52 protein-coding genes and 3 tRNA genes (1 of these 55 cut by a window edge) are annotated in these 56,731 nt (G+C 61.3%); 42 read left to right on the plus strand and 13 right to left on the minus strand.

The genetic code is table 11. The features are described from left to right. The 13 genes from GM658_RS21020 to GM658_RS21080 all read left to right on the plus strand — a co-directional run. The coding region (locus tag GM658_RS21020) for a RodZ domain-containing protein (RefSeq protein WP_155456023.1) at positions 1 to 314 on the plus strand (314 nt) is incomplete at its 5' end. Positions 315 to 329: 15 nt separating this feature from the next. Beyond that, the gene (gene ispG / locus GM658_RS21025) at positions 330 to 1,592 is read left to right on the plus strand and encodes a flavodoxin-dependent (E)-4-hydroxy-3-methylbut-2-enyl-diphosphate synthase (RefSeq protein ID WP_155456024.1); all 1,263 of its coding nucleotides are present in this window, start codon (positions 330 to 332) and stop codon (positions 1,590 to 1,592) included. Positions 1,593 to 1,598: 6 nt separating this feature from the next. Beyond that, entirely contained in the window at positions 1,599 to 2,942 is a 1,344-nt protein-coding gene (gene hisS / locus GM658_RS21030; RefSeq protein WP_155456025.1) for a histidine--tRNA ligase, read from the plus strand. Positions 2,943 to 2,966: 24 nt separating this feature from the next. After that, entirely contained in the window at positions 2,967 to 3,614 is a 648-nt protein-coding gene (locus GM658_RS21035) for a YfgM family protein (protein ID WP_155456026.1), read from the plus strand. Positions 3,615 to 3,618: 4 nt separating this feature from the next. Then, positions 3,619 to 4,779: an outer membrane protein assembly factor BamB gene (gene bamB, locus GM658_RS21040; protein WP_155456027.1), complete on the plus strand. Its 1,161-nt coding sequence runs from the start codon at positions 3,619 to 3,621 to the stop codon at positions 4,777 to 4,779. Between the two features lie 7 nt (positions 4,780 to 4,786). Then, positions 4,787 to 6,133: a ribosome biogenesis GTPase Der gene (der, locus tag GM658_RS21045; protein WP_155456028.1), complete on the plus strand. Its 1,347-nt coding sequence runs from the start codon at positions 4,787 to 4,789 to the stop codon at positions 6,131 to 6,133. Positions 6,134 to 6,310: 177 nt separating this feature from the next. Beyond that, positions 6,311 to 6,556, plus strand: a complete 246-nt coding sequence (hfq, locus tag GM658_RS21050) for an RNA chaperone Hfq (RefSeq protein WP_055931606.1) — start codon at positions 6,311 to 6,313, stop codon at positions 6,554 to 6,556. Between the two features lie 10 nt (positions 6,557 to 6,566). Then, positions 6,567 to 7,712 carry a GTPase HflX gene (hflX, locus tag GM658_RS21055; protein ID WP_155456029.1) on the plus strand — a complete coding sequence of 382 codons (1,146 nt, stop codon included), beginning with the start codon at positions 6,567 to 6,569 and terminating at the stop codon, positions 7,710 to 7,712. A 9-nt stretch (positions 7,713 to 7,721) separates the two neighbouring features. Further along, a complete protein-coding gene (gene hflK, locus GM658_RS21060) occupies positions 7,722 to 8,960 on the plus strand; it encodes an FtsH protease activity modulator HflK (RefSeq protein WP_155456030.1) in 1,239 nt (412 codons plus the stop codon). After that, entirely contained in the window at positions 8,960 to 9,835 is an 876-nt protein-coding gene (hflC, locus tag GM658_RS21065; protein ID WP_155456031.1) for a protease modulator HflC, read from the plus strand. The genes hflK and hflC overlap by 1 nt, the downstream gene beginning before the upstream one ends. Before the next feature lie 220 nt (positions 9,836 to 10,055). Further along, positions 10,056 to 11,216 carry an ATP phosphoribosyltransferase regulatory subunit gene (locus GM658_RS21070; protein WP_155456032.1) on the plus strand — a complete coding sequence of 387 codons (1,161 nt, stop codon included), beginning with the start codon at positions 10,056 to 10,058 and terminating at the stop codon, positions 11,214 to 11,216. 5 nt (positions 11,217 to 11,221) lie between these two features. Beyond that, a complete protein-coding gene (locus GM658_RS21075) occupies positions 11,222 to 12,532 on the plus strand; it encodes an adenylosuccinate synthase (protein ID WP_155456033.1) in 1,311 nt (436 codons plus the stop codon). A 96-nt stretch (positions 12,533 to 12,628) separates the two neighbouring features. Beyond that, positions 12,629 to 13,174, plus strand: coding sequence for a phosphoribosyltransferase (locus tag GM658_RS21080; RefSeq protein WP_155456034.1), 546 nt, complete (start codon positions 12,629 to 12,631; stop codon positions 13,172 to 13,174). Positions 13,175 to 13,223: 49 nt separating this feature from the next. On the opposite strand, the gene GM658_RS21085 is transcribed toward GM658_RS21080, so the two are convergent. After that, positions 13,224 to 13,664, minus strand: a complete 441-nt coding sequence (locus GM658_RS21085) for an FKBP-type peptidyl-prolyl cis-trans isomerase (RefSeq protein ID WP_155456130.1) — start codon at positions 13,662 to 13,664, stop codon at positions 13,224 to 13,226. A 161-nt stretch (positions 13,665 to 13,825) separates the two neighbouring features. Here GM658_RS21085 and GM658_RS21090 point away from each other — a divergent pair, with 161 nt between their 5' ends. The 5 genes from GM658_RS21090 to GM658_RS21110 all read left to right on the plus strand — a co-directional run bounded on the left by GM658_RS21090 (position 13,826) and on the right by GM658_RS21110 (position 17,729). Next, positions 13,826 to 14,815 (plus strand): hypothetical protein, encoded by a 990-nt coding sequence (locus GM658_RS21090; protein WP_155456035.1) that lies wholly within the window; start codon positions 13,826 to 13,828, stop codon positions 14,813 to 14,815. Then, positions 14,812 to 15,408, plus strand: a complete 597-nt coding sequence (locus GM658_RS21095; protein ID WP_155456036.1) for a MarC family protein — start codon at positions 14,812 to 14,814, stop codon at positions 15,406 to 15,408. Before GM658_RS21090 ends, GM658_RS21095 begins: the two co-directional genes overlap by 4 nt. 108 nt (positions 15,409 to 15,516) lie before the next feature. Further along, a complete protein-coding gene (locus GM658_RS21100; protein WP_155456037.1) occupies positions 15,517 to 16,812 on the plus strand; it encodes a TolB-like translocation protein in 1,296 nt (431 codons plus the stop codon). Further along, complete coding sequence (locus GM658_RS21105; protein ID WP_155456038.1) at positions 16,809 to 16,997, plus strand: hypothetical protein; 189 nt, start codon at positions 16,809 to 16,811, stop codon at positions 16,995 to 16,997. Before GM658_RS21100 ends, GM658_RS21105 begins: the two co-directional genes overlap by 4 nt. Before the next feature lie 72 nt (positions 16,998 to 17,069). Continuing rightward, complete coding sequence (locus tag GM658_RS21110; RefSeq protein ID WP_155456039.1) at positions 17,070 to 17,729, plus strand: peroxiredoxin; 660 nt, start codon at positions 17,070 to 17,072, stop codon at positions 17,727 to 17,729. 161 nt (positions 17,730 to 17,890) lie between these two features. Here the strand turns inward: GM658_RS21110 and uvrB are convergent, their stop codons facing one another. Continuing rightward, positions 17,891 to 19,966: an excinuclease ABC subunit UvrB gene (gene uvrB, locus GM658_RS21115; RefSeq protein ID WP_155456040.1), complete on the minus strand. Its 2,076-nt coding sequence runs from the start codon at positions 19,964 to 19,966 to the stop codon at positions 17,891 to 17,893. A 110-nt stretch (positions 19,967 to 20,076) separates the two neighbouring features. Here uvrB and GM658_RS21120 point away from each other — a divergent pair, with 110 nt between their 5' ends. From GM658_RS21120 to GM658_RS21130, 3 genes are all read left to right on the plus strand, one after another. After that, entirely contained in the window at positions 20,077 to 21,279 is a 1,203-nt protein-coding gene (locus GM658_RS21120; RefSeq protein WP_155456041.1) for an amino acid aminotransferase, read from the plus strand. Positions 21,280 to 21,316: 37 nt separating this feature from the next. Next, positions 21,317 to 21,392: transfer RNA gene (locus GM658_RS21125), tRNA-Asn, on the plus strand. Between the two features lie 164 nt (positions 21,393 to 21,556). After that, entirely contained in the window at positions 21,557 to 23,986 is a 2,430-nt protein-coding gene (locus tag GM658_RS21130; protein WP_155456042.1) for a DUF3857 domain-containing transglutaminase family protein, read from the plus strand. A 2-nt stretch (positions 23,987 to 23,988) separates the two neighbouring features. On the opposite strand, the gene GM658_RS21135 is transcribed toward GM658_RS21130, so the two are convergent. After that, positions 23,989 to 24,558 (minus strand): cytochrome C, encoded by a 570-nt coding sequence (locus GM658_RS21135; RefSeq protein ID WP_155456043.1) that lies wholly within the window; start codon positions 24,556 to 24,558, stop codon positions 23,989 to 23,991. A 466-nt stretch (positions 24,559 to 25,024) separates the two neighbouring features. On the opposite strand from GM658_RS21135, the gene GM658_RS21140 reads away from it, so the two are divergent. After that, on the plus strand, positions 25,025 to 26,128 hold the full coding sequence (locus tag GM658_RS21140; RefSeq protein ID WP_170298905.1) for a hypothetical protein: 1,104 nt from the start codon (positions 25,025 to 25,027) through the stop codon (positions 26,126 to 26,128). 31 nt (positions 26,129 to 26,159) lie between these two features. On the opposite strand, the gene GM658_RS21145 is transcribed toward GM658_RS21140, so the two are convergent. Both GM658_RS21145 and GM658_RS21150 read right to left on the minus strand, forming a co-directional pair. Further along, the gene (locus GM658_RS21145) at positions 26,160 to 27,608 is read right to left on the minus strand and encodes a serine hydrolase domain-containing protein (protein ID WP_155456045.1); all 1,449 of its coding nucleotides are present in this window, start codon (positions 27,606 to 27,608) and stop codon (positions 26,160 to 26,162) included. After that, the gene (locus tag GM658_RS21150; protein ID WP_155456046.1) at positions 27,605 to 28,471 is read right to left on the minus strand and encodes a DUF5694 domain-containing protein; all 867 of its coding nucleotides are present in this window, start codon (positions 28,469 to 28,471) and stop codon (positions 27,605 to 27,607) included. Before GM658_RS21150 ends, GM658_RS21145 begins: the two co-directional genes overlap by 4 nt. Positions 28,472 to 28,621: 150 nt before the next feature. Here GM658_RS21150 and GM658_RS21155 point away from each other — a divergent pair, with 150 nt between their 5' ends. From GM658_RS21155 to GM658_RS21200, 10 genes are all read left to right on the plus strand, one after another. Beyond that, entirely contained in the window at positions 28,622 to 29,311 is a 690-nt protein-coding gene (locus tag GM658_RS21155) for a DUF3334 family protein (RefSeq protein WP_155456047.1), read from the plus strand. A 52-nt stretch (positions 29,312 to 29,363) separates the two neighbouring features. Next, positions 29,364 to 29,439 (plus strand) — tRNA-Asn (locus tag GM658_RS21160). A gap of 108 nt (positions 29,440 to 29,547) precedes the next feature. Then, positions 29,548 to 30,456, plus strand: coding sequence for a phosphatase PAP2 family protein (locus tag GM658_RS21165; RefSeq protein WP_155456048.1), 909 nt, complete (start codon positions 29,548 to 29,550; stop codon positions 30,454 to 30,456). Between the two features lie 153 nt (positions 30,457 to 30,609). Next, positions 30,610 to 31,086 carry a PEP-CTERM sorting domain-containing protein gene (locus GM658_RS29395; protein WP_229417002.1) on the plus strand — a complete coding sequence of 159 codons (477 nt, stop codon included), beginning with the start codon at positions 30,610 to 30,612 and terminating at the stop codon, positions 31,084 to 31,086. A 156-nt stretch (positions 31,087 to 31,242) separates the two neighbouring features. Next, complete coding sequence (locus GM658_RS21175) at positions 31,243 to 32,019, plus strand: hypothetical protein (RefSeq protein WP_170298906.1); 777 nt, start codon at positions 31,243 to 31,245, stop codon at positions 32,017 to 32,019. Between the two features lie 39 nt (positions 32,020 to 32,058). Further along, positions 32,059 to 32,694, plus strand: coding sequence for a hypothetical protein (locus GM658_RS21180; protein ID WP_155456050.1), 636 nt, complete (start codon positions 32,059 to 32,061; stop codon positions 32,692 to 32,694). Continuing rightward, on the plus strand, positions 32,691 to 33,731 hold the full coding sequence (locus GM658_RS21185) for a serine hydrolase domain-containing protein (protein ID WP_155456051.1): 1,041 nt from the start codon (positions 32,691 to 32,693) through the stop codon (positions 33,729 to 33,731). The genes GM658_RS21180 and GM658_RS21185 overlap by 4 nt, the downstream gene beginning before the upstream one ends. A gap of 166 nt (positions 33,732 to 33,897) precedes the next feature. Beyond that, positions 33,898 to 34,098 (plus strand): hypothetical protein, encoded by a 201-nt coding sequence (locus tag GM658_RS21190; RefSeq protein WP_155456052.1) that lies wholly within the window; start codon positions 33,898 to 33,900, stop codon positions 34,096 to 34,098. A 136-nt stretch (positions 34,099 to 34,234) separates the two neighbouring features. Beyond that, positions 34,235 to 35,239 carry a sensor histidine kinase gene (locus GM658_RS29810; RefSeq protein ID WP_371865208.1) on the plus strand — a complete coding sequence of 335 codons (1,005 nt, stop codon included), beginning with the start codon at positions 34,235 to 34,237 and terminating at the stop codon, positions 35,237 to 35,239. Beyond that, the gene (locus GM658_RS21200) at positions 35,236 to 36,009 is read left to right on the plus strand and encodes a LytR/AlgR family response regulator transcription factor (RefSeq protein WP_155456054.1); all 774 of its coding nucleotides are present in this window, start codon (positions 35,236 to 35,238) and stop codon (positions 36,007 to 36,009) included. The genes GM658_RS29810 and GM658_RS21200 overlap by 4 nt, the downstream gene beginning before the upstream one ends. Position 36,010: 1 nt before the next feature. Here GM658_RS21200 and GM658_RS21205 read toward each other — a convergent pair whose 3' ends face one another. The 6 genes from GM658_RS21205 to GM658_RS21230 form a co-directional block, all read right to left on the minus strand. After that, positions 36,011 to 36,982 carry a hypothetical protein gene (locus tag GM658_RS21205; RefSeq protein WP_155456055.1) on the minus strand — a complete coding sequence of 324 codons (972 nt, stop codon included), beginning with the start codon at positions 36,980 to 36,982 and terminating at the stop codon, positions 36,011 to 36,013. Then, complete coding sequence (locus GM658_RS21210; RefSeq protein ID WP_155456056.1) at positions 36,969 to 37,673, minus strand: outer membrane lipoprotein-sorting protein; 705 nt, start codon at positions 37,671 to 37,673, stop codon at positions 36,969 to 36,971. Before GM658_RS21210 ends, GM658_RS21205 begins: the two co-directional genes overlap by 14 nt. After that, positions 37,666 to 38,907, minus strand: coding sequence for an ABC transporter permease (locus GM658_RS21215; protein WP_155456057.1), 1,242 nt, complete (start codon positions 38,905 to 38,907; stop codon positions 37,666 to 37,668). The genes GM658_RS21210 and GM658_RS21215 overlap by 8 nt, the downstream gene beginning before the upstream one ends. Next, positions 38,897 to 39,595, minus strand: a complete 699-nt coding sequence (locus GM658_RS21220) for an ABC transporter ATP-binding protein (protein ID WP_155456058.1) — start codon at positions 39,593 to 39,595, stop codon at positions 38,897 to 38,899. Before GM658_RS21220 ends, GM658_RS21215 begins: the two co-directional genes overlap by 11 nt. Next, positions 39,592 to 40,236, minus strand: coding sequence for a hypothetical protein (locus tag GM658_RS21225; protein ID WP_155456059.1), 645 nt, complete (start codon positions 40,234 to 40,236; stop codon positions 39,592 to 39,594). Before GM658_RS21225 ends, GM658_RS21220 begins: the two co-directional genes overlap by 4 nt. A gap of 122 nt (positions 40,237 to 40,358) precedes the next feature. Next, a complete protein-coding gene (locus tag GM658_RS21230) occupies positions 40,359 to 43,022 on the minus strand; it encodes a S8 family serine peptidase (protein WP_155456060.1) in 2,664 nt (887 codons plus the stop codon). A gap of 120 nt (positions 43,023 to 43,142) precedes the next feature. Here GM658_RS21230 and GM658_RS21235 point away from each other — a divergent pair, with 120 nt between their 5' ends. The 5 genes from GM658_RS21235 to GM658_RS21255 all read left to right on the plus strand — a co-directional run bounded on the left by GM658_RS21235 (position 43,143) and on the right by GM658_RS21255 (position 48,014). Next, entirely contained in the window at positions 43,143 to 43,562 is a 420-nt protein-coding gene (locus GM658_RS21235) for a cupin domain-containing protein (RefSeq protein ID WP_155456061.1), read from the plus strand. 107 nt (positions 43,563 to 43,669) lie between these two features. Continuing rightward, positions 43,670 to 45,853, plus strand: coding sequence for a TonB-dependent receptor (locus tag GM658_RS21240; protein WP_155456062.1), 2,184 nt, complete (start codon positions 43,670 to 43,672; stop codon positions 45,851 to 45,853). Between the two features lie 58 nt (positions 45,854 to 45,911). Beyond that, positions 45,912 to 45,987: transfer RNA gene (locus GM658_RS21245), tRNA-Asn, on the plus strand. A 58-nt stretch (positions 45,988 to 46,045) separates the two neighbouring features. Next, entirely contained in the window at positions 46,046 to 46,291 is a 246-nt protein-coding gene (locus tag GM658_RS21250) for a hypothetical protein (RefSeq protein ID WP_155456063.1), read from the plus strand. Between the two features lie 97 nt (positions 46,292 to 46,388). Further along, a complete protein-coding gene (locus tag GM658_RS21255) occupies positions 46,389 to 48,014 on the plus strand; it encodes a DUF4955 domain-containing protein (RefSeq protein WP_155456064.1) in 1,626 nt (541 codons plus the stop codon). A gap of 38 nt (positions 48,015 to 48,052) precedes the next feature. On the opposite strand, the gene GM658_RS21260 is transcribed toward GM658_RS21255, so the two are convergent. Further along, positions 48,053 to 48,385 (minus strand): DUF2322 family protein, encoded by a 333-nt coding sequence (locus GM658_RS21260; RefSeq protein WP_371865206.1) that lies wholly within the window; start codon positions 48,383 to 48,385, stop codon positions 48,053 to 48,055. Positions 48,386 to 48,454: 69 nt separating this feature from the next. Between GM658_RS21260 and GM658_RS21265 the strand changes: the two genes are divergently transcribed. From GM658_RS21265 to GM658_RS21285, 5 genes are read left to right on the plus strand one after another with little or no spacing between them, the layout of a single operon-like run. Then, on the plus strand, positions 48,455 to 49,579 hold the full coding sequence (locus GM658_RS21265) for a porin (RefSeq protein WP_155456065.1): 1,125 nt from the start codon (positions 48,455 to 48,457) through the stop codon (positions 49,577 to 49,579). Then, positions 49,569 to 50,462, plus strand: coding sequence for a transporter substrate-binding domain-containing protein (locus tag GM658_RS21270; RefSeq protein WP_229417003.1), 894 nt, complete (start codon positions 49,569 to 49,571; stop codon positions 50,460 to 50,462). Before GM658_RS21265 ends, GM658_RS21270 begins: the two co-directional genes overlap by 11 nt. Before the next feature lie 33 nt (positions 50,463 to 50,495). Next, entirely contained in the window at positions 50,496 to 52,382 is a 1,887-nt protein-coding gene (locus GM658_RS21275) for a DUF6351 family protein (protein WP_155456066.1), read from the plus strand. Then, positions 52,379 to 55,624 (plus strand): DUF748 domain-containing protein, encoded by a 3,246-nt coding sequence (locus GM658_RS21280; protein WP_155456067.1) that lies wholly within the window; start codon positions 52,379 to 52,381, stop codon positions 55,622 to 55,624. Before GM658_RS21275 ends, GM658_RS21280 begins: the two co-directional genes overlap by 4 nt. Before the next feature lie 9 nt (positions 55,625 to 55,633). Further along, positions 55,634 to 56,398, plus strand: a complete 765-nt coding sequence (locus GM658_RS21285) for an alpha/beta fold hydrolase (protein WP_155456068.1) — start codon at positions 55,634 to 55,636, stop codon at positions 56,396 to 56,398. Here the strand turns inward: GM658_RS21285 and GM658_RS21290 are convergent. Beyond that, a protein-coding gene (locus tag GM658_RS21290) for a hypothetical protein (RefSeq protein ID WP_155456069.1) crosses the window boundary here: on the minus strand, positions 56,379 to 56,731 show its 3' portion. It continues 190 nt past the right edge of the window; 353 of the gene's 543 nt are visible here — the last part of the coding sequence; the start codon falls outside the window, past its right edge — the gene reads right to left on this strand; the stop codon is at positions 56,379 to 56,381. The two genes, GM658_RS21285 and GM658_RS21290, sit on opposite strands and share 20 nt — an antisense overlap.

Raw genomic sequence — 56,731 nt, forward strand, 5'->3', positions numbered from 1 at the left:
CGCCGGCTGCCGTGCCGGCCCCGGCTCCTGCCGCACCGGCCGCCGTTGCCGGCCAGGCGCCTGCCGTGGGCACTGCCGGCGGCAAGCTGGTGCTGAATGTGAAGGAAGATTCGTGGGTCGAGATCCGCCGTGCCGGCCAGCCAAAGCTGATCGCGCGCATGGTGCGTGCCGGCGGCACGGAAACCTTCAATGTGCGTGCGGATGACGTGCTGATCGTCGGTAAGCCTAGCGCGGTAAGCGCCAGCCTGGCCGGCGGCAAGCTGGAGCTGACGCAAGGTCCGGGCAAGTCGTACGCCCTCGTGAACATCAAGTAATAAGAGTAGCCAAGCATGTCTTCTTCGAACAACCCGATCCCATCCGGCCCACTGGCACGCCGCGCCAGCCGCCGCGTACTGGTGCAGCACGGCGAGCGCAAGATCTGGGTCGGCGGCGATGCGCCGGTGGTGGTGCAGTCGATGACCAATACCGACACCGCCGATGCGGTGGCGACGGCGATCCAGATCAAGGAATTGGCGCGCGCCGGTTCCGAGCTGGTGCGCCTGACGGTGGACCGCCCTGAGTCGGCGGCCGCCGTGCCATATATCCGCGACCAGCTGGACAAGATGGGCGTCGACGTGCCGCTGGTGGGCGACTTCCACTACAACGGCCACACGCTGCTGACCGAGTACCCGGATTGCGCCGCTGCGCTGTCCAAGTACCGCATCAACCCCGGCAACGTGGGCAAGGGCGCCAAGCGCGACACGCAGTTCGCGCAGATGATCGAAGTGGCGGCCAAGTACGGCAAGCCGGTGCGCATCGGCGTCAACTGGGGCTCGCTGGACCAGGCGCTGCTGGCGCGCATCATGGACGAAAACGCAGCCCGCGAAAATCCGTGGAGCGCGCAGGCCGTGATGTACGAAGCGCTGATCACTTCGGCGATCGAGAACGCGGTGCGGGCGGAAGAGCTGGGCCTGGCCCGCGACAAGATCATCCTGTCGTGCAAAGTCTCCGGCGTGCAGGACCTGATCGCCGTGTACCGCGAACTGGGCAAGCGCTGCGACTATCCGCTGCACCTGGGCCTGACCGAAGCGGGCATGGGCAGCAAGGGCATCGTGGCTTCGACCGCCGCGCTGTCGGTGCTGCTGCAGGAAGGCATCGGCGACACCATCCGCATTTCGCTGACCCCGGAACCGGGCGGCGACCGCACCAAGGAAGTGGTGGTGGGCCAGGAGATCCTGCAGACCATGGGCCTGCGCAAGTTCACCCCGATGGTGATTGCCTGCCCTGGCTGCGGCCGCACCACGTCCACCGTGTTCCAGGAACTGGCGGACGATATCCAGAGCTACCTGCGCGAGCAGATGCCGGAATGGAAAAAGACCTACCCAGGCGTGGAGGCGATGAACGTGGCCGTGATGGGCTGCATCGTCAACGGCCCGGGCGAATCGAAGCATGCGAACATCGGCATCAGCCTGCCGGGCACTGGCGAATCGCCGGCCGCTCCGGTCTTCGTCGACGGCCAGAAAGTAGCGACCCTGCGCGGCGATAATATCGTTGAAGAATTCCAGGCCATCGTGCTCGACTACGTACAGAAAAACTATAGCAAAGCAGCTTAAAGAATCATGTCCAACAAAGCAGACAAAATCACGGCCATCAAGGGGATGAACGATCTCCTGCCGGCAGACGCCCACTTGTGGGAAATCTTCGAGAACACTGCGCAGTCCGTGGTGCAGAGCTACGGCTTCCAGCAGATCCGCACCCCGATCGTGGAAGAGACCCGCCTGTTCTCGCGCGCCATCGGCGCCGTGACCGACATCGTCGAGAAGGAAATGTATTCCTTCGAAGACTCCATGAACGGCGACCAGCTGACCCTGCGGCCGGAAGGCACCGCAGGCGTGGTGCGCGCCGTGCTGGAACATAACCTGGTGTACGAAGGCCCGAAGCGCCTGTGGTACAAGGGCCCGATGTTCCGCCACGAGCGTCCGCAGCGCGGCCGCTATCGCCAGTTCCACCAGTTCGGCGCCGAAGCCGTGGGCTTCACCGGCCCGGACGTGGACGCCGAAATGATCGTGATGTGCCGCCGCCTGTGGGATGACCTGGGCCTGGAAAACATCCGCCTCGAAATCAACTCCATCGGCGACGCCGAGGAGCGCGCACGCCACCGCGTCGACCTGATCGCCTACCTGCAGCAGCACGAAGAGCACCTCGATGCCGACGCCAAGCGCCGCCTGCACACCAACCCGCTGCGCATCCTGGATACCAAGAATCCGGACCTGCAGGGCATCGTCAACAGCGCACCGAAGCTGCTGGACTACCTGGGCGCGGAATCGCTGGCCCACTTCGAGGGCGTGAAGAAGATCCTGGACGCCAACGCGATCCAGTACACCGTCAACACCCGCCTGGTGCGCGGCATCGACTACTACAACCGCACCGTGTTCGAATGGGTGACCGACGAACTGGGCGCGCAGGGCACCGTGTGTGCCGGCGGCCGTTATGACCCGCTGATCGAAATGTTCGGCGGCAAGCCAACTCCAGCGGTCGGTTTCGCCATGGGCATCGAGCGCCTGATCGAACTGATGAAAGGCGCCGGCGACACCGCTGCGCCGCGCCAGTGCGACGTCTACCTGGTGCACCAGGGCGAGGCGGCGCGCATGCAGGCCTTCATCATCGGCGAGCGCCTGCGCGACGCCGGCCTGGACGTGATCCTGCACTGCGGCGGCGCCAGCGGCCCTGGCAGTTTCAAATCGCAGATGAAAAAAGCCGACGGCTCCGGCGCAACCTTCGCGGTCATCATCGGCGAAGACGAAGTGGCCAACAACACTGCCGTCGTCAAGGCAATGCGTGCTGCAGAAGGCGAGGGCCAGCAACAGACCGTCGCGTTTGAAGGCGTTGTAGATTATGTCGTGGACCAGATCACATGCGGAGATGATTGTGATCATGACCATGGCCATCACCACCACCATTAATTAAAGAAACAGGCAGACTGAAACATGGCATACGATCTCGAAGAACAAGAACAGATTGCTACCCTCAAAGAGTGGTGGTCCAAGTACGGCAACCTGTCCACCTGGGTGGTGATCGCAGGCCTGGCCGCCTATTCGGGCTGGAATGGCTGGAACTACTACCAGCGCAACCAGGCAGCGCAAGCCTCCGTGCTGTTCGACGAACTGCAGACCGCAATCAGCGCCAAGGACAACACGAAGGTGGCGCGCGTGGCAGGCGACATCGAGAACAAGTTCGGCCGCTCGGCCTACGCTTCGCTGGCCGCCCTGAGCGCAGCGAAATCCTTCTTCGACGCGAATGACCTGAAGTCTGCCAAGGCGCAGCTGGAATGGGTGGTTGCACACGGCAACGACGAACACAAGAACATCGCAGCCATCCGCCTGGCCGGCGTGCTGCTGGACGAAAAAGCCTACGACGAAGCGCTGAAGGCGCTGGCCGGCGCCGCGCTGCCGCAGTTCAAGACCGACGTGGAAGACCGCAAGGGCGACATCCTGGCGGCGCAGAACAAGCTGGAAGAAGCGCGCACCGCCTACAAGGCCGCGCTGGAAGCAGCCGACAAGAACAATCCTGGCCGTCAGCTGATCCAGCTGAAGCTCGAATCCATTGGCGGCTCCGTGCCGGAAGTGAAGGCTTAATCAGATGCGTACGACCACTCGTACTGTAATCGCGCTGGGCGTACTGGCGCTGGCTTCCGGCTGCAGCACCATGAGCAAGCTGAATCCGTTCGCCAAAGAAGAAAAGTTCGCGCCGGCCAAGCTGGAAGAACTGAAGCCTGGCGTGCCAGCCCGCATCGTGTGGAAACACAGCACCGGCAAGGCCGGCGCCAATGTCTTCACCCCGGCGCTGGCCGACAACAGCGTGTTCGTGGCCGATACCGACGGCAATATCGAGCGCCTGGACGCCGCCAGCGGCAAGGTGCAATGGCGCAGCAAGGCCGGCACCGACCTGAGCGCCGGCGTCGGCGTCAGCCCGGACGCCAAGCTGGTCGCCGTAGGTACCGCGAAGGGCGAATTGCTGGCCTTCGACGGCAGCGGCAAGGCCTTGTGGAAGATCCAGGCGTCGAGCGAAATCCTGTCCGCACCGGCAGTTGGCCCGGACGTCGTGATCGTGCGCACCGTGGACAACAAGGTTACCGCCTATGATGCGGCGGATGGCAAGAAGCGCTGGTTCATCCAGCGCGGCGTGCCGCCGCTGACCCTGCGCAATATGCCGGGCCTGGTGATCGCCAACAGCAATGTGTACGCGGCGCAGCCTGCGGGCCGCATCCTGGCGATGGCGCTGTCGAACGGCGTGCCGCGCTTTGAAGTGCCGCTGTCCGAGCCGCGCGGCGCCACCGAACTGGAACGCGTGTCCGATATCAGCGGCACGCCTTCCGTCTTCGACCAGGACCTGTGCGCGGTGAGCTACCAGGGCAAGGTCGGCTGCCTGGACCTGAACACCGGCGTGGCGCGCTGGACCAAGCCGGCGTCGTCGGATGTTGGCCTGGGCGTGGACCAGCGCTTCGTCTTCGTATCGGACGAGAAGGGCGCCGTGCAGGCGTTCAACCGTGAAAACGGCGCTTCCGTGTGGAAGAACGAGAAGCTGGCTTACCGCCGCTTGTCGGCTCCGGTTTCCTATGGCCGCTTTGTGGCCGTGGGCGACCTTGAAGGCTATGTGCACTTCCTGTCGCGGGAAGATGGCACGATGTTAGGCCGGATCGCGACGGACGGCAGCGCCATCAAGTCGGCGCCGCTGCTCTCCGGTCCGAATGTGATTTTCCAAACCCAGAATGGGACTGTGGCCGCTATCGCGGTCGAATAAAAACAATATGAAGCCGGTAATTGCACTTGTGGGTCGCCCGAACGTCGGGAAATCGACCCTTTTCAATCGACTGACCCGCTCGCGCGATGCGCTGGTGGCGGACCTCCCTGGCCTGACGCGCGATCGTCACTATGGCGAGGGCCGCGTGGGCAATCGCCCATTCCTGGTCATCGATACCGGCGGTTTCGAGCCGGTCGCCAAGGAAGGCATCATGTTCCAGATGGCCCTGCAGACCAAGCAGGCCGTGGCGGAAGCGGACGTGGTGGTGTTCCTGGTGGATGGCCGCCAGGGCATGACCCCGCACGACAAGACGATTACCGATTTCCTGCGCAAATCCGGCCGTCCGGTGCTGCTCGTAGTGAACAAGGCCGAAGGCATGCGCTATACCGCCGCCGTGTCGGACTTCTATGAGCTGGGCCTGGGCGACCCGTACGCGATTTCCGGCGCCCACGGCGACGGTGTGCACGACCTGGTGGCCGAGGCGCTGGACAAGGCTTTCGCCTCGCGTCCGGCCGACGAGGAAGAACTGCTGCCGCAGGAACGCGGCATCAAGATCGCCCTGGTGGGCCGCCCCAACGTCGGTAAATCCACCCTGATCAATACCCTGGTGGGCGAAGAACGCGTGATCGCCTTCGACATGCCGGGCACCACCCGCGATTCGATCGAGATCCCGTTCGAGCGCGATGGCAAGCAGTACACCCTGATCGACACGGCCGGTATCCGCCGCCGCGGCAAGGTGTTCGAAGCGATCGAGAAGTTCTCGGTGGTGAAGACCCTGCAGTCGATTTCGGAAGCGAACGTGGTGATCCTGATGCTCGATGCGCAGCAGGATATCTCCGAGCAGGATGCCCACATCGCCGGCTTCATCCTGGAGTCGGGCCGCGCCCTGGTGGTGGCGGTCAACAAGTGGGACGGCCTGCAGTCGGACGACCGCGACCAGGTGAAGATGGACATGGACCGCAAGCTGGACTTCCTGTCCTTCGCCAATACCCATTTCATCTCGGCCCTGCGCGGCACCGGCATCGGCCCGCTGATGAAATCCGTGAACGGCGCCTATGCCGCCGCCACGGCCGACCTGCCAACCCCGAAGCTGACCCGCGCCTTGCAGGAAGCGATCGAAAAGCAGGAACCGAAGCGCAAGGCTGGCGTGCGTCCGAAGATGCGCTATGCGCACCAGGGCGGCCAGAACCCGCCGATCATCGTCATCCACGGCAATTCGCTGGATGCGGTGTCCGAGCCATACAAGCGCTATCTGGAGAAGCATTTCCGCGATAGCTTCAAGCTGGTCGGCACCCCGCTGCGCATTGAGTTGCGCAACGGCAAGAACCCATTCGATAAGCGTGAGGGCAAGTAGAAACTTAAAAGGGGACGTACCCCTTTTAAGAGAAGCTTAAAAAGGGGTACGTCCCCTTTTAAGTTTCTGCAAGATTCGAGAAAACAAGGTACAGTGTCCTTGGAGCAGCATCCCCAGCACTTGAAATACAGGCGCAGCGTCTCCAATTCGTACACAACAACATAAAACGGAGCTGTTATGAGCAATAAAGGGCAATTGTTACAAGACCCATTCCTGAACGCGCTGCGCAAAGAGCACGTTCCAGTCTCGATCTACCTGGTCAACGGCATCAAGCTGCAAGGCCATATCGAGTCTTTCGACCAATACGTGGTCCTGCTGCGTAACACCGTGACCCAGATGGTGTACAAGCACGCCATTTCCACCGTGGTGCCTGCCCGCGCCGTGAACCTGAACATGGATAACTCCTCCGAGGCAGCGGAGTAAACCACCTGGTATGCGTGCAGCTTTAGTCGGGGTAGATTTCGGTCAGGGCGACTTTGCTGCCAGTATCGAGGAGTTGATGCTGCTGGCCCGTTCCGCGGGCGCAGATCCGGTCACCACCATCACCGGTAAGCGGTCTGCGCCGGATGCCGCGTATTTCGTCGGCAGCGGCAAGGCCGATGAAATCGGCCATGCGGTGCAGGACCACAAGCTCGAAATCGTCATCTTCAATCATGCGCTGTCGCCAGCCCAGCAGCGCAATCTGGAAAAACGCCTTCAAGTCCGGGTGCTCGACCGCACCAGCCTGATCCTCGACATCTTTGCCCAGCGTGCGCAAAGCCACGAGGGCAAGGTGCAGGTCGAATTGGCCCAGTTGCAGCACCTGGCGACCCGCCTGGTGCGCGGCTGGACCCACCTGGAACGCCAGAAGGGCGGTATCGGCCTGCGCGGCCCTGGTGAAACCCAGCTCGAGACCGACCGCCGACTGCTCGGCGAACGCGTCAAGATGCTGCGCGCCAAACTGGCCAAGCTGCGCAAGCAGCATGAGACCCAGCGCCGTGCGCGCGGCCGCAATCATACTTTCTCCGTTTCCCTGGTCGGCTATACCAACGCCGGCAAATCGACCCTGTTCAACACGCTGACCAAGGCCGGCGTCTACGTGGCGGACCAGCTGTTCGCCACGCTGGACACCACTTCGCGCCGCGTCTACATGGGCGAGGAAATCGGCAACGTGGTGCTGTCGGACACGGTCGGCTTCGTGCGCGAACTGCCGCACCAGCTGGTGGCCGCTTTCCGCGCCACGCTGGAAGAGACGATCCACGCCGACTTGCTGCTGCACGTGGTGGACGGCGCTTCGCCCAGCCGCATGGAGCAGATCGAGCAGGTCAACCTGGTCTTGCGCGAGATCGGCGCCGACCATATTCCGCAAATCCTGGTGTGGAACAAGATCGATGCGGCGGGCCTGGAGCCGGCGGTGGAACGTAATGAGTATGATAAGATTTCCCGCGTATTCATCAGCGCACGCACCGGGGCCGGCCTGGACCTGCTGCGCGAGGCGATCTGTGAGGCAGCACGGGATGAGCAGGAAGCGCTAGCGAACCCAAAAGAGGAAGTGGCGCCGGACAGTATTCTCACCTTTACCCAAGTAGGATCTCACTAAAAGAAAAATATGCCTTTTTCCTCTCTCAAGAAAAGACTCGGCAACTACCTTGCCCAGGAAGGCAAAAAGCCCGGCGAAGGTCCGCCGGACCTCGATCAATTGTGGCGCGACTTTAACCAGCGCCTGAATGGCCTGTTCGGCGGCGGCAAAAACCGCGGCAGCAATTCGGGCGGCGGCGGCAATGGCGGCAGCGGCGGCGACATGAAGGGCGCCGGCTTCACCTTTGGCGCAGTGGCTGCGGTGGCGGTGCTGGTGTGGCTCGCATCGGGCGCATTCATCGTGCAGGAAGGCCAGACCGGCGTCGTGACCACCTTCGGCCGTTTCAGCCACGTCACCCCGGCCGGTTTCAACTGGCGCTGGCCTTACCCGATCCAGGGCAATGAGATCGTCAATATGTCCTCGGTACGCTCGGTGGAGATCGGCTACCGCGGCAGCGCCAAGACCAAGATGGCTTCCGAGGCGCTGATGCTGACGGAAGACGAGAACATCGTCGATATCCAGTTCGCCGTGCAGTACAAGCTGAACGACGCCGTGAAATGGCTGTATTCCAACCGCGATGCCGAAGGCACCGTGCAGCAGGTGGCCGAGACGGCGATTCGCGAAGTGGTCGGCCGCAGCAAGATGGACTTCGTGCTGTACGAAGGCCTGGGCAAGGTCGCCACCGATACCCAGCAACTGATGCAGGTGATCCTGGACCGCTACGACTCGGGCGTGCTGGTCACCAATGTGACCCTGCAAGGCGTGCAGCCGCCGGAGCAGGTGCAGGCTGCGTTCGACGACGCCGTGAAGGCGGGGCAGGACCGCGAGCGCCAGAAGAATGAGGGCCAGGCTTACGCCAACGAAGTCGTGCCGAAAGCGCGCGGCGCTGCGTCGCGCCTGCTGCAGGAAGCCGAGGCGTACCGCGCCATGACTGTGCAGAACGCGACCGGTAATGCCGACCGCTTCAAGTCCGTGCTGGCCGAGTACCAGAAGGCGCCGGCCGTGACGCGCGACCGCATGTACCTGGACACCATGCAGCAGATCTTCTCCAACACCAGCAAGGTGATGGTCGATTCCAAGGCTGGCAGCAACCTGCTGTACCTGCCGCTGGATAAGCTGATCGCACAAGTGGCCGCCACCGAAGCGCGCGCCAACAGCGTCACAGCACCGCCGCCAGCCGCCGTGCTGCTGCCGCCGGAACCGACACCTGAGGCGAGCCGCCGTGATAGCCGTTCGCGCGAATCGTCCCGTGACCGGGAGGGCCGTTAATGAATCGCATTGCAACTATCCTGATTACGGGCTTTATCGCCCTGATGCTGCTGTCGTCCACCGTGTTCGTGGTGGACCAGCGTAAATACGCCATCGTGTTCGCGCTGGGCGAAGTGAAGCAGGTGATTTCCGAGCCTGGCCTGCACTTCAAGCTGCCGCCGCCATTCCAGAACGTGATTTACGTGGACAAGCGCATCCAGACCCTGGATCCGAAAGAGGCCGACCGCTTCATCACCGCCGAGAAGAAGAACATCCTGGTGGATGCCTTCGTCAAATGGCGCGTGAGCGACCCACGGCTGTATTACATCTCCTTCGGCGGCGATGAAAAGCGTGGCGGCGACCGCATGCAGCAGATCGTCAAGGCTGCCCTGAACGACGAGATCACCAAGCGCACCGTGCTGGAGGTCATTTCGGGCCAGCGCGGCAAGGTGATGGAACTGATCCGCAACAAGGTGATGGCCGAAGCCAAGCAAATCGGCGTGGACATCGTCGACGTGCGCTTGAAGCGTGTTGACTACGTGGACCAGAACCTGAGCTCCGTGTATGAGCGCATGAAGGCTGAACGTACCAAAGTGGCCAACGAGGCGCGTTCCACTGGTTTCGCCGATTCGGAGCAGATCCGCGCCGACGCCGACAAGCAGCGTACCGTGATCCTGGCCGAGGCTTATCGCGAGGCGGAAAAGATCAAGGGCCAGGGCGATGCCCAGGCATCCCAGATTTACGCCGAAGCGTTTGGACGCAATCCGGAGTTCTACAAGTTCTACCGGTCCCTGGAAGCTTATCGTGCTTCCTTCAAGACGAAGGCTGACGTGATGCTGGTTGATCCGCAGTCGGACTTCTTCAAGTACTTCAAGAGCGCGGGTACGGGCAAGTAAAACCGGCAAACCTGGGTCAGGCCCAAGGGTCTGACCCAAGTACGTGCCCCTGGCCCGCAGCGGCCGCGCAAGCGGGTCTGACCCTTGGGTCAGACCCTGGTTTACCGGTTTACAATTTTCCCGCACTGCGACATTTTCGCGTAAAATACGCGGTTTGGCCCCCCGCTTTTCCGGGTGGCGCAGTCGCGCCTGCATTGTTTTTAATTCAATAGCACCAACCATGCCGAATTGGCTTTTGCCTGAATATATTGCCGACGTCTTGCCTTCCGAAGCACGCAAGATCGAGGAGCTGCGCCGTCTGATGCTGGATAACTTCCGGCTGTACGGCTACGAACTGGTCATGCCGCCGCTGATGGAGTACGTCGAGTCCCTGATGACCGGCGCCGGCGCCGATACCGACCTGCGCACCTTCAAGCTGGTGGACCAGATTTCCGGCCGCATGCTGGGCCTGCGCGCCGACATGACGACGCAAGTGGCGCGCATCGACGCCCACCTGCTGAACCGCGCCACCGTGACGCGCCTGTGCTATGCCGGCTCCGTGCTGCATACCCGCCCATCCGGCCTGCATTCCACGCGCGAACCGTTCCAGATCGGCGCCGAGATCTACGGCCACGCCGGCCTGGAAGCGGACGCCGAAATCCAGGAACTGGCGCTCGGCTCCCTGGCCCTGGCCGGCTTCAGCGACGTGCGCCTGGACCTGACCCACGTCGGCGTGCTGCACGCGATCCTGGAGCAGGACCCGGTCGCGAAAAAGGATTACGAAGCCATCGTCGCGCTCCTGCGCGGCAAGGATGTGCCAGGCCTGCAGCAGCAGTGCGCCAAGTACAGCCAAGCCACGCGCGCCGCGCTGGAGGCGCTGCCGAACCTGTACGGCGATGTCGAAGTGCTGAAGCGCGCACGCGAAGTGCTGCCTGCACTGCCGGGCATCACCCATGCGCTGGCCGAACTGGCCGCGCTGGCGGCATCGGCCATCGGCCGCGCCGACATCGCGATCGACCTGGCCGACCTGCGCGGCTACCAGTACGAGAGCGGCGCCATGTTCGCGCTGTACGTGCCGGGCCTGCCGAACGCGGTGGCACGCGGCGGCCGCTACGACCACGTCGGCGAGGCATTCGGCCGCGCGCGTCCGGCAACCGGCTTCTCGCTCGACCTGCGCGAGCTGGCACGCCTGCTGCCGACCGCGGAGCGCAAGCATTCGATCCGCGCACCGTGGGGCAATGCGCCGGAACTGAAAGAAAAGATCGCCGAACTGCGCAAGTCCGGCGAAGTTGTGATCCAGTCGCTGCCGGGTCATAACGATGAACAGGACGAGTTCGAGTGCGACCGCGCGCTGGTGCTCGACGAAAGTGGTAGTAACTGGATTCTCAAAAACTTAGGTTAATTGTGATGTCAAACAAAACTGCAAAGAACGTCGTTGTTATCGGTACCCAGTGGGGCGATGAAGGCAAGGGCAAGATCGTCGACTGGCTGACCGAACACGCCCAGGGCGTGGTGCGCTTCCAGGGCGGCCACAATGCGGGCCACACCCTCGTGATCGGCGGCGTGAAGACCGCCCTGCAGCTGATCCCTTCGGGCATCATGCGCCCAGGCGTCGCCTGCTACATCGGTAACGGCGTTGTGCTGTCCGTGCCTGACGTGCTGCGCGAAATCGACAAGCTGGAAGCGGCCGGCGTGGAAGTGTCTTCCCGCCTGAAGATTTCCGAGGCTTGCCCGGTTATCCTGCCTTACCACACCGCTCTGGATGCAGCGCGTGAAGCCGCCCGCGGCGCCGCCAAGATCGGCACCACCGGCAAAGGCATCGGCCCTGCCTACGAAGACAAAGTCGCACGCCGCGCCATCCGCGTGGCCGACCTGCTGAACGCAGAGCGCTTTGCAGAGAAGCTGAAAGAAAACCTGGACTATCACAACTACGTCCTGGAAAACTACCTCAAAGCACCGAAGATCGATTACCAGAAGACCCTGGACGACGCGTTGGCCTACGTGCCGCGCCTGCGCCCAATGGTGACCGACGTGTCGTCCGCCCTGTACGCGACCCACAAGGCCGGCGGCTCGCTGCTGTTCGAAGGCGCGCAGGGCTCGCTGCTGGACGTCGACCACGGCACCTATCCGTTCGTCACCTCGTCGAACTGCGTGGCGGGTAACGCCGCTGCCGGCGCCGGCGTTGGTCCTGGCATGCTGCACTACATCCTGGGCATCACCAAGGCCTACACCACCCGCGTCGGTTCCGGCCCGTTCCCATCCGAACTGCCGACCGATGCCGGCGTTGGCCATCACCTGTCGTCCGTGGGTCACGAGTTCGGCACCGTGACCGGCCGTGCCCGTCGTTGCGGCTGGTTCGACGCTGCACTGCTGCGCCGCTCCGTGCAGATCAACGGCGTGTCGGGCATGTGCCTGACCAAGCTGGATGTTCTGGACGGCCTGGAAACCCTGAAGATCTGCACCGGCTACACCATCAACGGCAAGCATTCCGACATCTTCCCGGTCGGCGCCGAAGACGCTGCACTGTGCCAGCCGATCTACGAAGAAATGCCAGGCTGGACCGAGAGCACCGTCGGCGCCAAGTCGATGGACGCGCTGCCGGCAACCGCACGTGCATACATCAAGCGCATCGAAGAACTGGTCGGCGTGCCGGTCGATATGGTTTCCACCGGTCCTGACCGCGAAGAGACCATCGTCCTGCGTCATCCATTCGAGTAAAGCATTGCAAGGCGGGCCACTAGGACCCGCCAGTATCAGACAGTAGGGCGGGTCAATGACCCGCCTTTCCAATTTCAGAGAGAAGGAAAAGCAAGAATGAGCACTCCGCAATCCGACCAAAAGCACCTGTGGGTCTCCTGGGACGAATACCACCGCCTGATCGAGCGCCTGGCGCTGAAAGTCCATGAATCGGGCTGGAAGTTCGACATGGTGTTGTGCCTGGCACGCGGCGGCGTGCGTCCTGGCGACGTGTTCTCGCGCATCTTCGACGTGCCTCTGGCGATCCTGTCGACCAGCTCCTATCGTGAAGAAGCGGGCACCGTGCGCGGCGACCTGGACATCGCCAAGTACATGACCATGACCAAGGGCCCGCTGTCGGGCAAGATCCTGCTGGTCGACGACCTGGCCGATTCCGGCGTGACCCTGACCAAGGTGATGAAGCACCTGAAGGACAACTTCGAAGGCGTGACCGAGGTGAAATCGGCCGTGATCTGGACCAAGGGCTGCTCCGCCTTCAAGCCGGACTACCAGATGGAAGAACTGCCGCACAACCCATGGATCCACCAGCCGTTCGAGGACTACGACGGCCTGCGCCCGCACCAGCTGGCGGCCTGGATCAAGAAGGGCGAAGCCGGCGCGTAACCGCCTGGCTTCAAACAAGAACGGAAGGCACCTGGCCTTCCGTTTTTTTTTAGCGCACTTCCAGTAGCTCGACGTCGAAGATCAGGTTCGAATTCGGCGGGATCGGTCCGATGCCATTGCTGCCATAGCCCATGGCCGCCGGCACGATCAGGGTGCGCTTGCCGCCCACCTTCATACCCTTCACGCCTTCATCCCAGCCCGGGATCACCTGGCCCGCGCCGAGCGGGAAGGTGAACGGGCTGCGGCCGATGGAGGAGTCGAATTGCGCGCCGTGCTGCTGCGGCGAATTCGGTTCGTAAATCCAGCCAGTGTAGTTGACCACCACGTTCGCGCCCGCGACGGCTTCCTTGCCGCTGCCGGTAACGGTATCGATCTTTTGCAGGGGAATGGCGGCGGCTTCAGTCTGGGCCGGCCCCCGGCTGCGGTTGCAGCCGGCCAAGGACAGGGTCAGGCTAAGGCCGAGAAGGCAGGAGGAAAACAGTCGCTTCATCATCTTCTTTCAAAATAAGGCAAAGAAGCGAGTGTACAGAATCCGCCACAAACTGCTAAATAAATAGCAATTCGTGGATATTTGCGACATTTCTGAAAAGAAATGACTATACAATTCTTGGCATCATTTTGCATGTTGCCGGGATTGTGATGTTTCCATCCATGTTGTTGTCTTTGCTGCTCACCATTGCCCCGGTAGAACCGGCAGGGGGCAGTGCGCCTGCCGCAAAGGCTGGCGCGCTGCAGAAGCAATGGACCGAGCGCCGATTCGACGCCATCGAGCGCAGCCTGCGTGAATCCTGCAGCGCCGATCCGGCAAGCTTCGAGTCACAGTTCGACAGCCATTTCCGCAGCGCCCAAACCTGGGAGGCCGACCAGGCAGCCCTTGAGCAATGGCGCCAGGAGAAACCCGACTCGCTGGCGGGCGCGCTGGTCGAAGCGATCTATTGGCGCGCTTATGCTTCTCAGCTGCGACTGGGCGCGGTTGGCCACCTGCAGAAGGAAGCCATGGCCTTCTACCAGGCGCAGCTGGGACACGGAATGGCGCGCCTGCAGCAAGTGAAGGCGCAAGCCAATACCTGTCCGCTTTGGTATAGCCTGAACATCAGCCTGCAGCTGGAGGGAGCCGGTTCGCGCCGCAGAGCCGCCAGCGCCTACCTGGACGCAGTGCAGGCTTTCCCGACCGACCTGCAGATCCACTATGCCATGTCGCGCGCCTATAGTCCGCGCTGGGGCGGCAGTGCAGTCCAGTTCGACCAGTTTGCGCGCCGCGCTGCCTTCTTCACCAGATCGGTGGAAGGCAACGGCATGTATGCGCGCCTGTACTGGCGCGAAGATGGCAATGGCAGCGAAGCGATCCAATTTCGCGAGCAGCGCGGGCTGCCGGAATGGCGCATGGTGAAGACCGGCTTTGAGGACTTGCTGCAGCGGCACCCGCAAGACCAGCGCAGCCGCAACAAGTTTGCTTCCTTCGCCTGCCGCGCCAACGACCGCGAAACCTACCTCAAGCTGCGCCAGGAAATGGGCGAGCATGTGATGCCGGAGCTTTGGCCTGATGTGGCCAGCGTCGAGGACTGCGACCGCAAGCTGGGCAGGGGACACACGGCGGCGGCTTCGCCAGCGCATGCCGGTGGTGTAAACTCGCGGTCATGACCCAAGACTTCTTCCAGACCTTCATCCTCCTGATGCTGGTGACCGACCCGTTCGGCAACGTTCCCATTTTTGCTTCGGCGCTCGCGACAGTGCCACCCAAGCGGCGCCCGAAAATCGTGGTGCGCGAATGCCTGATCGCTTTTGTCGTGCTGCTTGTCTTCATGTTCTTTGGCAGCCACTTCCTCAAGGCCCTGAGCCTGTCGGAAGTTTCGCTGCGCATCGCGGGCAGCGTGATCCTGCTGCTGATCGCAATCCGCATGGTGTTCCCGCATCCCGATGGGGTCCTGGGGCGCACGGAAGGAGGTGAGCCCTTCATTGTGCCGCTGGCCATTCCCGCGCTGGCCGGTCCCTCAGCACTGGCGACCGTGCTGCTGTTTTCGCGCGAGAGCGCAGGCGAGGTGATGGTGCACGTGGCAGCGCTGGCTGCCGTCGTGGTGGTATGGCTGGCCGTATTCCTCGGCGCCGAGCGGCTGCAGAAAGTACTTGGCACGCAAGTGATGACGGCCTTCGAACGGTTGATGGGCCTGATCCTGGCCGCGATGTCGATCGAAATGCTGCTGGGCGGCATCCGCGAATTCGTCAAAACCCTGTAAAGCGGCTGGCTGGCGTTGAAGGTGATTTTCCGTGACTTTTTCTAGCTAGCAATAGTCCTATAATCGACACCATTTGCCGCGCACGCGGCGCCTGAACGAAGGTGATCCATGCATGTCCTGATTGTGTTGGGAATCGTTGTTCTCCTGGTTGTGCTGTTCTACAAATCGACCAACCAGTATGTGCAGCCGGCCGGCTCGCAAGGGCCTGCGCCGGCGCAGGCTATGGGCGGGAATGCGCCGCCGGTGCAGATTGGCTGGGTCTCCAACGGCAAATTGTTCGTGCAGGGCGGCTACGGTGCGGTGCAGGAAATCACCAGCCCCTATGCGCAGCAGGCAATGGACCGCGCTGAGCGCAGCCGGGAAAAGAATGCGTGGAAAAAGGACACCGCCTTCGGCGTTGCTGCGCACGGCAATTACCGCGACTTTGAGCGCGACACCGATCCGATCCTGATTTCTTCGGCACGCTTCACCAGTGAAGGCAAACTGCTGTACTTCCAGGCCGACCACGGGATGGGCGGGCTGTTCTCTTACGATCTCGCCAGCGGCCATGAAGAACGCCTGCTGCACCGCCAGCAACTGCAACTGCAGGACATGAACCTGTCGCCGTCCGGCCAGATGATCTACTGCACCATGCAGTCGCGCGGTGGCGCCAGCCATATCGCGTCGATGAGCGTTTCAGGCGACGGCTTGCGCGAGCTGACCGGCGGCGACACGATCGATTCCGCACCGACCGCCGTGCCGGGGGACGATGGCGTCGTGATCTACCAGTCGGCCGGTATTGCACGCAACCAGCAGGGTGGCTGGGCAGGCGTGGGCCACGTCACTTTGCAGGAGTTGAATACGACGACCGGCCGCGTGACGCCGGTGCTGGAAGACCCGCGTTACGACTTCCTTTCGCCGCGCGTGGCGGCCGATGGGGCGCTGTTCTTCATCCGCCGTCCTTACGAGCCGCCGCAGTACAACGCCGGCAACGTGGTGCTGGATACGATCTTCTTCCCATTCCGCTTGCTGCGCGCGGTGTTCCACTACCTGAATTTCTTCTCGCTGATGTACTCGCGTAAGCCGCTGACGGGCGCTGGCGGCACGCCGATGCAGGCGGACATGAAGAACATCATGTTGCAGGGCAAGCGTATCGATGCCGAACGCGCCCTGCGCAGGGAGGCCAGCATTGGCGGCATTCCTTCGCTGGTACCGTCATCGTGGCAGCTGGTGCGGCGCACGCGCAATGGCGGCGAGAGCGTGGTGGCCAGCAATGTGAGTTCCTTCGACATGACGCCGAACGGCACCATCGTCTATAGCAACGGGCGCGGCATGTTTGCGCTCGATGCGCAGGGCCGCTCTTCGCTGGTGACGCAAGGCGATCTGGTGGGCGCGGTGCTGGTACGCGACGCTGCAGCAGGATGAAGGAGATCGGGCCCAGGTTCCGCTGTGCACAGCGCGACGCGGAACATGCCCGCAAGGAGGCCGAGCTGGCGCACCTGCGGCTGCTGCCGCCTGTGCAGCCTGAACGCAGCAAAGTCCTCGACGTTATCGAAGGCGTATCGGCCGGGGCAGAAGTGATTGGTTTAATTGGCGACCTGCTGAGTTGAAAACGTATTGCTTTGATAATGACGGCGTGGCACGATATTGATCCCGCCAAGCCAATCATTAAAGGAGCTGCCATGTCCCTGCGCATCAACGATACCGCGCCAAATTTCAAAGCACAGACCACCAAGGGTCCGATTGATTTCCATGAGTGGATTGGCGACCAATGGGCCGTCCTGTTTTCGCACCCGAAGGACTTCACCCCTGTTTGCACCACTGAGCTGGGCTATATGGCCAAGATCGAGCCTGAATTCACCAAGCGTAATACCAAGATCATTGGCCTGTCGATCGACCCCGTCGAGAACCACAGCAAATGGGCCGCTGACATCGAGGAAACACAGGGTGCCAAGGTGAATTACCCGATGATTGGCGATACCGATCTGCATGTTGCGAAGCTGTACAACATGCTGCCGGCTGAAGAGCCAGGTACGTCGGATGGCCGCACGGCTGCCACCAATGCCACCGTGCGTTCGGTGTTCATCATTGGCCCGGACAAGAAGATCAAGCTGATGCTGACTTATCCGATGACGACTGGGCGTAATTTTGACGAAATCCTGCGCGTGCTGGACTCGATGCAGCTGACGGCCAAGCACCGCGTTGCGACGCCGGTGAATTGGAAGGATGGCGAGGATGTGATCATCGCGGGCTCCGTCAGCGATGAGGAAGCCAAGTCGATCTATCCGAATGGCTGGAAGGCGCCGAAGCCTTATCTGCGGATTGTGAAGCAGCCTTCTTAAAACCGGTAAATCTGGGTCTGACCCAAGGGTCAGACCCCCAACGGTTTCACGGCCACAGGTCTGGGTTCGAGGCCTTTGACTTTCGAAAAAGATCAAAAACGCACAACCGAAACCCGCAGCGGTAGAGCAGACAGGGTCAGACCCTTGGGTCTGACCCAGGTTTACCGGTTTTGAAGAGCATCCGCCCCCGGCGCACCAAACAATTGCTCCTTGAGATGGTGCAGCTGATCCCGCACCTGCGCAGCCTTCTCAAACTCCAGGTTCTTCGCATGATCAAGCATAAGTTTCTCCAGCCGCTTGATCTCCTTGCTGATCTGCTTCTCGCTCATCGCCTCATACTTGGCCGCTTCCTCAGCCACCTCAAGCTGCTCGCGAGCCGCCGCGCTGTAGACGCCATCGATCATGTCCTTGATGATCTTCTTCACGCCGCGCGGCACAATGCCCATTTTCTCGTTATAGGCAATCTGCTTGGCCCGGCGCCGCTCGGTCTCGTCGATCGCGCGCTTCATCGAATCGGTAATATTGTCCGCATAGAGCAGGGCGACGCCATTCAAATTACGCGCCGCGCGGCCGATGGTCTGGATCAGTGAGCGCTCAGAACGCAGGAAGCCTTCCTTGTCAGCGTCGAGAATCGCCACCAGCGACACCTCCGGCAAGTCCAGGCCCTCGCGCAGCAGGTTGATCCCTACCAGCACGTCAAAAGTGCCAATGCGCAGGTCGCGCAGGATTTCCACGCGCTCCACCGTATCCACATCGCTGTGCAGGTAGCGCACCTTGATGCCGTGGTCGCCCAGGTACTCGGTCAACTGCTCCGCCATGCGCTTGGTCAGCGTGGTGACCAGCACGCGCTCGTTCTTTTCGATGCGGTCGTTGATCTCGCCCAGCAGGTCGTCGACCTGGGTGCGGGCAGGGCGCACAATCACCTGCGGGTCAACCAGGCCGGTCGGACGCACCACCTGTTCAACCACTGCCCCCGCGTTTTTCTTCTCGTATTCGGCCGGCGTAGCGGAAACGAAGACCGTCTGCCGCATCTTGGACTCGAATTCTTCGAATTTGAGCGGCCGGTTATCCAGCGCGGACGGCAGGCGGAAACCGTAATCCACCAGGTTGGTCTTGCGCGAACGGTCGCCGTTATACATGGCCGACAACTGGCCGATCAGCACGTGCGATTCGTCGAGGAACATCAGCGCATCGCGCGGCAGGTAATCGACCAGGGTTGGCGGCGGTTCCCCTGGCTTGGCGCCGGACAGGTGACGCGAGTAGTTCTCGATGCCCTTGGTGAAGCCCACTTCCGACATCATTTCCAGGTCGAAGCGCGTACGCTGCTCCAGGCGCTGTTCTTCCACCAGCTTGTTCTCCTTGCGGAAGAACTCCAGACGGTCGCGCAATTCTTCCTTGATGGTCTCAATGGCGCGCAGCACGGTGGCGCGCGGCGTCACATAGTGCGAGCCAGGATAGACGGTGAAGCGCGGGATCTTCTGTTTGACCTTGCCGGTCAGCGGATCGAACAGCTGGATCGACTCCAGTTCGTCGTCAAACAGCTCCAGGCGCACCGCCAGGTCGGCGTGTTCGGCCGGGAAGATATCGATGGTGTCGCCGCGCACGCGGAAGGTACCGCGGCCGAAGTCCATCTCATTGCGCGTGTACTGCATCTGGATCAGGCGCGCGATGATGTCGCGCTGCGCCACACGGTCCTTGGCGCGCAGCGTCAGGATCATCTGGTGGTATTCATTCGGGTTACCGATACCGTAGATGGCCGACACGGTGGCCACGATCACCACGTCGCGCCGTTCCATCAGCGACTTGGTACAGGACAGGCGCATCTGCTCGATGTGCTCATTGATGGACGAGTCCTTTTCAATGAACAGGTCGCGCTGCGGCACGTAGGCTTCCGGCTGGTAGTAATCGTAATACGACACAAAGTATTCCACCGCGTTCTCCGGGAAGAACTCACGGAATTCGGAATACAGCTGCGCCGCCAGAGTCTTGTTCGGTGCGAACACGATGGCAGGGCGGCCCATGCGGGCGATCACATTGGCCATGGTGTAGGTCTTGCCCGAACCCGTCACGCCGAGCAGGGTCTGGAACGACAAACCGTCCTCGATGCCCTCGCACAGCGCGTCAATCGCGGTCGGCTGGTCGCCGGCGGGAGGGAAGGGCTGGTGCAGGCGATACGGCGAATCCGGGAAGGTGATAACTTCCGCTGCCGGAGTACTGGTATTTTGGGAATCAGACATTAATGCAGACCTTTGATAGAATATGCGATTGTCGGCGGCCCTGACCGGATTTTGTTCGGGAGCCGGCTTGTTCCAGCATCGCCCCGCCCCAAAACGTTACCAAATTAATCATGACGACCTCTTCTGTTTTCAGCGCCATCGAGATGGCCCCGCGCGACCCAATCCTCGGCATCACCGAAGCCTTTAATGCAGACACTAACCCAGCGAAAATTAACCTGGGCGTAGGCGTCTATTATGACGACAATGGCAAAGTGCCGCTGCTGAAGTGCGTGGAAAAGGCGGAAGCAATCCTGATTGAGCAGCACGCCCCGCGTACCTACCTGCCGATCGAAGGCCTGGCAGCTTACGACAAGGCTGTGCAAGAGCTGGTATTTGGTGCCGACAGCGCCGTAATTCAAGAGAAACGTGCGGTGACCGTGCAGGCACTGGGCGGCACCGGCGCGCTGAAACTCGGCGCCGACTTCCTGAAGCGCTTCTCCCCGGATTCCGAGGTTTACATCAGCAACCCGAGCTGGGAAAACCACCGCGCCCTGTTCGAAAGCGCCGGCTTCAAAGTCAACAACTACGCCTACTACGACGAGACCACCCATGGCGTGAACTTCGCCGCCATGCTGGCCGCCCTGAAGGCCATGCCGCGTGGCGCCATCGTCGTGCTGCACGCCTGCTGCCACAACCCGACCGGCGCCGACCTGACCCAATCCCAGTGGGATGAAGTGATCGCCGCTGTTGTCGCCGGCGGCCTGGTGCCGTTCCTGGACATGGCTTACCAGGGCTTTGGCGCCGGCATCGCGGAAGATGGCGCCGTGGTACGCCGCTTCGCCGCGACCGGCGTGGCGCTGCTGGTGTCGAACTCCTTCTCCAAGTCCTTCTCGCTGTACGGCGAGCGCGTCGGCGCCCTGAGCGTGGTGGCTGCCTCCGCCGAAGAAGCTTCCCGCCTGCTGTCGCAGCTGAAGCGCGTGGTGCGTACCAACTACTCCAACCCACCTGTCCACGGCGGCAAGGTGGTGGCAACCGCCCTGGCAACCCCGGAATTGCGCCAGATGTGGGAAGACGAACTGGCCGGCATGCGCGTACGTATCAAGGAAATGCGCGAAGCCTTCGTGCAGAAGCTGAAAGCCAAGGCCCCAGGCCATGATTTCGACTTCGTGCGTGAGCAGGTTGGCATGTTCTCCTACTCCGGCCTGAGCAAGGAGCAGGTGGCCAAGCTGCGCGAACAGTCGATCTACGCCGTGGATACCGGCCGCATCTGCGTGGCAGCGCTGAATTCGAAGAATATCGATACGGTAGTTGACGCCATCGCCAAGGTACTTTAATATGCTGCTCTCTGATCGCAACGCGGTCAGAGAGTGATCCCTGATAGCTCAGTCGGTAGAGCGACGGACTGTTAATCCGCAGGTCCCTGGTTCGAGTCCAGGTCGGGGAGCCAGAATACAGAAAAGCCCAGCCTTCACAGGTTGGGCTTTTTGCATTTCTGCTAAAGCCGAAGCTCACGCTATTGGCCTCGAGTATCGTCTGTTACCATTTTTGACATAAAACCGGCTATACTGCCCATGAATTAAAATCTGGCCGCGTCATTGCGGCCTTTTTATTATGAAAGCCGGTATGCGTCGGTCGCTGTTTTTGCTGATTTTGTTGTTGGTTTCAACGATCTTTGCCAACGCGGCCGAGTATCGAACTGGCCCGGCACCGGCTTGGGTCGAGCCGATCGCTGTCGATACGGCGCGCAAAGCCCCGGGCGGGCAATCGAGCGGGGAGTGGAACATCCTGAGCGATGTGCAATCTCGCATCGAAAAAAACGGCAGGGTGAACTATTACCACTTTGCGAACAAGGCCCTGGATGCTGAAGGCGTCCGTTCTGTTGCCGACATTTCCTTTGTTTTCGATCCGAGCTATGAGCAGCTGACGATTCATGCTATCCGTATCATTCGCGGTGGGAAGGTGATCGATAAGTTGGCCAGCGCAAAAATATCGGTGTTGCAGCGGGAAACCGAGCTCGAATATCGCATTTACGACGGCAGCAAAACCGTAAGCGTGGTGCTTGACGATTTGCGCGTGGGCGATGTTGTCGAATACGCGTACAGCCGCCGCGGCGTCAATCCTGTGTTCGGCAACCGCATTGCAGGTGGCGCGGAACTCCAATGGTCGGTGCCTGTAGGACAGGCGTCGGTCCGCTTGATGGTTCCGATTGGCCGCACGGTTGCCACGCAATTGATGAACAGTACCTTGCAGCCGCGTGTTCGCGAGTTCGACGGCTACCGCGACTATCGCTGGTCGCAACAGGATGTGCCGGCACTAAAGGTCGATGGCGATGCGCCAGCCAATTACAACCCATATGCACGCGTGCGCTGGAGTGAATTTGCTGACTGGAGGTCCGTGGTCGATTGGGGATTGCCGCTTTATCGCTTGAATGGCCAAGTGGACCCGGCACTTAATGCGGCAATTGAAGGTATCCGCCGTACTGCAGCGACCCCTGAAGCGCGGGTGCGTGCTGTGCTGCAACTGGCGCAGTCCGATATCCGTTACCTGGGTGTGGAGGTGGGCACCGGTTCCCATGCACCGACTGCGCCGTCGACCGTTTTCCAGCGCCGTTTTGGCGACTGCAAGGACAAGGCATTGCTGGTGGTGGCGATGCTGCGTGAGCTGAATGTGAAGGCCGCGCCGGCCCTGGTCAATACGGAGCGCCGCGAAGCCATTGCCGATGTCCTGCCAGCGCCGCAGGTCTTTAACCATGTCGTTGTCCGTGCGACGCTGAATGGCCGCCATTACTGGCTGGACCCAACCATGTCACCGCAAGGCGGCGACCTTGAACACCTGGTGCAATCCGATTTCGGCCTGGCCCTTGTGCTGGACGAGGGGGAGGCGGGGCTGGTCAAGATGGCGGGCAAGGAGGGGCGCAGCCGTAAGCAGGTACATGCTGTTTTCGACGGCACGGGCGGCCCTGAACAGCCAATGCGCTACACGATTACGACGGTGTCGCAGGGAGCCGCCGCTGATTCGCTGCGTGACCAGATTGCGCGGAAAGGTGTGGCGGATTTGCAGTCGCAATTTCTAAATTACTATGCAAGGCGATATCCCGAGATCAAGTCTGCGGCGCCGTTGCGTCATGTCGACGACGTCAAGCACAACCTGTTCACGACGGTGGAATCGTATGAGATTCCGGACTTCTGGAAGCGCAGGACCCAGGACAATCGGCGAGAGGCTTATATTCGCTCCTCTGAAATTCGTTCTGAGCTGAACGCGCCAGACTTCTTGAACCGCACTGCACCGTTGGCTACCAACTACCCCAGGGAGATCGAAGAGATTACTGAAGTAAAGCTGTCTGGCAAGTGGGGCCTCAAACCTGAAGCCGTCGAGATTAAGGACGCAGCGTTTGAGTTCACGCATAAGAAAGAGCGTGGCGAGGGAGACGTCAAGTATCGCCTTGTCGACCACTTGCGCTGGCTGAAGCCACAGGTGGAGCCTGACGAAGTGCGCGAGCACGCAGCCAACTTGAAGAAGGCATACAACGAAGTAGGCATTACGCTGTACCTTGACGATGCCCCTGCTGCGGCGGCCCGGCCATCTGCGCGGACAACCCACGAACAAATCCAGGCCGAGTCGGATAAAGCGCGCCAGGCGCAGCAGAGATCGCAACTTGTGCAAATCAGCATCCTGCTCGCAATATGGGGCGTCCTGGCTTTTCTTTGCTGGCGCTCACCGGAAACGCATCGCCCCCTGAACTGGTACCTGACGGGGCAATTGGTGTGGATATCCTTCGTGCTGTGGGTTTTGTTTGCCGGGTTTAATAACACCTGGAAAACGCAGACGCTTGGCCTCATTATCGTATTCTTTGGCAGCAGTGCCTTGCTGGCGCGTTCAGACCGTGCGCCCGTCACGCATTGGCAATATGCCCACGCAAATCCGGCGGCCATGGACAGTATGACGCTAGGTGTTCGCTACCTGGTCAAAACACTCAGTGCATTGCCGTCGCTAGTCCTGATTCTTTGCGCGGGCTACTACGTCAAAGCTTTGGCAAGCTGAAATCAAGGCCCCGGGTTCGGATTGTCAGGCAGGGGCGGAATCGCGCGCAGGTATTCGTAGATCGCGGTCAGCTCCTCGTTGGTCTTCTTGCTGAAGGCGGGCCAGGGCATGACCTGCAGGATCTCGCCCGGCGGGTCATTCGGATTGTGGCCGGTGCGCAGGGTCTGGATGAACTGGGCGAGCGTCAGGCCGGCTGGCTTGCCGGCATTGTCCGGTGTCAGGTTGGGCGCCTTGATGAACGGGCCGAACATGCGGCCGCCGGACAGGTATTGGGCGGTATTGATCATCTCGGGCTGTCCTTTAAATGGATCGCCGCCCGGCGCGTAGCTGGGGTGGCTGTGGCAGTCGATGCAGCCGCTGGAATTGACGATGTAGCTGCCCAGGCCAACCATGGCCCGGTTTTTCCCCATCATGTCCAGCTTGACGCCTTTCGGCACGATTTCGTAGCCGCGGCGGATGCGGCTTTCACTTCCACTGTCATGGTTGTCGTCGGCGAAGGCGGGTAAGGCAGTTGCGGCGACGGCGGCGCAGATCATCCAGGCGGCGCGACGCGGCATTAAGGAAGTAGTCATGTGTGAGTCCCCTTATTGAAGCTATTGTTCATTCGTCAACTGGCGAACCAATCAAGTATAGGTAGCGCGCCGCGTCTTTCAAGGTGATTCGATTTATCATATTGCCGAATTGCTATGTTCAATTCAGGGGAACAGGATGTCGCACATCTGATTCGGTTCCATGATTCGGTTCCTGATTCGGTTCCAGGTCTGTCATTCTGATTCGGTTCCTGATTCGGTTCCAGGTCTGTCATTCGGACACCTAGCGCTCGCATTTGATGAATCTCAAGGTCAGGATTCGCCCAATTTCTCGTATTGATATTTATCAAAGAGTTGGATTGCAGGTCCAAATGACAGACCTGGTACTGGCTCCTGGTACTGGCTCCTGTGGTACTGGCTCCTGGTACTTTTGGGCCTCCATCCTATGATTTGCTTTTTGCATAAGGACAATGTTAATCTTCATTTAATAACATCCATCTTTTTAAATATGAAAATGAAGTCGAACATTTCTTTTAAAACCGTTGCGGTTCTGATCGGTGCGGTTGCATGGATCACGGCCACCCAGGCAAGGGCGGAAACCCCTTCAGCTCTCAGCGACGAATTTAAATCAGGGAGCCTGAAGCTGGAATACAGCGTATTCGGAAAGGGTTACACGGGAGCGGACGACCTAAAGCGCATGTACGAAGAGAAGAAATGGGAAGAGCTGGTGAATAGCGTTGTCTCCAAGCGCTTCGTGATCAATACATACTATTTCTACTTGGGAGCAGCGGCGGAAGGATTGGGGTATCCGGTGGCTGCCTACAAATACTTTGAGTTGGCTGCGAAAACTCCGGAAAAATGCGCCGATTACCAGACCTGGACCGATACCTGCGTCGGATTCAAGTTTCCGAACGATGCGGTGACAAGAATGGCTGGGTTGTCTGGAGCGATGGGGGAAGAGCAAAACTGGCTTCCTGGTGAAGGTCCAAGAGTCTTTGATCTGGTAGGGCTGGTGCCGACGCCAATTGAAGACCTTCTCAAACCAAAGCCTGAGCGTTCGACAGTTCGCGACAAGTTTGAAACGGATGACGAGTATAAAGCGCGGGTCGACAAGATCAAAAAGGGCTTCCTTGCTGTAGCGCCGTTGAATGCCAAGAGCAACTACAACTGCCAGACCTCATACGATCATGCTGCGGGCGAGTACAAGATCTCTGCATGTCTTGCGCTGGTTGGCGGAGTGCCTTTGCGGGAGAAACATTCCGAATTGTCCCCAATTCGTTTATCGAATGCGATTACCAGCCGCGACATCAGGCGTGACGAAAGTGAGGACTATTTTTACGCGGGCAGCTATGTCTGGAACCAGACAATCAAAGTATCCAGGGACGAGGCCAAGACTCTTGAGAATGAGCTAATTGTGGGCATTTATTCGGACGATTTCCTGGTGACCCGCAAATGCCGCTATTGTGAATCTACCCGGAAGAATGATGCGTTTTTAAAGGGCAGTATGACGGATACCTGGATGGTTATTGTGAGACCAACCAAGGTTCAGAGAATCGTCGTCTATCGCGCAGCGGATTCGCGGGTGCTTTATAGCTTCACGCCGAAGAGTTGATAAGCGGCCCGGACCGGCGCGGCCGCTATCGTCACATTTGAGTGGCTTTCTTCAGCATTTCCTTAGCGTTGGTATTGCTTGGTTCGAGTTCAATCGCGCGCCGGTAGGCTGAGGCGGAACTGGCGTTGTCGCCCGCCATCAGGTACAGCTCGCCTAGTGAGTCGTACAGGTTGCCGTCTTGGGGAAAGACGGCGATGGCGCGTTTGAGGATAGCGATGCCGGTTGCTCCTCGGCCCGCTTCCGCGTATTGATAGGCCAGCCGATTCAGTCCATCACCGTTTTCGGGCCTGCCACTGCGGTCCATCAGGGCATCGAAACGCGCGAGCGCATTGTCGTCGCCCACGCGGCGGACTTCATCGGCCAGCAGGTCTTGTAATGCCGGCTTGGGCGGAGCGACAGGCATGCCATACATCGCATCAGTGAAATCGCTGCGCATACGGTAAATCTCCGGGCCCTTGTTGCCATTGCCTTCGTTGAGGAAGATCACCACCAGCTTGCCTTCTTCCGGATAGCGCGTGACCAGCGTACGGAAGCCATTGCCGTTGCCGCCGTGTTCATGCACCAGGCGCCGTTTGCCGGCGATGGTACGCGTTCCGATCATCCAGCCGTAGCCGTAGCCAAGGTCTCCCCACACGTCGTCCTTGATGTAAGGAGTGAACATCTTGCGTTTCGATTCGGGTTTGAGCAGCTTGTCTCCGGCCAGGGCGCGATCGAGCTTGAAGAAGTCGCCCGTGGTGCTTGCCACGCCGCCTCCGGCGCCGATGTTGGGAATCCAGAGCGGATCGGCGGGACGATATTCGCCCAGCGCACGCACATAGCCAAAAGCCCTGCGCGCAATAATGCGGTCCGGCGCGTCATATGCTGTGCGCTGCATGCCGAGGGGGCGCAGGACCATGCTGTCCAGTGCTTCACTGAAAGTCTTGCCGGTCTGCTTTTCGATCACCCAGCCGAGCAATGTGTAGTTGGAGCTGCTGTAATGGGCCTGGCTGCCCGGTTCGAATTCCAAAGGGCGGTTCATGATGGCGATGAAGTCGGCCTTCGGTACTTTTTCGCCAAGCCGGTTGGCCCAGAAACCCGGGAAGTTCGCGTAGTCCACGATGCCGGAAGTGTGGTTAAGCAGTTGGTGCAGGGTGACGCGCTGCCCAATCTCCCGGTTCAATTCCGGCACGTATTTGCCGATCGGGTCATCCAGCCGCAGCTTGCCTTGCTCGGCCAGCTGCATGACCAGCGTGGCAGTAAATTGCTTGGTCAAGGACGCGACGCGAAATGCCGTATCGGTCGTGTTAGGAATTTGCCACTCGCGATTGGCAAGGCCGAAGGCGCGGTGGTAAATCACCTTGCCATGGTCGGCGACGAGTACTGAGCCATCAAGCTGGCCCAGCGCGTGGTATTGCTTGGCAATGCGGTCGATGTCGGCGATGTGGTCGGCCTTGACCGGCAGCGCGAGTACCAGTGCGAGGACGAGGCAAGCGAACTTCATTGGGCAACCTTGCGCGCCTGTTCGAGCAGCGGCATTGGATCGGCGACGTTGAAGGCGCCTGACTGCTGCGCGAACTCGCGCAGGGTCGGAATATGGCCTGCCCCGTAAATCACCAGTACGCGATCGCCAGGCTTGTCGGCGAGCGTCACCAGCTTGGAGAAGATCTTCAGGTTGCGGCCGTACCAGTTGGCGACCCAATTTGGTCCGGGGAAATTGTCGCCTTCGCTCAGCATGGCAAAATCGAAATAGCGGCGGTGGCTGTCCGCCAGCGCCTGCGGCGAGTTATATTCGGCCAGCCAATCGCCGACGCTTGTTTTCAACAGGCGCTGGCCATCGGCCAGCGAGCGGGCGGAATCGCGGATGCGCTCGAGCAGCGGGCCCCGTCCGTTCTGTTTGGCCCAGGTCTCGTAATCGAAATCTTCAATGCGGCCCGGCGGCATCTTGTTCCAGTCGATGGCGTAGATATCGGGCAGCTTGGCTGCGGCAGCGATGCGCATGCCCAGTTGGTCGGCTTCTTCGCTGGTCAGGGTGTAATTCCCGGTCAGGTAGGCGTGGTAGTTGGCGCTCAGTTTGTCTTGCTTGTCGCGCGAGACTTCCACCGCGACCTTGGTAGGGCGGAAGGCCAGCAAGACCGTAGCCACCTGTTCGATTTCTGCCTGGCGCTGCCGCGACAGGACTTCCGGTACTTTGGTGTTGCTCACGTCGCGGAAATGGTTGGCGAAGTGTGGTGTGCCGATCAGCAGCAGGGTGGGGCGGTTGGATTCTGTGCGATCACGCAACAGTTCGGGTTCGGCCGCAAAAGCATGGACGGCCGCGAGCAGCAAGGCCAGCGCAGAGGCAGGCTTGGCAAAGCATGTGAGCATTTGATGGTCCTTTTTCGTGCTTGTGCTTCCCGGCACCATTGCGGGGATGCCGAAGAATATTAGCAGAATGAACATAAGCATTTTTGCTTTTGCAGTGGAATCAGTTATTCTTCAAGATATCCATAAGATCCAATCCGGAGCATTTTCAGAATGATTACAAAAGAAGAGCGGGTGGTGTACGGCACCGAAGACCTGCTGACGACTCTTTGCTCGTCCGTTACCCGCGTGTTGAACGTGGCGTCGCAAAGCCGGATTACCTACTCGGCCATGGTCCAGCGCATCACCAAGGTGGGGCTGAAGCCCGATATCGGCTGCTTCGTGCTGTTCGACGGCGGCTTTACCGGCTTGGTGGTGCTGAACTTCTCGGCCGAGGCGGCGATGGAGATCTATGAACGTTATATGCTCAGCATGGGCATGCCGAAGTCGGAGCTGGCCAGCTCCTTCACTTCGGACGAGGTGGCGAACATCATGGGCGAGCTGATGAACCAGATCGTCGGCGACTTCACCGGCAAGGTGCGCAGCGAGCTGCAGACCAACATCACCCAGAATCAGCCAAAGATGCTGGTGCTGAACAAGCAGGTAACGCTGAGCGTAGACACGCCGCTGGACCGTCCTGAGATGCGCCGCGTGTCCTTCTTCACCGAGCGTAACAACATCTTCTACCTCGAGCTGGCGATTGATCGGACCGAGTTTATTAAGTTGCATGATTTCGAGAAGAGCGAGGTCGAGGATCCCGATACGCTGCTGGAGCGCGAGCAGGCCGCCAAGCAGGATGCGGCGCCAGCTGCCGCGATCTCGTCCGACGACGCTGACGAACTTTTGAAGTCCCTTGGCATGTGATCTAAAATAGGCTTTGCAAACAGCTGACCGGCAGTTATAATATTGCCTCTTTTCCCTGATAGCTCAGTCGGTAGAGCGACGGACTGTTAATCCGCAGGTCCCTGGTTCGAGTCCAGGTCGGGGAGCCAGAATACAAGAAGCCCAGCCTTGAAAGGTTGGGCTTTTTTCTTTCCGACATGTGATATCGTGATCCCACGCATGAGGTAGCGACGCGAACTTGATATCGGGGATCTCCAATGATCAGATATGCCGGAGCACTAAGAAAGCTGGACTTCAAGTGGTCAGTTCTTCTTGCGATGGTGTGCCTCGATACCATGTGGATGCTTGCCAAAGGGTGGACTCTGCGGCCGGAGAGCCTGGTCGGCACCGCACTGCTTGCGACTGTCGCTTCAGCGCCACTTGCGTTCAAGCGCTACAGGGATGACGAACTGCTTTTCAATCTCTGCGAATCAGTGACGTTTTCTCTGATAATCGCGCGGGCGGCTGCCATCTTCAGTTATTTGGCTATCTCGGCGAACTTTCCGCTGATCGATCAAACGCTTGCGGACCTGGATCACATTCTGGCGTTTGATTGGGCGGACTATTATCGATGGTCTACCGCTCATCCGGCTTTCGATCGCTTGCTTGTTTTGGCGTACGGAAGCCTGACGGTGCAATCGTGGCTGGTCGTCCTTTATCTCTGCTTGACAAAGCGCAGGCCGAGGATCCAGGAATTTCTGGGATTGACCGCTTCTCTGCTCGCGATTTCCGTGCTGTTGTCGATATTTGTTCCCGCGGCAGGTGCGCCGAAATTTTATGCCTCAACAGTTCATGTGGATGCTTCCGGCTGGTCTCACTTCGAGTTGCTAAGATCGGGCGCGCTGACCAATATCGACCTGGAGTCGATGCAGGGGCTGGTATCGATGCCCTCGGTTCATACCGTCATGGCGATCTTGCTTTGCTGGGCGGTACGCAAAACGCCCTTGGTAATTGTTATTATCCCGACCAATATTCTGCTGCTGCTTTCCACGCCGGTGGTCGGCGGCCATTACATCGCCGATGTTCTCGCCGGGGCACTGATTACGGCGGCCGCGATCAGCTTCAGGCAGTTTTGGTGTCGAAAAACTTTACAGTCGCACGAGCAACGTTTATATCTCTTTGGATAAGCTATTGATCTGGTTCATCTTTTTATAATGTTGGGAAATTGGCACGAAACTTGCAGTATGCTACGTTCCAAAATTATAACTAGGTAAAACTTGATGAAAGTTCAAAACGTAATTCGCACTATTGGTTTCGCTGCAGCATTTGCATTCGCTGGTTTGGCTAACGCAGCCGTGTTCACGGTTGATGCGAAGGTCAACAGCATTTCCGACGGTGAGGCGCTGGACACCGGCATTACCCTGCAAGCCGGCCAGCATCTGTCGATCTCGGTCGACCCGACCCTGACCTGGAACTTCAGCTTCGGCGCTGCTGGCTATGACACCAACGCCAACGGAGCCGCTGGCTGGGGCATGGGCGTGCAGAATCCTGATGGCAGCGGCTTTACTGCGAACATTGGTGAGCTGGTGGGCCAGATCGGCACCGGTACTGCGGACGCGGGCAATTTCTTTATTGTTGGCACCAGCTTTGACGGCTACGCCAACAAGAGCGGCAAACTGAACCTGTTCTACTGGGATTCGGACGCATGGAATAACGTCGGCGCCGTTGCTGCTGACGTTCAGGTACCAGAACCTGCTTCGATGGCACTGTTCGGCCTGGGCCTGCTGGCGCTGGCACGCTTCCGCCGCCGCGCATAATTCGAGCGCTGAAAGCCTTTGAAAAGCCCCACCTGCGCTAAGCGCGGTGGGGCTTTTTGCATTTGCCCTTTCAGTACGGGATTCCCGCAAGATTTTTGATTTCCAAAATGCTAATCTGCGGCGAGTGGAATTCCTGACAAGATTGAAAGGGAGAAAATGCAGCGGGATAATGCAGTTGTAGCAGTGTTTGCCGTTTTAACGTTGGCGCTTCAAGGCTGCGGCGGAGGAGGCGGTGGAAGTGGGAGCAGCACGACGGCGGCCGCGCAAATGCCGCCGGCAGAAGGCGCGTACTACGGAACCTTGTCCGATGGTCGTCAGCATTACACACTGGTCCTGGAAAACGGCCAGCTCTATGCGCTTTACGGCAGCACCAGCAACGGCATTTTCGGCGTCTCCGGTTTCTTGCAGGGCAATGGCAGCTCCAGTAACGGCAGTTATTCGGCATCGGACGTGAAGGATGCGTCGGCCTCCAATCCGGTATTGCAGTCTGGCTCGCTTAGCGCTACCTATACGGCGGGAAGCAGCTTTAACGGGACGCTGAGCGAGGGCAGCACAAGCGTTACCTTAACCGGAACCGGTCTTGGCGCGGCCATTTACAATTACAGTTCGCCAGCCAGCCTGGCGGCGGTCTCCGGCACCTGGAACATGACGTCGCTGCGCGGCTATCCGGTAACGATGAATATCGCGGCTTCCGGCACATTCACGGCCACGTCCAGCGGCTGTGCGTTCAGCGGCACGGTCAAACCGCGCAGCTCCGGCAAAAACGTGCTGGACGTGGCGCTGACCTACGGCGCCTCGCCCTGCATCCTGGCTGGACAATCGCTGAGCGGGATCGCGATCAGCTACGCCTTGCCCAATGGGCAGCAGCAGCTTGCGATGACCCTGCTCGATCAGGCCCGCGTCAATTCGTCCGCCTTCGTTGGCATCCGTTAAACAAGGAGTGGGAACATGCAGTGTGCCTTGAAATATTCCATGTTTGCCCTTGGCCTGATCGGTTCTGTCCTTGCTTCGGCAGCGGACCAGCATGCGCCGATCGCGGCCCCAGTCGTGGTGGTTGGGGACAGCTGGACTTTCCAATACACCGATGTCTGGAAAAACGAGCCGGGCAGCTTGAGGCAGGTGGAAGTCACAGCAATCAACGACAGCGGCATCGAGGCAGACTACAAGCGCGTCGACACAGGCGAAGTGTTCTCACACCAGCGCTTCAGCCGCGAAATGAATCCGTTCGATCGCGGTTCGAAGCACTTTGCGCCGGCATTCACCCGCTACGCATTCCCGCTCGAAGCGGGTAAGACGTGGAGCAGCGAAGCCACCGCCGATAATCCCACGACGGGCAAGCACTTCCGCTACCAGATCGAAGGGAAGGCGCTGGGCTGGGAGAAAATCAAGGTGCAGGCCGGTGAGTTCGACGCGATGAAGATTGAGATCACGGCCTATTACCAGAACGACGAAATTGCCAGGAATCGCGGCTCCGCCAAATCGACCGAGACGGTCTGGTATGCGCCCGCCGTCAAGAATTACGTCAAGCTGGAATACCAGGATACGGACCGCAACGGGCGCGTCGCCAATCGCGACATGTGGGAGCTGACCGCCTACGCCAGCAAATGAAGCTGCGTTTCCTAGCCCTTGCTGCGGGCCTGTTCATTCATTTCCAGGCTTTCGCGGCTAGCGATTGCAGCGATGTATTCCTCAATCCACAAAACAAATATGCGCACAACACCGCCAGGCCGGCCCCTACGCCATTCCCGCTGAAGCAGGGACCGGCGCTGGGCGACGTAAGCTACAAGCTGCGCGACGACCCCAATACCTATACGCTGGAACAATACCTGGGCAAATTCTGCACGACGGGGTTTCTCGTCCTGAAAGACGACCAGATCGTCTTTGAGCGCTATTTACAGGGGCGTAAGCCGAATGACGGACTGCTTTCGGCGTCGATGTCAAAGACCGTGCTTGGCCTACTGATGGGAATCGCGCTCAAGGAAGGCAAGCTTTCACTGGACGAACGCATCTCGTCGGTGCTGCCCGATTTCAAGGACAGCGCATTTGCCGATGACACGATCGAAGACTTGTTGCGCATGTCTTCGGGCGCTGCCTTGTTTAATTCTTTTGAGCCTGGCGCGGATTCCGATAATCGGGCGGTGAACCCGATCATCAATCCTCGGCAAAGCATGCGCGATTACCTGAGCGCGAAGAAGGAAAAGGCCGCCGCGCCAGGTACCGTGTTCAAGTACAACGGCGCGCAAACTGCCGTGCTCGGGCTGGCGCTTTCGCAGCGCTTGAACAGAATGCCGCTGACAGCCTATCTCGAAGAGAAGCTGTGGATTCCCATGGGTGCGGAAGCCCAAGGGCACTGGATCAAGAACAATCATGGGGAAGAGGGCGTGCAAGGGCAGTTTGTGGCGACGCTGCACGATTATGCGCGCCTGGGATACCTGGTGATGAACCAGGGCCGCATCGACGGCAAGGAAGTGGTGCCCGCCGAGTGGATCGGCAAAATGACTGAACTGCGCCGCGACAAACCGCAGCCCGGCAAGCCGCCATACTATGGACTGCAGGTATGGATCCCTCAGGCTGCCGGGGCCGTTCCTTTTTCTGGGGAGTCAACGGCCAGAATATCTTTGTCGATCCTGTCGCGCGGGTTGTAATTGTCCACACCGGGAATAGCCCGAACGCGGAATTCGACGGTAACCGGCACCTGTTCGCCTTGCGCGACGCTATTGTGCGCAGGCTGGCCGCGCCGCATAATTGAAGCACTGGACGGATGGCACCGCGCAGGGGTATGCTTTTGCCGCTTTTGCGTAGGAGGATGTCATGGCAAAAAAGAAAGAAGAACTCGATCCGGAAACCCTGGAACTGATCCAGTGGTGTATCGAGGTGGAAGGCTTCCTGGTCAAGGGAGGCGCCACGGTTGAAGAAGCGCAGGACCACATCGAAGAGCAGATCGAATGGTTCACGGACTTGTTCTATGACGGCTTGACGCCGGAAGAAGCGGCCAAGGAAGCCTTGGCCTGACGCGGATTCGCGCCTTCCAGGCGCGGTTTCGTCGCAAAATGGTTGCATGGCAGGCGCCCGTAGGGCGAAAATGCTTGCCATGCAGACAATCCCTTCTCACTCATCGTTTCCTTTCCGACGCCTTGCCGTTGATGGCATGTATGTCGTGGCGTTCAATTTCCTGTGCGCGGTCCTGGTGACCTATGTGTTCGGCGTAGGGCGCTTTTTCGGGCCGAATTTGCTGGCGTCCATGTGCATCGGCCTCACTACCTGGCTGCTGGTCGACATCGCGCGCTTCCTTCTCTGGGGGCAGCAAAAAGTCAGGTGGCTGTATTTCCTGCCGGTGCTTGCCATGGCAGTGATTGGCGGTCTCTTCATCGGCACACAACTGGCGTCAATGCTGATGGGGACCGAGATCGACATGCGACGCCACTTGCGAGGGCAGAGCGGCTTCAGCTCCATCGTGTTCACCGTATTCGCGACAGGCGCCGTGACGCTGTTCTTTTCCAGCCGCGACAGGCTGTCGCAGGCGCGCGCCGAAGCGGCCATGGAGAAGGCGCGGGCCGAGGCGGTCGAGCGCCAGGCGCTGCAAGCGCAGTTGCAACGGCTGCAGGCGCAGATCGAGCCGCATATGCTGTTCAACACCCTGGCCAATTTGCAGGGTCTGATCGCCATCGATCCGGCGCGCGCGCAAACCATGCTGGACCAGTTGATTACCTACCTGCGGGCGACCCTGAGCGCGGCGCGTGCCGAGCGCACTACGCTGGCGCAGGAATTTGCGCTGCTGGAGGCATACCTCGGGCTGATGTCGGTGCGCATGGGCGCGCGGCTTAGCTTTGCGCTGGATCTGCCGGATGCTTTGCGCGGCACCGAACTGCCGCCCATGCTCTTGCAGCCGCTGGTTGAGAATGCGATTGCCCATGGCGTCGAGCCGAACGTGGCCGGCGGCCATATCCAGGTGACTGCGCGCGCTGCCGGCAATGGCTTCGAATTGCTGGTCTCCGATACCGGGCGCGGCCTCGATGCTGGACCGGGAAAGCCTGGCACCGGACTGGGGCTGGCCAATGTGCGCGAGCGCCTGCAAGCCTTGTACGGCGGGCGCGCTTCCCTTTCTCTTGAAGCTGCGCCGCAGGGCGCAATTGCACGAATTCTCCTGTCATGATTACTGCACTGATTGCTGAAGACGAACCAATCCTGGCTGCGACACTGGCGGCAGCGCTGCAGCGCCAGTGGCCGGAACTGTCTATCGTGGCCTCCTGTGCCAACGGTATCGAAGCGCTGGCGCAGGCTGCGGCCTTGCAGCCGCAAGTGCTCTTCCTCGATATCAAGATGCCCGGCAAGTCCGGGCTGGAAGTGGCGGAAGAATTGGCCGATGCCTGGACTGGGCCGGCGCCTTTCCCGCAAACGGTATTTGTGACGGCCTACGATGAATTTGCGGTGCAGGCGTTCGAGCGGGAGGCAGCCGACTATGTGCTGAAGCCTGTCAGCGACGACCGTCTGGCGCGCACCGTGGCGCGCTTGCGCCAGCGCTTGCAGGACAAACCGGCCGGCGGACTGGAGGTGCTGGCGGCGCAATTGCGGGCGCTGGGCGTGCCGATGGCGGCGCAGCGCCTGGGCGTGATCCGCGCGGCGGTGGGCAACCAGGTGCGCATGGTGCCGGTGTCGGATGTGGTCTACTTTGAGGCGGCGGACAAGTATGTGAATGTGGTGACTGCCGATAGCGAGGTACTGATCCGCATGAGCCTCAAGGAACTGTTGCCGCAGCTGGATGATCAGGTATTCTGGCAAGTGCATCGCGGCACCATCGTCAATTCTTCCTGCGTGCTGAGCGCTGTGCGGGAGGAGGGCAGCAAGATGTCGCTGGCCTTGCGCGGGCGCCCTGAGAAGCTGCGCGTTTCCCCGCTGTACGCGCACCTGTTCCGGCAGATGTGACTCAAAAGCCGCGCTGGATGCTGGCCAGGGCCAGGTCCTTGGCATAGCGGCCTGCCGTGCCTTCGAAATGGCGGTAGCTCGCCGACAGCAGCCAAGGGCTGGCTTTCCAGCTTGCGGAGAATGTGGCGATGCGGCTGCCGGGCATGTAGCCATCATGGGGCTGCCATAGCACGTCGGCGGAAACTTCAACATCATCAAAGTACTGCGAGGCGCGCAGCAGGCGGTTGTGCTGCTGGCCAGGCATGGCGCTGCGATCGGTCCAGGCTTCGCCCAGCACCGAGAACTTGCTTTCCGTGGTCCAGGTGAAGCCGGCCAGCGCCTTGCCGCCGCGAGCGGGGCGCTGTTGCCATAGCAGTGAAGCGTGCAATTCGATGCCGTCGCTGGCCACTTGCGAAAAGGAGGCGCCGGCTTCGATGCCATTGCGCCTGGAGAGGCGCAGCACGGCATATTCGTCACGCGAACCGCGCTGGATGTATTGGCGGATCGCGATGGCTTCGTCGTCTTTCTGCGCAATCGCGCTGGCCGCCTCGCCGCGGCCCGGGTTGGCCCAGACGACGGTGGTGGCGCTGTCGGCAGCGAAATGTTCCCAGGCCAGCATGGGAACGCCTTCCAGCGCCAGGGGATTGACGGCGCGCCGGTCTTCGCGCTGCACCACGTCCAGCGGGCGGAAGGCGTAGCCAACGTCCCAGCTCATGACTTTTTTTCCTGCGCTGAAGAAGCCGCCCGCCAGCGCCCGGTCGTAGGTCAGTTCGTTCAAACGGAGGCGGACCTCACTACCATCAACATGCGTTGCAGTCAGCACGCTGCGTAGCGGCGCATCCTGCAAACGGAGTTCGCCCGCTTGCAGCGCTTGGGTTCCGAATTGGCCGCGCACATTGGCGATCACTTCGGCAGCACGTGCCGCGGCCGGCGTGCCCGCTGCCAACGACAGCGTGAGCGCCAGCACCGCGCGGTGCGGATCAGGGCGCGGCATCGGAGCGGACCAGGTACATTGGATTGAACAACTCATCGCCGAACTGGCGCGCCCTGCTGCCGGATGTTGTGATCACGGTTTCGCGGCCGTTTGCGATTTCGTCGACCAGCACCATGCGGTCCTGGCTGTAATGCGCTTGCTTGAGCCGCTTGTTGGAGGTGGCGTACAAGTCTGCGTGCAGCGGGCGATAGTCCGCTTTGGCGACCTGCAGCACCACGCGCTGGTAGCTCAAGGTCTTGCGCGTGGCGGCCAGTTCCAGCTCGAGGCAATGCACGCCATCGACGTCGACTTCGCGGACCACGTTGCCGTGGTAGTCGCCGGACCAGGTCAAGGTGGCAATATCGCCGGTGGACGCATCGCCCAGCAGCTTTTGCAATGGCGTGATGCGGATCGGGCGCGCACTGCCAGGCAGCAGCATCCAGAAGTCGTCGCCGGACATCAGCACTTTCTGTCCCGCTTCGCCGGGAGAGCGGAACAATATCAGCGACTTGCCGCCTGCCCGCACCAGCACCTGGTAGCGCTTTTCCTTATCCAGCTTGCCGTCCTTGAAGGTCTGCACCAGCGAGTCCATTTGGGCAGACGCATGGGGCATGCGGTAGGAATCGGCCTTGCGCAGGATGGCATCTACATCGTCGGCCGCGGCGCTGCCGCAGGCCACCGCAAGTGCGGCGGCGATCAGGGTTTTAAACATGGGCGAGAGCCTCCACAACGGGTTGATTGGCTGCCTTGCGGCTGACGAGCAGCGAAGCCAGGGCTGCGAGAAGCGTGACTGCGAGCGCGGCGGCGGCATACATGGCTGGCGAGACTTCAACGACCAGCGGGTAGCCGCCGGTGCGCCCGGGCGGTGGCGGCATCTGGATGCCCAGCACCAGCAAGGCCAGTGCGATGCCGCCGGCCAGCGCCATGCCAAGCAGCGCGCCTCCGCCGCCCAGCACGAGCCCTTCCAGTGTGAACAGGCGAATGATTTCGCCCTGCGTGGTGCCCATAGCGCGCAAGGTGCCGATTTCGCGGGTGCGTTCCAGCACTGCCATCGACAAGGTATTGCTGATGGCGAACAGTACGATCACCAGCACGATCACGCCGAGGAAGCCGAAGATGCGGTTGTACAGACCCTTCACGCTCTGGTAAAAGAGCGCCTGTTCGAGCCAGGTGCGAACTTCCAGTTTGCCCGCGTATTGGGTTTTGAACATGGCGGCCATGGCGTCGCTGTCCTCAAGTTCGTCGAGGTAGACGCTCAGGTAGCTGACTTTATCGGATGCCAGCAACTGCTGCGCGGTCGAAAGTTCGACCATGGCGAGCCGCTTGTCGATGTCGGCGATGCCGCTGCTGACGACGCCCGTTACCGTGACGTCGATTGCGTTAAGGCTGCCGCTGGTGGTGGTGGACATCAGCGTGAGCGAGCTGCCAGGGTGCACGTTGAGGATGTGCGCCAGTCCTTTGCCAAGCACGATGCCAGAGCCGGACGGCGCGCTGCTGCGGCCTTCGGCATCGAGCAGCGTGCCTTCTTCCACTGTCATGAAGGGGCCCTTGACCAGGAACTCCTGGCGCGCATCGACTCCGGTGCCGAGGAAAATCTCGCTCTTGTCGCCGTTGCTGATCAAGCCCGAGAACTGCAGCCGTGGCAGCACGCGCGTCACGCGCGGGTTGGCCAGCAGTTCGCGCGTCAGCTGCTCGCGGCCGGCCAGGCCATGTTCCAGCGGCATATTGTCGTTGCCGTCGAACTGGCCCGGCGCGGCCAGCACCAGGTGGCCGGTATCGCGCGCACTGGCCTGCGCCAGCGCCTGGTAGGTGTACAGGGCAAATCCGCCGCCCAGCAGGGCCGCCGCGGTGCCGGTTGCCGCGATGGCCAACGTGACCAGCGAACGGCGGCGGTTGCGCATGGCGTTGCGGCAGGCCAGCGCGAACCATTTGAAGTCAATGCGCATGGAATGTTCCTTTCAGCACGCCGTCGTCCAGCAGCAGTGCGCGGTCGCAATGCGGCAGCATGCGGTCGTCATGGGTGGCGACCAGGAAAGTGGTGCCGTCGTGGTGGGCCAGGGCGCGCATCAGGCCGACGATCTGCGAGGCGGTCTGCGCGTCGAGGTTGGCGGTCGGTTCGTCGGCGATGACCAGGCGTGGGCGCTTGACGATGGCGCGCGCGATGGCGACGCGCTGGCGCTGGCCGCCGGAGAGCTGGTCCGGCTTGTGCCCGCCCAAGCCCGCAAGGCCCACGCGCTCCAGCGCTTGCAGCACGCGCTGGCGGCGTTCGGCGGCGCTTACGCCAAGCAGGTAAAGCGGATAATCGATGTTGTCGTGCGCCGTCATCACCGGCACCAGGTTGAAACCCTGGAATACGAAGCCGATGGCCTGGCGCCGCAAGCGCGTGCGGCGTGCCTCGTGCTCGGCCGGTAGCGGCTCGCCGTCGAACAGCAGCTCGCCGCCGTCAGGCTTGTCCAGCAGGCCGCACAGGTTGAGCAGGGTGCTCTTGCCGCTGCCCGAAGGCCCTGTGACGGCGGCAATCTCGCCGCGCGCCAGGGCCAGGTCGACCGAATGCAGGGCGCGGATCGTATTGCCGCCCAATGTGTAGGACTTGCTGGCGCCGTGCAGGGACAGCAGCGGTTCGCCGGCGTTCATTGGCCCAGCTCCTTCAGGCGGGCGGCGGCCTTGGCCACTTGCGGCGTGCCGGCCTGGGTGGCGACCGCTTGGCGCAAGTAGCCGATTTCGTCGGCGTTGCGCTTTTCCTCAGATGCGACGCGGGCTGCTGCGGCGAACACGCTGGCGCGCAGGGGCGCTGGCGCCTGGGCCAGTACTTGCGATTCCAAAGCGCCTTGCAGGGCGCGCTTGCCATCGGCGCGTCGGTGCATGAAGTCGGGCAAGGCGAGCAGGGTATTGGCCGCAACCATGCGGGTGAGGATGCTGGCCGGGGCGCCGTCCACCAGCAAGCTGTCGTGCTCGGGCGCCAGCAGGGTGACGGCTTTCTGCACCATGTCTGCGCCTTTTTCCGCGTATTTCATTTTGTCCCAAGGCATCATCGCATCACGGCCGCGCATGGCGATGCCGGCGCCCTGGTAGGCCAGGTACACCGGGTTGCCCGGCTGGCCGGCACTGAGCTTCTCAAAGGCTTCGATGGCGGCATCGCGGGCGGAGGCGTCGCCGCCCGAAGCGGCGGCGAATTGCTGGCGTGCCGCGATGAAGGCCGTATTGTCGGCGGCCGCTGCGGCCAGTGCGCTGCCGCAGGCAAGGGAAATGGCCAGTGCGAGGAAGGTGTGCTTCATGGTGTGCTCCGTAGTCGTTGTTGATGCTGCGAGACTACGGAGCGGGCGCACGAGGCGCCACTGCGATGCGACGAAACCGGCTGGCGGCGGCGCGAAACAGGGCGCAGGCGCCGCCTGGGGCGCTAACTTACATGGTAGACCATGGAAGCGCCGCCTACCGGGGTGCCCTGCGCATCCAGCTGGGCGACGTTGATGGCGTACTGCGCGCCTGCTTCGGCGCCAGCCGGAATGCCGGTCTGCAGGCCCAGTGGGTACAGCATGGCAGCATCCTTCTCCATGTTGATCCTGGCCACCGGCTGCGTGATCTCGACATAGCGTTTTCCGTCGCGCAGCACCACGTCGCCGCCTTCCACCGTGACATTGCCCAGGGTGTGCGTCGGCAGGCAGTCGAAGCGCGAGCCCTTGCTCAGCGTCAGGATCCCGCAGCAGCAGCCGAAGCGGGTCATGACCTTGGTGTCCTGCAGGAAGACCAGGCCGCAGTCCTTTTTCATATCGTCCTGGCCCTGGGTGGGCGTGGGCATCGGGTCGGCCTGGTTGGCGAAGTCGATGGCTGGGAAGGCGGCGCCGTCTTCATCCAGGGAGAGGGTGAGCGGCATGCCGGCCGGCAGGTGGCTGCGGTCGATCACCAGCGACATGCGCGTTTCGCGATTGAAGCGGCTACCCATCACGAAGGGGAAGGTGGCGTGGGCGCCGCCCAGGACGTCGATCACCGACAGGTTGCGCTGGGCCAGGTTGTTGAGGCGTGCGCTGATCGGGCTGCCCGTCAACGGCGCGTTGGCGAAGGCATAGTCGTTATCCGACTTGACCACGGCCAGCAGGCAGGGGTGCCATGGATGGCTGGCTTCCCAGCCGTACAGGGTTTCCGTCTGGCTGGCTTCAATGCGGAACTTCGCCATCACGGTGCCTCCAGCCGGCACGCTGGCAAAGCTGGTGGTGATGCCGGTCGGGCTGACGTGCATGGCGTCGACGTGGGTCCAGTCGGGCGGATAGACGAACTGCAGGCCGACGAAAGGCGTGATGCGCGTGCTGACCGTAACGTTGCGGGCCGTGCGTGCGCCCTTGTTGGTGACACGCACATAGATGTAGTTGGCCTGGCCGCGCTCGACGTTCTTCGACTTCAGCGGGTCGCTGGGCACAAAGACATTGTCGTCGTTGATGCGCACGACGATGTCGGAGAAGTCCCAGAAATTCCCCCCGGTGAAGGGTTCTGCGCCGCTGTCGGCCGGCGCATCCTTGATCATCACGTCGGCTTCGTCAAGGGCGCGGAAGACGTTGATGCGGCCGTAGCCCATCTCCTGGTTCCAGCTGCCGTTGGACTTGCCGGCGGTTTCGGCATAGGCCACCGCGCCGACCTTTTGCGCGGTGCGCTCGATGTGGGCGCGCACCTGCACATTGTCCAGCGTGGGATAGACGCTGCGGATCAGCGCTGCCAGGCCCGCGACGTGCGGCGTGGCGGAAGAGGTGCCGTTGAAGACCAGGTCGTAGTCGCCGGCGTTGTAGCCGCCGGCGCCGTGGATGTCGGTGGTGGGAATGTGCACGCCGGGCGACACCACCGAGATCTGCGGGCCGAAGTTGGAGCCCCAGGGTTCTCCGTCCGGGCTCATTGGCGTCTTGCGGTTGTCGATTTCATCTGAAGCGCCGACGGCGATCACCAGCGGGTTGGTGGCCGGGTAGGTGATGGGACCATTGTAGTTGTGCGTGGCGACGCACATCACCAGGTCATTGTTGAAGGCCGCCTGGATCGCAGGGTCGATAATGGCGTGGCTCCAGCCGTTGAAGCCGAAGCTCATGCTGATGATGCTGGCGCCGTGGGCGGAGGCATAGTTGATGCCGTTCGCCACCTCCACGTCGGTCCAGGCGTCGAAGGCCACCGGCAGGATGCGTGCATCGCCGGCGACCCCGGTAACGCCGGTGCCATTGTTATACGTGGCGGCCACGATGCCGGCGCACGCGGTGCCATGGTTGCCGGTGGGCGAGCCATCGCCGCTCATGGTGCCGAGGTTGATGCCGGGCGCGGCAAAGCGCAGGTCGGGGTGATTCAGGTCGCAGCCCTCGTCGAGCACGCAGATCACGGTGGTGGCGGCGCCGGTGGTGATGTCCCAGCCGGTGGTGCCGGGGCCGCCCGCTTCAATACGCGTCATGTCCCATTGCTGCGGGAACAGGGCGTCGTTGGGTGAGACCGAGGTGGGCGTGAGCAGCGGCATGGTCTCGAACTGGAAATCGGCAATGGGCGTATTCGTCATCTGGCCCAGCCGGTCGCGCAGCTGGTAGGCGTTGATCTCCTTGACGTTGCTGATCTGGAGATAGTGGTGTCCATTCAGGTAGCGCGATTTCTCGGCGATTTCCTGGATTGCAGGTTCGGCTGCGCCTTTGGCCCCCAGGCCTTCCGGCAGCTTGAAGCCGGCGTCGCGCTGGCGCAGCTTGATCAGGGCCACATGGGGCAGGGGCGCCATCAGCCCGCGGCGTCCGCGTTGGCCGGCCTGGTTGTACACGGGGCCGATCCAGTCCAGCCCAAGCTGGGCGCCGGCTTCTTCGATTTTCGCCAGCATGCCATCGTCCAGCGGGCGGCGCGACTGCACGAAGTAGCGGGTCCTGGTGTGGTTCACCCTTTCGCCGGGCACCATGCCTTCATCCGCTTCGTCTTCCAGGAACAGCTCCATGGCGTGCAGGAACTGTTCGACGGCGCTGCGCTCCTTGGGCTGCTTGAGGGAGATCAGGATGCGGGTGTTATCGAGCGCCAGCGTGGCGCCCGAGGCATGGCTCATTTCTTGCGGAAAGTTTTTCATGATGTCTCCTAGCGGGTTCGGGAATCCCCTTTGCAGCGGGGATCAGGCCAGTCTAGGAGGGCTGATTGATCAGGCTTTGACCTGCATCTATGATGTGGCATTTACTCACCGGGGACATCCATGAAAACCTTCGCCAGTGTCGCAGCCGCGTTCGCCATCTTCGCCGCCCAGCCTGCTTTTGCGCTGGACCAGTCCGCTTCCGTCAAGGTCAGCAAGCTGATGCAGACGACTTCCAGCTGGAACGGCGCGGCGCTGGCCTATCCCGCCGGGCAGGCCGAAGTCACCGCCTTGCTGATCGAAATCGCGCCCGGCGGCGAAACGGGCTGGCACTTGCACCCGGTGGCATCGTTCGGCTACATCCTGGAAGGGGAGCTCGAGGTGAGCCTGAAAGACGGCTCGGTCAAGCACATGGCGGCGGGCCAGGCGCTGGCCGAAGTGGTCAATACCCTGCATAACGGGCGCAATGTGGGCAAGGGCCCGGTCAAGCTGGTGGTGTTCTATGCCGGCGCTAGCGGTAGCACATTGACAGTCAAGGAATAGTGTCTGAAAGTTATAGTGGGTATATAATGCGCGCTATTTTGCGGCGATAGACCGCAGCCTGTGGGGAGAATAGGGGACTTACAACACATCCACCCACAAGGAAAACCATGTTGAAGTTGTCCAAGATGCACCTGGCCGTGGCGCTCGCCACCGTGCAGATGTCCGCCCTGGCGCAGGAAGCAGCCCAGGCTCCAGCCGGCCAGCTGGAAGTTGTTACCGTTACCGCACAGCGCCGCGCTGAAAATATCCGCGAAGTGCCGGTATCCGTTTCCATGATCAACAACGAGAAGCTGGACATCCTGCTGTCCGCCGGCCAGGACATCCGCGTCCTCGCGGGCAAGACCCCTTCGCTGAACATCGAATCGTCGACCGGCCGTGTCTTCCCGCGCTTCTACATCCGCGGCTACGGCAACACCGACTTCACCGTGTTCGCGTCGCAGCCTGTCTCCCTGATTTACGACGACGTGGTGCAGGAGAACCCTATCCTCAAGGGTTACCCGATGTACGACCTGGCGAACGTGGAAGTGCTGCGCGGCCCGCAAGGCACCCTGTTCGGCCGCAACACCCCGGCCGGCGTGGTCAAGTTCGAATCGGCCAAGCCTAACCTGCGCGGCGTGGAAGGCTTCTACAACGTTTCCTACGCAACCCATAACACCGTGAACGTGGAGGCGGCCGCCAACGTGCCGCTGTCGAAAGAGTGGGCCCTGCGCGCATCGACCCTGCGCCAGCACCGCGACGACTATGTCGACAACACCTACACCGGCCAGAAAGACGCGCTGGAAGGCTACAACGAGCACGCCGAGCGCGTACAGGTGCTGTACCAGCCAAGCGGCACTTTCAACGCCCTGTTCAACGTGCACCAGCGCACCACTACCGGCAGCTCGCGCCTGTTCCGTGCAAACATCATCAAGAAGGGCACCAATGACTTCGTCGACGGCTTCGACCCTGAGAAGATCGCCATCAACGGCCAGGAAGGCCAGCAGCTGAAGACCCGTGGCGCCAATATGCGCCTGAGCTGGGACCTGGGCGCGCACAAGCTGTATTCGATCACCGGTTACGAGACCGTGGCCAAGTACACCTCGCGCGGCGATATCGACGGCGGCAATCCAGGCGATGCGCCAGCCGTGCCGTTCCAGGTTGAAACCGAATCCTTCGTCCCCGGCATCAAGCAGTACTCGCAAGAGTTCCGCGTTGAATCCAAGTACGCGGGCCCGATGAACTGGCAAGCCGGCGTGTACTACTTCGACGAGAAGGCGGAAGCCGGCCAGGACAACTTCAACGTTGCCGGCGACCGCACTTCGCGCGTACAGTCGCAGCAGAAAAACGAAGCCTGGGCGCTGTTCGGCTCCGTGAACTATGCCGTGAACGACGCGTTCACCGTGCGCGGCGGCCTGCGCTACACCAAGGACAAGAAGGACTTCACGACCCTGGAAGCGACCAACGTTGTGCTGGTTGGACCGCAGTCGGTCTCCGAATCGAAGGACAAGGTCAACTGGGACCTGAGCGGCACCTATAAGCTGGACAAGGACGTCAGCGTGTACGCCCGCTACGCCACCGGCTTCCGCGCCCCGTCGATCGCCGCCGCATCGAGCTCGGTGCCGATCACCGTGGCCGACGCAGAAACCGTCACCTCCATCGAAGCCGGCGTGAAAGCCGACCTGTGGAACCGCCGCGCCCGCGCCGCCCTGAGCGTGTACGACTACGACGTGAAGAACCAGCAGCTGACCGTGGTCGGCGGCAATTCCAACGTTACCAAGCTGATTAACGCCGCCAAGACCAAGGGCCGCGGTATCGAAGCCGAAATCGAAGGCTTCGTGACCAACGACTTCAAGGTCGGCGCCAGCGCATCGTACAACTTCACCGAGATCCGCGATCCGTCGCTGTCCATGAACGTCTGCCGCAGCTGCACCGTGACCAGCCCGGTCAATGCCTCTGGCCGCGCCCTGATCGACGGCAACCCGCTGCCGCAGGCACCGAAGTGGATCCTCAACCTGAACGCCCGCTACAACTACCCGCTGGCCGAAGGCAACCTGTTCGTGGTGACCGACTGGTCCTACCGTTCGAAGGTCAACTTCTTCCTGTACGAGTCGACCGAATTCACCGGCAAGGCAATGACCGAAGGCGGCCTGCGCGTGGGCTACAACTGGGACGGCGGCAAGTACGAAGTGGCGGCATTCGCCCGCAACATCACCGACCAGCGCCGCATCACCGGCGGCATCGACTTCAACAACCTGACCGGCTTCGTCAACGAGCCACGCCAGGTGGGCGTACAGTTCAAAGGTTCGTTCTAAACTTTTCAGGGCTGGTACTTGCCAGCCCTGAAAATGGCCGATATAATGCGGCCTCTTTTCCCTGATAGCTCAGTCGGTAGAGCGACGGACTGTTAATCCGCAGGTCCCTGGTTCGAGTCCAGGTCGGGGAGCCAGAATTTAAAAAAAGCCCAGCCTTCCCAGGTTGGGCTTTTTGCATTTCAGGAGTCATTTATGGAAAACAACGATCAGCGCTATCTGGTCCAGCAGAACAAAATCAGCGAACCAAGCAAGCCGCCAGTCTTCGCCAGGGTCATGCGCAGTAAAGAGGGCTTGTTCGAAGGCGTCTCCTTTATCAAGAACAAGGATAAGGCGACGGTGATGACGGTCGCAGAGGCGCAGGAAGCAATGGCATGGGCAGCGAAGAAGAAGTCGGCTGCGCACGAGTACGCGACCAAGATCATCTGCGTCGGGCAATAGGATTGCGCATCTTGCCCCGGCAGTTGGATTTTTTGCTTTTCAGGCCGACCCATGTGTGATAACGTTAACCGTTCTTGCAATACTTGGCTTGCCGACCATGAAAAACCCGCTTCACATGCTCCTGCTCGTCGCTTGTGCCCCACTTGCGTGGGCCGATGACGCCAGCCCGACCTGGCAGGACTTTCAGCGCGGAGATGCCGCGCAGCGGCCCTTTATCGATTTTTCGTGGGCCGGGGTCCATTACGGTGAGCAGGGAATAGCGGCGGTAAGAACGACGATCTTCAAGGTGGCCGACTATGGTGCGGTTCCCGGTGACGCGGTAGATGATACCGATGCGATCCAGCGTGCCATCGATGCTGCCGGCGCGGCCGGTGGCGGCATCGTGCAGTTCGATCCTGGCACCTATTTGCTCAATAGCGGGCAGACGCCCAAACGCCTGATCGTCTCCGCAAGCAATGTAGTGCTGCGCGGCGCCAGGCAGGGGCAGACGCATTTCAAGATGGTGAATGCCCTGGCACCGGCCGATCCGAACCAGTTGTGGGCCGCACCGGCCCTGGTGACTTTTACGCCGGGTAAAGCTCAGGCGGGTCCGGCGTGGAGCGTGGCCGCATCGGCGCGTGTGGGCGATACTCGCCTCGTGCTGTCGTCCCCCGCCGGTCTGCAACCGGGCGATGTCGTGCGTATCGAAATGCAGAGCACAGCCGCGAACGCCGGCTATCTCGAAGGCAGGTCCACGCGCCGGATCTGGAGCAAGGTTAACACCCAAGGCGTCAAAGTGCTGGAAACGCACGAAGTCGCAAGCGTCGACGGCGCAGTCCTGCTGCTCAAGGCGCCTTTGACGACGGCCATCGGTCGCCGCCTTCCGTGGACTGTGCGCAAGGCGGCGGTGCTGCGCAATGTCGGCTTCGAAGGCATCCGGCTCGAGGGCAGCTTTCATGAGCCTTTCGTCCATCATAAGAATGCGTATCACGACTCAGGTTTCTGCGGCGTCGAGCTGGATCAGACGGTTCACTCCTGGGTGCTCCGCAACCAGTTCGAGAACGTGACGCAGCCGGCGGTAATCCATGCCGGAGCGGCCAACACGATCATGCTGAACACAATCGCCGGCAATCGCGGCCATCTCAGTTTTGCCGCTACCTTTTCCACCTACAGCCTGATTGGACTGAACATCGACACCACGGAGGAGGGCCAATGGCACGGCGTCGGCGCCTCGCACCAGTCTACTGGTTCGGTATTCTGGCGCGACGTGGCGCCTGGCTCACGCGGCATCGATTCTCATGCCAACTTCGTGCGCAACACCCTGTTTGATGCGATTGAGAGCCGCGGCATGTGGGGGCAGGGCGGCAACTATGCCGATTTGCCGAACCATCTGGGGGGCTTGGTGATCTGGAACTTCCACCAGACCGGCAAGCTTGCTGCCGGCGTGAGCCGTACCCTGGATTTTTGGGATCTGCCTGATTCGGACGCGAAGCAGTACGGCCCCTACACTGCCGTTAATCCGGTACTGGTCGGATATGTCGGGCCGTACTCCGGAGCGAACATGGCGAATATTGGGCGGGTCGAAAGCATGGGCCGCCACGTTGCGCCTGAATCGCTCTATGAAGCGCTGCTTGAACGGCGGCTTGGAGGGCTTCCCGCCTGGCTGGCGTCCGCGAAGCAGGAATGGGCTGTTCTGCTAAAGGCCCGGCTGGGCCGGAATGATCCGGCGCTTGCGGGAAAGTGAGCCAAACCATACCCGGCGGCGTGGCTTGCGAAGCCGCGTCAGCTCCGTACGTTCACTTGCAGCGTTTGTTCCGCCGTCTTGATGGCAAACAGGCGGTCGATGTTGGGATGCTTGCCAGGGTTGGCGATGGCGTCCTGCGTGTGTTCCGCGTAGATTTCCAGGCCAAGTTGCGCAGCTTCCGGGGTGATTGCGCCAAAGGTTTGGGCGAGCCAATGATAGACGCGCACCGAGCCCGCCTGGCCTGGCTTGTTTTCGAGCTTGCCGGCTTGGGCGCCCGACTTGTCCTTCAGTTCGATTGCTGCAACGGTATCGACGGCGGGAAGCCGGGACAGGTTATCTGAAAATTTTTCCGTAAAATTTGGCATTTGCATACATACCTCGTTAAAGGTATCTATTATGCTTGCACTTGGGCGTTCCCCCAAACTTTACGGAATGACATCATGCGCGGCGTGCTTTGCGGAGTCCTGCTTGGATTGGCTGCTGCCAGCGCCTGGGCGCAGGGCGGAACGGTGGTGTATGGCCGCATCAATCTTGTGCTGGCCGGGCATGCAGGATACGCGCCGGGGTACGGACACAGCGTCAGCGAAAACAGCTTGTCGAGCAGGCTCGGGATCAAGGGCCGAGAAGCGCTGACGGGCGATTTGGCTGCCACCTACGTGATCGAAACCGGCATCGGCGCCGACACGGGCGGCGGCAGCCTGGGTAACCGCGAGACCAGCGTTGGACTGGCCGGTGGCTGGGGGCAGTTGAGGGTCGGTTACATGCTGGCGCCATTCGACGACTTCCATGGCATTGCCGGCCCGGGTTACTTCAACAATCTTTCCAACGACAATATCAACGGCTTCTGGGCAAACGGCTACAGCAACCTGCTGGGCGCGGGGAGCAAGCCTTGCGACGGCACGGTGCCGGGCACGGACGACAACAACAACTTCTCATTTGACGGACGGCTGGCCAATTCGCTGCGTTACGATTCGCCGTCGCTCAAAGGCTGGCAGGTCTCCACCCATATGGCGCTGGGCGAATCGGGCTGCAGTGCGCGGGTCTGGTCGAGCAAACTGCAGTACACGGCGAAGGGCTGGAACGGGGGTCTCGCCTACCAGGCACACCGCAACCTGCGCGGGGCGGGGCTGGACGACCATGCCCTGCTGCTGACGGTGTCCTACCGCTTCAACCCGCATTATTACGTTGCCGGCTATGTGCAGCACCTGCGATACGCGAACCCGGGCCGGGTCAGCCTGCGGCAGGAGGCGGCGGGGATCCTGGGCCGCTACCTGGCCGGCCCGCACATCGTGGAGCTGGCGCTGTATCGCGCCGGCGCCGGGCGCGGCATGCAGACCCCGGCTTTCTCGGGGATCTTCGTTGGAGAAGGTGCGCGTGCCTACCTGGCCTCGATGGCTTACCACTACGGGCTGTCGGCCCGTACCGACCTTTGGGCGCAGGTCGAACAACTGCATAACGGGGCGCAGTCCGGCTATGACTTTGGCAATACCGGAAAGGCCGGGGCGGCTGGAACGATGGGTCGGCATCCGGCTGCATTCCTGATAGGATTGCGGCATGATTTTTAGTTTGCTAGTTACGATCATGCTGGCCGTCGGGCCGGTCGCCGCCAGCGCGGCAACCGCGCCGCAGCAGATCATTTATCCGCGCCCTGAATCCGAGCATGACAGCCGCTACCTGTATGACTGGGAAGTGCTGCGCATGGCGCTGGAAAAGACGCGTGCCAGTTTCGGACCTTACGAACTGCACCAGGCCGCCCAGTACATGTCGCCGGCGCGGGTGACGGCGGAAGCGGCGGGGCCCGGTCCCATCAATCTGTTCGTGCGCGCCACCTCGGTGCAGCTGGAACAGCAATTCCGGCCAGTGCGCATTCCGGTGGATCGCGGTTTGATCGGTTACCGCCTGCTCCTGGTGCGCAATGAAGACCTGCCGCGGTTCGCGGGCGTCGACACGCTGGACCAGCTGCGGCGTTTCCGCATTGGGCAAGGCAAGGGCTGGGTCGACGTCGGCATCCTGCAGGCTGCTGGATTCAAAGTCGTGGAGGGCAATAACTACGACGGCCTGTTTTCGATGTTGACCGTAAAGCGCTTCGATGCGCTGTCGCGTTCTGTGGATGAAGCCTTGCGCGAATACGATGAGCGGCACGAGCAGGTTGGCTTCGAAGTGGAACCGAGCCTCGCTCTGTACTACCCGCTGGCGCGCTATTTCTTCACGCGCCGTGACGCGGAGGGCGAAGTGCTGGCGCGCCGCCTGGAGGCCGGGCTGGAAGCCATGGTGCAGGATGGCTCGCTGCAGGCCCTGTTCATGACGTATAAAGGACCGCTGATCAAGCGTTCCGGCCTGGCCCAGCGCCGCCTGTTCCGCATCCCCAATCCCAGCCTGCCGCCGGAGACGCCGCTGGCGCGCAGCGAGTTGTGGTATCGGCCGCAGGAGTCGGCCGGCAAGCACTAGTTCAGTTACACTGTTGGGGAAGGAGGAGGCGCCATGAAAGCTTGGATAATGGCCGTTCTAGCTGCCGCCAGCCTGGCAGGTTGCAGCACCCCGCAACAACACCAGCAGCAACCCTTCATCTGCCGTACGGTGGAATCGGGCCTCGGCCAGCCGCTCGCCGATAGCGACCGGGGCATCGGCCACCCGGTGCGAGACGATGCCGGCAAGGTGGCCGGCTACAGCAGCCAGTGCGCGATCAAGCCTCATTTCCAGCGCTTCTACTTCGACGGCGCGGGCTTCAAGCCTTTCGACAAAGCGCCGCCGTCCGGTATGGAATCGACCACGGTACGGGTGGAAGCGGGCACCATCAACCGCTTCATCTACACCATCGCCATGCCGGAGCAGGCGCCATGGAACCATAAGGTGATTTACTGGATGCGTGGCGGCGTCGGCATCGGCCACCAGCAAGGCCAGGCCATGTGGTTCAACGATGCGCTGAACGGGTCGGAAAAGAAGCTCATGCCCAAATTGCTGGCAGAGGGTTATGCGATCGTCAACTCCTCCGGCAATGAGAGCGGGGTTCACTACAATATGCGGCTGGCCGAGGAAACTGCGGCGCAGACCAAGGCTTACGTCGCCGAGCATTACGGCAAGCCGGTTTATACGATAGGTATTGGCGGCTCCGGCGGTGCGGTGCAGCAGTATATGTTTGCCCAGAACCGTCCCGGCCTGTTCGACGCAGGCATCCCGATCCAGTCCTATCCGGATATGGTGACGCAGGCGATTCCGATTTCCGATTGCCCCTTGCTGGGACAATACTTCCTTGAAGAAGTGGCGCGCGATCCGGCTTCGCCTTGGGCTACCTGGAGCCGGCAGGCACTGGTGGAGGGCATGAACGCCAGCGACACCGCGAAAAACCCCTTCACCGGCAGGCCCGGTTCGACGGAGTGTATCAGTGGCTGGCGCTTTGCCATGCCGACGGCGCTGAACCCTTATTACCGCAGTCCCGCTTTCGACAAGGCGATCGCATTCTATGGCTATGCGCCGGAAGCCTTTGCAAAGGTGAAGTGGACGCACTGGAACGACCTGGAAGAGTATTACGGCACCGATGCGGATGGATTCGCACCGATCCCCATTGACAATGTCGGCGTGCAGTATGGGTTGCAGGCGCTGGTGGCAGGGAAAATCGGCGCCGACGAATTCCTGCGCTTGAACTCCTGCGCCGGCAGCTGGAAGGAGCAGCGCGATTTCGTGCAGTACAAGCCGGAAAGCGACCCGTTCGACGCAGCCAATATGCACCGCAGCGCCACTTGCCGCGACCCGGCCGGCACGCCGGCGCAGCGGCGCGAGGGCGAGCAGCGCGCCATCCGTGCGGCCTGGGATTCCGGCCACGTCTTCACCGGCAAGGTGCTCGGCATCCCCATGATCGACTTGCGTCCCTACCGCGAGGCGGACCTGGACATGCACAATGCGCGGCAATCGTTCTCGGTGCGTGCGCGCCTGCTGGCGGCCAATCCGGGCGAGGCAAAGCGGCAGGTGATCTGGTTTGCCAAGCCGGACACCGATTTGCCGGGGCAGGTGATGAAAGCGCTCGCGGTGCTGGACCAATACCTTTCCACCGGCAGTGCGCCGGCAGAATTTGTCGACCGCTGTGTGGATAGTGCCGGAGACGTGATCGGCGCCGGGCAGGGAGTGTGGAGCGGCGTGCTCGACGGCGGCAAGCCAGGTGCCTGCACCCAGGCTTTCCCGATCCACAGCAGCCCGCGCATGGTAGCGGGTGAATCGATCCGGGGCGATACGTTCAAATGCAGGTTGAAACCCCTGGCGACGGCCTTCGCCGACGGTACCTACGGGCCTGATGTGCACTTCAGTGATGCACAAAAAACATGGCTCGCTCAAATCTTCCCCCAAGGCGTGTGCGATTACAATAACGCATTATGAAAATCCCACCACTGAAATACCTTGTACCCAGCACTCTGGCCGGGCTGCTGCTTGCCTACACTGGCATCGGCTTTTTCGCCGTGCCGGCGATCGTCAAATCGCAGGCAGCCAAACAGGCATCGGAAATACTGCATCGCCAGCTGACGATTGAGGACGTCTCTTTCAACCCGTTCACGCTGGCAGCGTCGGTGCAGGGCCTGAAAATGATGGAGACGGACGGCGCGACCGTCTTTGCCAGCTTTGACCGGCTGGGCGTCGACCTGTCCTGGCAGTCCGTCTCGCACCTGGCGCCGGTAGTGCAGGAAGTGCGCCTGACCAAGCCGTATGTGCACCTGGCGCGCCATGCGGACAACCGCTACAACATTGACGATATCCTGCAGCTGATCGCAAGCCAGCCGCCGTCGCCGGAACCTGCGCGCTTCTCGGTCAACAACATCCAGCTGGAGCAGGGCAGCTTGTCCTTCGAGGACAAGCCGGCCGGCGTGACGCACAAGGTGCAGGACCTGAAACTGGGCCTGCCGTTTGTCTCCTCGCTGCCGGCGGACGTGACGATTTTCGTGGAGCCGCTGTTCAGCGCCAATATCAATGGGGCTCCGCTCTCGCTGAAAGGCAAGGCGCGTCCGTTCGCTGAACCAAAGGATTATGCGCTGGACCTGGAGCTGGACAAGGTCGACATGACCACCTACCTGGGCTACCTGCCGTTCAAGCCAGGCTTCAAGCTGCCGTCGGCGCACCTGGATACCAAACTCAAACTGACCGTGGTGCAGCCGAAAGACAAACCGGCAACCATGGTCCTGGGCGGTGAAGCCAGCCTGACGGGCGTTCAATTGCAGCAGCTGGACGGCACCCAGGTCGCCAGGCTCGATGCACTGAAGGTCAAGCTGGGCAAGCTCGATTTGCTGGCGCAGCGCTTCGAAATCGCACAAGTCGGCATCGATGGCCTGGACATGGACATCAAGCGCAGCAAGGACGGCAAGCTGAATCTGGCGCAGCTGGCGCCTGCAGCCGCGCCCGAGGCGGCGCCTGCGGCTCCAACGGCTTCGGCAGCCAAGGCCGCCGCCACCGGCCCGACCGTTCTGGTGAAGGAACTGACCGTCAACGGTGCAGGCCTGCGCTATGCCGACGACACCCCGCAAGGCAACCTGCGTGCCGAACTGGCCAAATTCGGCCTGTCGGTGCAGGACATTGCCTTTGATGGCGCCAAGCACACGCTGGATATCGCCTCGCTTGTTTCCAGCAGCGCGGACATCGACGTCCACCAGGGCAAGCAAGCCGCCGCACCTGCTGCGGCGAAAGCGCCTGCCAAGCCCTCCGGCGACGAAGCAATGCAAATCAAGATCGGCAAACTCGATATCAGCGACTGGTCGGCGAAATTGCGCGAGGACCTCCACAACGAGCCGACAGTTTTCAAACTCTCGCCGCTGGCATTGACCGTGGAGGGCTATTCCAACGCCCCAGGTGCAAGCGCCGAAGTAGCGCTGAAGACTGCCATCAACAAGGGCGAGCTGGAGGTAAAGGGCCAGTTGGCGCCTTCGCCGCTGAAAGCCGACTTGGCGCTGGACCTGAAGAACTTCGACCTGCTGCCGCTGCAGCCCTATGTCACCGACTACGTGAACCTGCGCCTGCTGCAGGCCGCTGTGACCAGCAAGGCGCGCCTGCACCTCGATACCGGCAAGGATGGCGCGGTGGCCGGCGGCTTCAAGGGCGATGTCAGCGTGAACCGCCTGTCGACCGTCGACAAGACCAGTTCCAATGATTTCCTGAGCTGGAAATCGCTGGCCTTCAGCGGCATGGACGTGAATTTCAAGCCGTTTACACTGGACATCGACCGCGTCGCGCTGGACGACTTCTTTGCGCGCGTCATCATCGACCCGAATGGCCGCTTGAATGTACAGGACGTTATGCGTAAGGAAGGCGAGGAGGGCAAGAGCCTGACCGAAGCCGGCGCGCGTGCCCAGGCCGTCAAGGATGCCAAGGCCAGGACGAAGGAGGTGGCGCAGGCTGCGCCTTCGGCCAATGCACCCGCCGCTGCCGGTACTGCCGCAACGGCCAAGCCGGCGAAGCCTGCGGAGCCGCTGCCGCCGATCCGCATCGGCAAGGTGCTGCTCTCGGGTGGGCGTGTGCGCTTCACCGACAACTTCATCAAGCCTAACTACACTGCCAACCTGAAGGAGCTGGGAGGTACGGTCAGTGGCCTGTCCTCCGACCCGTCGCACAACGCCAAGGTGGATTTGCGCGGCAATGTCAGCGGTGCACCGCTGCTGATTGCCGGCCAGGTGCATCCGTTGAAGCAGGAGCTGTCGCTCGACCTGCGCGCCGAAGTGCGCGGCATGGAACTGTCGCAGCTCTCGGCCTACGCCGACAAGTACGTTGGCTACGGCATCGAGAAGGGCAAGATGACTTTCGAAGTGGCCTACCAGCTGGATAACCGCCAGCTCAAGGCCGAAAATCGCCTGATACTGGACCAGCTCACCTTCGGCAAGGAAAGCACCAATCCTGAGGCGACCAAGCTGCCGGTAAACTTGGCCGTGGCCCTGCTAAGCGACCGCAATGGCGTGATCGACATCAACGTCCCGATTGGCGGCTCGCTGGACGACCCGCAATTCTCGCTGGGCGGCATCATCCTCAAGGTGATCGGCAATGCGATCATGAAGACTGTTACCTCGCCGTTTGCGCTGATCGGTTCGATGTTCGGCGGCGGCGAAGAGCTGTCGATGCTGGAATTCGATCCGGGCCGCGCCGCGCTGCTGCCGGCGTCGGAAGGGAAACTGAAATCGCTGGCCAAGGCGCTGACCGAACGTCCGGGCCTGAAGCTGGACATTACCGGCCGCTTCGACGAGACGGCGGAACTGGATGCACTCAAGCGTGCGGCGCTCGATCGCAAACTGCGCCAGATCAAGACGCGTGATGTGCAGGCGCGCGGCGGTGCGCTGCCCGAGGGCGGTGTAACGGTCTCCAAAGAAGAATATGCCGGCTTGCTGGCACGCGCTTACAAGGACGAGACTTTCAACAAGCCGCGCAATGCCCTTGGCTTCACCAAGTCCCTGCCGACAGAGGAAATGGAAAAGCTGATGCTGGCGAATATCAAGTTCGAACAGGACGACTTCATCTCCCTCGGCAATCGCCGCGCGCAGGCTGCCAAAGACTGGCTGACGGGGCAAGGTCAGGTACCGCCTGAGCGCGTGTTCCTGATCGCGCCGAAGCCGGGTGCCGCGGGCCGCGTCGATTTCGCACTGCACTAGGAGCTGTACATGCCAATGCTGGAACTGGGTACGGCGCAACTGAATTATGCGCTGATCGAAGGCGATTCAAGCAAGCCGCTGCTGGTGTTCCTGCATGAGGGGCTGGGGTGCATCGCCATGTGGAGGGAGTTCCCCCAGCAGCTGTGCGCGTCAACCGGCTGCGCAGGGCTGGTGTATGAGCGCCAGGGCTACGGCATGTCGTCGCCGCAGCCGTCGCCGCGCAACATCCATTACCTGCACCAGTCGGCATTGGTGGAGCTGCCAGCCGTGATGGAGCGTCTGGCCCCTGGCCGCGAGCATGTCGTGGTGGGGCATTCGGATGGGGGCAGCATTGCGCTGATCTATGCTGCGGCGCGGCCGCCGGGTTTGCGCGGCGTCATCAGCGCCGCCGCCCACGTCTTCGTGGAAGAGATTACGATCGATGGCATCCACACCATCCTAGCTACGCAGCGCCGCAGCATCATGCGGGCGATGGCGCGCTATCACGGCGACAAGGCCGAAACCGTGTTTTCGTCCTGGGCCGATACCTGGCTGGCGCCATGGTTCCGCCATTGGAATATTGAATATCTCCTGCCGGCGATCGACTGTCCGCTGCTGGCAATGCAAGGCAGCGGCGACCATTACGGCTCAGGCGCCCAGCTCGATGCCATCGAGCGCGGCACGCCCGGCGCACGCCAGTTGCTGCTGCCGGAATGCGGCCATAGCCCGCACCTGGAGCAGCCGGGGGCCGCGCTGCAAGCCATGGCGGCCTTCATCAGTCCCCTGGCGGCGTAGGCGCTGGCTTTTGCCCATTTGCGTGCTTGAGCATTGCCGTGAGCAGGGTGACGTCTTCATCGCTTTCCGCCGGCTGCTCCCCGCGCTGCGTGCGCACCGGGAGCGCCGGTCTTTGCGCCCGTGGATGGGCAACGCGCAGCTCGGGCTTCGCTGCCGTGGCAACTGCGGGCGGCAGGGATACTGCCGGCGCGGCGTGCGCTGGCTCGTTGACAATGGTTGCTGCCTGCGGCGGTGAAGGATAGGCGGGCGTCAGGCGTTCCGGCGTCATTGCGGCCGGGGCGGCATGCGACGCCACTACCTCCGGCAATGATGGCGGCGGCGTTCCCACATCCT

Origin of the sequence: Massilia eburnea, assembly GCF_009720745.1 — a bacterium.
Lineage (GTDB): Bacteria > Pseudomonadota > Gammaproteobacteria > Burkholderiales > Burkholderiaceae_D > Rugamonas > Rugamonas eburnea.

Excerpts from the sequence above, each read along its gene's own strand:
- ispG (WP_155456024.1), top strand. The coding sequence starts at position 330 with ATGTCTTCTTCGAACAACCCGATCCCATCCGGCCCACTGGCACGCCGC.
- hisS (WP_155456025.1), top strand. The coding sequence starts at position 1,599 with ATGTCCAACAAAGCAGACAAAATCACGGCCATCAAGGGGATGAACGAT.
- GM658_RS21035 (WP_155456026.1), top strand. The coding sequence starts at position 2,967 with ATGGCATACGATCTCGAAGAACAAGAACAGATTGCTACCCTCAAAGAG.
- bamB (WP_155456027.1), top strand. The coding sequence starts at position 3,619 with ATGCGTACGACCACTCGTACTGTAATCGCGCTGGGCGTACTGGCGCTG.
- der (WP_155456028.1), top strand. The coding sequence starts at position 4,787 with ATGAAGCCGGTAATTGCACTTGTGGGTCGCCCGAACGTCGGGAAATCG.
- hfq (WP_055931606.1), top strand. The coding sequence starts at position 6,311 with ATGAGCAATAAAGGGCAATTGTTACAAGACCCATTCCTGAACGCGCTG.
- hflX (WP_155456029.1), top strand. The coding sequence starts at position 6,567 with ATGCGTGCAGCTTTAGTCGGGGTAGATTTCGGTCAGGGCGACTTTGCT.
- hflK (WP_155456030.1), top strand. The coding sequence starts at position 7,722 with ATGCCTTTTTCCTCTCTCAAGAAAAGACTCGGCAACTACCTTGCCCAG.
- hflC (WP_155456031.1), top strand. The coding sequence starts at position 8,960 with ATGAATCGCATTGCAACTATCCTGATTACGGGCTTTATCGCCCTGATG.
- GM658_RS21070 (WP_155456032.1), top strand. The coding sequence starts at position 10,056 with ATGCCGAATTGGCTTTTGCCTGAATATATTGCCGACGTCTTGCCTTCC.
- GM658_RS21075 (WP_155456033.1), top strand. The coding sequence starts at position 11,222 with ATGTCAAACAAAACTGCAAAGAACGTCGTTGTTATCGGTACCCAGTGG.
- GM658_RS21080 (WP_155456034.1), top strand. The coding sequence starts at position 12,629 with ATGAGCACTCCGCAATCCGACCAAAAGCACCTGTGGGTCTCCTGGGAC.
- GM658_RS21085 (WP_155456130.1), bottom strand. The coding sequence starts at position 13,664 with ATGAAGCGACTGTTTTCCTCCTGCCTTCTCGGCCTTAGCCTGACCCTG.
- GM658_RS21090 (WP_155456035.1), top strand. The coding sequence starts at position 13,826 with ATGTTGTTGTCTTTGCTGCTCACCATTGCCCCGGTAGAACCGGCAGGG.
- GM658_RS21095 (WP_155456036.1), top strand. The coding sequence starts at position 14,812 with ATGACCCAAGACTTCTTCCAGACCTTCATCCTCCTGATGCTGGTGACC.
- GM658_RS21100 (WP_155456037.1), top strand. The coding sequence starts at position 15,517 with ATGCATGTCCTGATTGTGTTGGGAATCGTTGTTCTCCTGGTTGTGCTG.
- GM658_RS21105 (WP_155456038.1), top strand. The coding sequence starts at position 16,809 with ATGAAGGAGATCGGGCCCAGGTTCCGCTGTGCACAGCGCGACGCGGAA.
- GM658_RS21110 (WP_155456039.1), top strand. The coding sequence starts at position 17,070 with ATGTCCCTGCGCATCAACGATACCGCGCCAAATTTCAAAGCACAGACC.
- uvrB (WP_155456040.1), bottom strand. The coding sequence starts at position 19,966 with ATGTCTGATTCCCAAAATACCAGTACTCCGGCAGCGGAAGTTATCACC.
- GM658_RS21120 (WP_155456041.1), top strand. The coding sequence starts at position 20,077 with ATGACGACCTCTTCTGTTTTCAGCGCCATCGAGATGGCCCCGCGCGAC.
- GM658_RS21130 (WP_155456042.1), top strand. The coding sequence starts at position 21,557 with ATGAAAGCCGGTATGCGTCGGTCGCTGTTTTTGCTGATTTTGTTGTTG.
- GM658_RS21135 (WP_155456043.1), bottom strand. The coding sequence starts at position 24,558 with ATGACTACTTCCTTAATGCCGCGTCGCGCCGCCTGGATGATCTGCGCC.
- GM658_RS21140 (WP_170298905.1), top strand. The coding sequence starts at position 25,025 with ATGAAAATGAAGTCGAACATTTCTTTTAAAACCGTTGCGGTTCTGATC.
- GM658_RS21145 (WP_155456045.1), bottom strand. The coding sequence starts at position 27,608 with ATGAAGTTCGCTTGCCTCGTCCTCGCACTGGTACTCGCGCTGCCGGTC.
- GM658_RS21150 (WP_155456046.1), bottom strand. The coding sequence starts at position 28,471 with ATGCTCACATGCTTTGCCAAGCCTGCCTCTGCGCTGGCCTTGCTGCTC.
- GM658_RS21155 (WP_155456047.1), top strand. The coding sequence starts at position 28,622 with ATGATTACAAAAGAAGAGCGGGTGGTGTACGGCACCGAAGACCTGCTG.
- GM658_RS21165 (WP_155456048.1), top strand. The coding sequence starts at position 29,548 with ATGATCAGATATGCCGGAGCACTAAGAAAGCTGGACTTCAAGTGGTCA.
- GM658_RS21175 (WP_170298906.1), top strand. The coding sequence starts at position 31,243 with ATGCAGCGGGATAATGCAGTTGTAGCAGTGTTTGCCGTTTTAACGTTG.
- GM658_RS21180 (WP_155456050.1), top strand. The coding sequence starts at position 32,059 with ATGTTTGCCCTTGGCCTGATCGGTTCTGTCCTTGCTTCGGCAGCGGAC.
- GM658_RS21185 (WP_155456051.1), top strand. The coding sequence starts at position 32,691 with ATGAAGCTGCGTTTCCTAGCCCTTGCTGCGGGCCTGTTCATTCATTTC.
- GM658_RS21190 (WP_155456052.1), top strand. The coding sequence starts at position 33,898 with ATGGCAAAAAAGAAAGAAGAACTCGATCCGGAAACCCTGGAACTGATC.
- GM658_RS29810 (WP_371865208.1), top strand. The coding sequence starts at position 34,235 with ATGTATGTCGTGGCGTTCAATTTCCTGTGCGCGGTCCTGGTGACCTAT.
- GM658_RS21200 (WP_155456054.1), top strand. The coding sequence starts at position 35,236 with ATGATTACTGCACTGATTGCTGAAGACGAACCAATCCTGGCTGCGACA.
- GM658_RS21205 (WP_155456055.1), bottom strand. The coding sequence starts at position 36,982 with ATGCCGCGCCCTGATCCGCACCGCGCGGTGCTGGCGCTCACGCTGTCG.
- GM658_RS21210 (WP_155456056.1), bottom strand. The coding sequence starts at position 37,673 with ATGTTTAAAACCCTGATCGCCGCCGCACTTGCGGTGGCCTGCGGCAGC.
- GM658_RS21215 (WP_155456057.1), bottom strand. The coding sequence starts at position 38,907 with ATGCGCATTGACTTCAAATGGTTCGCGCTGGCCTGCCGCAACGCCATG.
- GM658_RS21220 (WP_155456058.1), bottom strand. The coding sequence starts at position 39,595 with ATGAACGCCGGCGAACCGCTGCTGTCCCTGCACGGCGCCAGCAAGTCC.
- GM658_RS21225 (WP_155456059.1), bottom strand. The coding sequence starts at position 40,236 with ATGAAGCACACCTTCCTCGCACTGGCCATTTCCCTTGCCTGCGGCAGC.
- GM658_RS21230 (WP_155456060.1), bottom strand. The coding sequence starts at position 43,022 with ATGAAAAACTTTCCGCAAGAAATGAGCCATGCCTCGGGCGCCACGCTG.
- GM658_RS21235 (WP_155456061.1), top strand. The coding sequence starts at position 43,143 with ATGAAAACCTTCGCCAGTGTCGCAGCCGCGTTCGCCATCTTCGCCGCC.
- GM658_RS21240 (WP_155456062.1), top strand. The coding sequence starts at position 43,670 with ATGTTGAAGTTGTCCAAGATGCACCTGGCCGTGGCGCTCGCCACCGTG.
- GM658_RS21250 (WP_155456063.1), top strand. The coding sequence starts at position 46,046 with ATGGAAAACAACGATCAGCGCTATCTGGTCCAGCAGAACAAAATCAGC.
- GM658_RS21255 (WP_155456064.1), top strand. The coding sequence starts at position 46,389 with ATGAAAAACCCGCTTCACATGCTCCTGCTCGTCGCTTGTGCCCCACTT.
- GM658_RS21260 (WP_371865206.1), bottom strand. The coding sequence starts at position 48,385 with ATGCAAATGCCAAATTTTACGGAAAAATTTTCAGATAACCTGTCCCGG.
- GM658_RS21265 (WP_155456065.1), top strand. The coding sequence starts at position 48,455 with ATGCGCGGCGTGCTTTGCGGAGTCCTGCTTGGATTGGCTGCTGCCAGC.
- GM658_RS21270 (WP_229417003.1), top strand. The coding sequence starts at position 49,569 with ATGATTTTTAGTTTGCTAGTTACGATCATGCTGGCCGTCGGGCCGGTC.
- GM658_RS21275 (WP_155456066.1), top strand. The coding sequence starts at position 50,496 with ATGAAAGCTTGGATAATGGCCGTTCTAGCTGCCGCCAGCCTGGCAGGT.
- GM658_RS21280 (WP_155456067.1), top strand. The coding sequence starts at position 52,379 with ATGAAAATCCCACCACTGAAATACCTTGTACCCAGCACTCTGGCCGGG.
- GM658_RS21285 (WP_155456068.1), top strand. The coding sequence starts at position 55,634 with ATGCCAATGCTGGAACTGGGTACGGCGCAACTGAATTATGCGCTGATC.